The organism is Acutalibacter sp. 1XD8-33, assembly GCF_003612555.1.
In the GTDB taxonomy this organism is placed as follows: Bacteria; Bacillota; Clostridia; order Oscillospirales; family Acutalibacteraceae; genus Acutalibacter.
In genome coordinates this window covers 57,672-115,342 of record NZ_RAZF01000011.1, presented here as the reverse complement: position 1 = coordinate 115,342, position 57,671 = coordinate 57,672, and the positions used below count along the sequence as shown (strand labels likewise).

Annotated in this window: 47 protein-coding genes, 2 tRNA genes and 2 pseudogenes (2 of these 51 cut by a window edge); 25 read left to right on the top strand and 26 right to left on the bottom strand. The window is 58.1% G+C overall.

The genetic code is table 11. The annotated features are described in order from the left end of the window. Window positions 1–187: the 3' portion of a helix-turn-helix transcriptional regulator gene (locus D7X94_RS09735; protein ID WP_120427536.1), read on the top strand. 173 nt of this gene lie to the left of the window's left edge; only the last 187 of its 360 coding nucleotides appear in the window; its start codon lies off the left edge, out of view; the stop codon is at window positions 185–187. A 43-nt stretch (window positions 188–230) separates the two neighbouring features. Here the strand turns inward: D7X94_RS09735 and D7X94_RS09730 are convergent, their stop codons facing one another. The 15 genes and pseudogenes from D7X94_RS09730 to D7X94_RS09655 all read right to left on the bottom strand — a co-directional run bounded on the left by D7X94_RS09730 (window position 231) and on the right by D7X94_RS09655 (window position 11,289). Beyond that, a complete protein-coding gene (locus D7X94_RS09730) occupies window positions 231–524 on the bottom strand; it encodes a hypothetical protein (protein WP_120390060.1) in 294 nt (97 codons plus the stop codon). A 12-nt stretch (window positions 525–536) separates the two neighbouring features. Next, window positions 537–896: a TnpV protein gene (locus D7X94_RS09725; RefSeq protein WP_120427523.1), complete on the bottom strand. Its 360-nt coding sequence runs from the start codon at window positions 894–896 to the stop codon at window positions 537–539. Between the two features lie 111 nt (window positions 897–1,007). After that, a complete protein-coding gene (locus D7X94_RS09720; RefSeq protein WP_243111247.1) occupies window positions 1,008–2,534 on the bottom strand; it encodes a VirD4-like conjugal transfer protein, CD1115 family in 1,527 nt (508 codons plus the stop codon). Between the two features lie 229 nt (window positions 2,535–2,763). Continuing rightward, window positions 2,764–3,552 (bottom strand): hypothetical protein, encoded by a 789-nt coding sequence (locus D7X94_RS09710; protein WP_147401701.1) that lies wholly within the window; start codon window positions 3,550–3,552, stop codon window positions 2,764–2,766. Between the two features lie 190 nt (window positions 3,553–3,742). Continuing rightward, complete coding sequence (locus D7X94_RS09705; protein WP_120427520.1) at window positions 3,743–4,231, bottom strand: DUF3801 domain-containing protein; 489 nt, start codon at window positions 4,229–4,231, stop codon at window positions 3,743–3,745. After that, window positions 4,222–5,547 (bottom strand): relaxase/mobilization nuclease domain-containing protein, encoded by a 1,326-nt coding sequence (locus tag D7X94_RS09700; RefSeq protein ID WP_120427519.1) that lies wholly within the window; start codon window positions 5,545–5,547, stop codon window positions 4,222–4,224. Before D7X94_RS09700 ends, D7X94_RS09705 begins: the two co-directional genes overlap by 10 nt. A gap of 1 nt (window position 5,548) precedes the next feature. After that, window positions 5,549–5,791 carry a MobC family plasmid mobilization relaxosome protein gene (locus tag D7X94_RS09695; RefSeq protein WP_442857901.1) on the bottom strand — a complete coding sequence of 81 codons (243 nt, stop codon included), beginning with the start codon at window positions 5,789–5,791 and terminating at the stop codon, window positions 5,549–5,551. Window positions 5,792–5,902: 111 nt separating this feature from the next. After that, the gene (locus tag D7X94_RS09690; protein WP_147401700.1) at window positions 5,903–6,670 is read right to left on the bottom strand and encodes a hypothetical protein; all 768 of its coding nucleotides are present in this window, start codon (window positions 6,668–6,670) and stop codon (window positions 5,903–5,905) included. A gap of 344 nt (window positions 6,671–7,014) precedes the next feature. Further along, window positions 7,015–7,479, bottom strand: coding sequence for a hypothetical protein (locus tag D7X94_RS18445; protein WP_279221772.1), 465 nt, complete (start codon window positions 7,477–7,479; stop codon window positions 7,015–7,017). 38 nt (window positions 7,480–7,517) lie between these two features. Then, window positions 7,518–7,874: an LPD28 domain-containing protein gene (locus D7X94_RS09680; protein ID WP_120427515.1), complete on the bottom strand. Its 357-nt coding sequence runs from the start codon at window positions 7,872–7,874 to the stop codon at window positions 7,518–7,520. 12 nt (window positions 7,875–7,886) lie between these two features. Beyond that, entirely contained in the window at window positions 7,887–8,180 is a 294-nt protein-coding gene (locus D7X94_RS09675) for a hypothetical protein (RefSeq protein ID WP_120427514.1), read from the bottom strand. After that, on the bottom strand, window positions 8,173–8,745 hold the full coding sequence (locus D7X94_RS09670) for an ArdC family protein (RefSeq protein WP_120427513.1): 573 nt from the start codon (window positions 8,743–8,745) through the stop codon (window positions 8,173–8,175). Before D7X94_RS09670 ends, D7X94_RS09675 begins: the two co-directional genes overlap by 8 nt. A 2-nt stretch (window positions 8,746–8,747) precedes the next feature. Beyond that, window positions 8,748–9,152, bottom strand: coding sequence for a DUF3846 domain-containing protein (locus D7X94_RS09665; RefSeq protein ID WP_120427512.1), 405 nt, complete (start codon window positions 9,150–9,152; stop codon window positions 8,748–8,750). A gap of 9 nt (window positions 9,153–9,161) precedes the next feature. Beyond that, window positions 9,162–9,911: pseudogene (locus D7X94_RS19145) on the bottom strand (hypothetical protein). A 19-nt stretch (window positions 9,912–9,930) separates the two neighbouring features. After that, window positions 9,931–11,289, bottom strand: coding sequence for a ParB N-terminal domain-containing protein (locus tag D7X94_RS09655; protein ID WP_120427510.1), 1,359 nt, complete (start codon window positions 11,287–11,289; stop codon window positions 9,931–9,933). A 281-nt stretch (window positions 11,290–11,570) separates the two neighbouring features. Here D7X94_RS09655 and D7X94_RS19855 point away from each other — a divergent pair. Next, window positions 11,571–11,687, top strand: a pseudogene (locus D7X94_RS19855) (S-layer homology domain-containing protein); the annotation flags it as partial. Window positions 11,688–11,699: 12 nt separating this feature from the next. After that, the gene (locus D7X94_RS09650; protein WP_243111246.1) at window positions 11,700–12,695 is read left to right on the top strand and encodes a CAP domain-containing protein; all 996 of its coding nucleotides are present in this window, start codon (window positions 11,700–11,702) and stop codon (window positions 12,693–12,695) included. A 31-nt stretch (window positions 12,696–12,726) separates the two neighbouring features. On the opposite strand, the gene D7X94_RS09645 is transcribed toward D7X94_RS09650, so the two are convergent. From D7X94_RS09645 to D7X94_RS09625, 5 genes are all read right to left on the bottom strand, one after another. Beyond that, the gene (locus D7X94_RS09645; RefSeq protein WP_158590978.1) at window positions 12,727–17,907 is read right to left on the bottom strand and encodes an isopeptide-forming domain-containing fimbrial protein; all 5,181 of its coding nucleotides are present in this window, start codon (window positions 17,905–17,907) and stop codon (window positions 12,727–12,729) included. An 85-nt stretch (window positions 17,908–17,992) separates the two neighbouring features. Continuing rightward, window positions 17,993–18,358: a DUF7768 domain-containing protein gene (locus D7X94_RS09640; RefSeq protein WP_243111245.1), complete on the bottom strand. Its 366-nt coding sequence runs from the start codon at window positions 18,356–18,358 to the stop codon at window positions 17,993–17,995. A 109-nt stretch (window positions 18,359–18,467) separates the two neighbouring features. Further along, window positions 18,468–19,208, bottom strand: a complete 741-nt coding sequence (locus tag D7X94_RS09635) for a DUF6017 domain-containing protein (protein WP_120427507.1) — start codon at window positions 19,206–19,208, stop codon at window positions 18,468–18,470. Between the two features lie 115 nt (window positions 19,209–19,323). Then, the gene (locus D7X94_RS09630) at window positions 19,324–19,497 is read right to left on the bottom strand and encodes a replication initiator protein A (RefSeq protein WP_120427506.1); all 174 of its coding nucleotides are present in this window, start codon (window positions 19,495–19,497) and stop codon (window positions 19,324–19,326) included. 214 nt (window positions 19,498–19,711) lie between these two features. Next, a tRNA-Ala gene (locus D7X94_RS09625) sits at window positions 19,712–19,787 on the bottom strand. 219 nt (window positions 19,788–20,006) lie between these two features. Between D7X94_RS09625 and D7X94_RS09620 the strand changes: the two genes are divergently transcribed. The 3 genes from D7X94_RS09620 to D7X94_RS09610 are packed head-to-tail and all read left to right on the top strand — an operon-like array spanning window position 20,007 to window position 22,033. Beyond that, complete coding sequence (locus D7X94_RS09620) at window positions 20,007–21,023, top strand: biotin--[acetyl-CoA-carboxylase] ligase (protein WP_120427505.1); 1,017 nt, start codon at window positions 20,007–20,009, stop codon at window positions 21,021–21,023. A 57-nt stretch (window positions 21,024–21,080) separates the two neighbouring features. Continuing rightward, a complete protein-coding gene (locus tag D7X94_RS09615) occupies window positions 21,081–21,635 on the top strand; it encodes a biotin transporter BioY (protein ID WP_120427504.1) in 555 nt (184 codons plus the stop codon). Continuing rightward, window positions 21,632–22,033 carry a DUF1284 domain-containing protein gene (locus D7X94_RS09610; RefSeq protein ID WP_120427503.1) on the top strand — a complete coding sequence of 134 codons (402 nt, stop codon included), beginning with the start codon at window positions 21,632–21,634 and terminating at the stop codon, window positions 22,031–22,033. The genes D7X94_RS09615 and D7X94_RS09610 overlap by 4 nt, the downstream gene beginning before the upstream one ends. Before the next feature lie 503 nt (window positions 22,034–22,536). Here the strand turns inward: D7X94_RS09610 and D7X94_RS09605 are convergent. From D7X94_RS09605 to D7X94_RS09590, 4 genes are all read right to left on the bottom strand, one after another. After that, complete coding sequence (locus D7X94_RS09605; protein ID WP_120427502.1) at window positions 22,537–23,094, bottom strand: Type 1 glutamine amidotransferase-like domain-containing protein; 558 nt, start codon at window positions 23,092–23,094, stop codon at window positions 22,537–22,539. Window positions 23,095–23,103: 9 nt separating this feature from the next. Then, window positions 23,104–24,498: an asparagine--tRNA ligase gene (gene asnS, locus D7X94_RS09600; protein ID WP_120427501.1), complete on the bottom strand. Its 1,395-nt coding sequence runs from the start codon at window positions 24,496–24,498 to the stop codon at window positions 23,104–23,106. Between the two features lie 336 nt (window positions 24,499–24,834). Next, window positions 24,835–25,296 carry an 8-oxo-dGTP diphosphatase gene (locus D7X94_RS09595; protein ID WP_120427500.1) on the bottom strand — a complete coding sequence of 154 codons (462 nt, stop codon included), beginning with the start codon at window positions 25,294–25,296 and terminating at the stop codon, window positions 24,835–24,837. 61 nt (window positions 25,297–25,357) lie between these two features. Beyond that, window positions 25,358–25,444, bottom strand: a tRNA-Ser gene (locus D7X94_RS09590). Between the two features lie 795 nt (window positions 25,445–26,239). Here D7X94_RS09590 and D7X94_RS09585 point away from each other — a divergent pair. From D7X94_RS09585 to D7X94_RS09560, 6 genes are all read left to right on the top strand, one after another. After that, entirely contained in the window at window positions 26,240–27,778 is a 1,539-nt protein-coding gene (locus tag D7X94_RS09585) for a Ppx/GppA phosphatase family protein (protein WP_120427499.1), read from the top strand. Window positions 27,779–28,119: 341 nt separating this feature from the next. Next, window positions 28,120–30,234, top strand: a complete 2,115-nt coding sequence (locus D7X94_RS09580) for an RNA degradosome polyphosphate kinase (protein WP_279221771.1) — start codon at window positions 28,120–28,122, stop codon at window positions 30,232–30,234. Then, window positions 30,231–30,782: an AAA family ATPase gene (locus tag D7X94_RS09575; protein WP_120427498.1), complete on the top strand. Its 552-nt coding sequence runs from the start codon at window positions 30,231–30,233 to the stop codon at window positions 30,780–30,782. The genes D7X94_RS09580 and D7X94_RS09575 overlap by 4 nt, the downstream gene beginning before the upstream one ends. A 695-nt stretch (window positions 30,783–31,477) precedes the next feature. Continuing rightward, complete coding sequence (locus D7X94_RS09570; RefSeq protein ID WP_120427497.1) at window positions 31,478–32,554, top strand: 6-phosphofructokinase; 1,077 nt, start codon at window positions 31,478–31,480, stop codon at window positions 32,552–32,554. A 45-nt stretch (window positions 32,555–32,599) separates the two neighbouring features. Next, a complete protein-coding gene (locus D7X94_RS09565; protein WP_120427496.1) occupies window positions 32,600–33,070 on the top strand; it encodes a hypothetical protein in 471 nt (156 codons plus the stop codon). Between the two features lie 1,567 nt (window positions 33,071–34,637). Continuing rightward, window positions 34,638–35,510 (top strand): sugar phosphate isomerase/epimerase family protein, encoded by an 873-nt coding sequence (locus D7X94_RS09560; RefSeq protein ID WP_120427495.1) that lies wholly within the window; start codon window positions 34,638–34,640, stop codon window positions 35,508–35,510. A 116-nt stretch (window positions 35,511–35,626) separates the two neighbouring features. On the opposite strand, the gene D7X94_RS09555 is transcribed toward D7X94_RS09560, so the two are convergent. After that, entirely contained in the window at window positions 35,627–36,112 is a 486-nt protein-coding gene (locus tag D7X94_RS09555) for a hypothetical protein (RefSeq protein ID WP_120427494.1), read from the bottom strand. A gap of 58 nt (window positions 36,113–36,170) precedes the next feature. Here D7X94_RS09555 and D7X94_RS09550 point away from each other — a divergent pair, with 58 nt between their 5' ends. The 13 genes from D7X94_RS09550 to D7X94_RS09490 all read left to right on the top strand — a co-directional run bounded on the left by D7X94_RS09550 (window position 36,171) and on the right by D7X94_RS09490 (window position 57,255). Then, the gene (locus tag D7X94_RS09550; protein ID WP_158590977.1) at window positions 36,171–37,205 is read left to right on the top strand and encodes a Gfo/Idh/MocA family protein; all 1,035 of its coding nucleotides are present in this window, start codon (window positions 36,171–36,173) and stop codon (window positions 37,203–37,205) included. A gap of 615 nt (window positions 37,206–37,820) precedes the next feature. Next, window positions 37,821–39,164 (top strand): ROK family transcriptional regulator, encoded by a 1,344-nt coding sequence (locus D7X94_RS09545; protein ID WP_120427492.1) that lies wholly within the window; start codon window positions 37,821–37,823, stop codon window positions 39,162–39,164. 196 nt (window positions 39,165–39,360) lie between these two features. After that, entirely contained in the window at window positions 39,361–42,165 is a 2,805-nt protein-coding gene (locus D7X94_RS09540; protein WP_120427491.1) for an alpha-mannosidase, read from the top strand. A 574-nt stretch (window positions 42,166–42,739) separates the two neighbouring features. Continuing rightward, window positions 42,740–43,684: a carbohydrate kinase family protein gene (locus tag D7X94_RS09535; protein WP_120427490.1), complete on the top strand. Its 945-nt coding sequence runs from the start codon at window positions 42,740–42,742 to the stop codon at window positions 43,682–43,684. Between the two features lie 946 nt (window positions 43,685–44,630). Beyond that, complete coding sequence (locus D7X94_RS09530; RefSeq protein WP_158590976.1) at window positions 44,631–46,016, top strand: helix-turn-helix domain-containing protein; 1,386 nt, start codon at window positions 44,631–44,633, stop codon at window positions 46,014–46,016. 19 nt (window positions 46,017–46,035) lie between these two features. Beyond that, complete coding sequence (locus tag D7X94_RS09525; RefSeq protein WP_120427488.1) at window positions 46,036–46,584, top strand: D-lyxose/D-mannose family sugar isomerase; 549 nt, start codon at window positions 46,036–46,038, stop codon at window positions 46,582–46,584. 195 nt (window positions 46,585–46,779) lie between these two features. Further along, window positions 46,780–47,613: a class II fructose-bisphosphate aldolase gene (locus tag D7X94_RS09520; RefSeq protein WP_120427487.1), complete on the top strand. Its 834-nt coding sequence runs from the start codon at window positions 46,780–46,782 to the stop codon at window positions 47,611–47,613. A 412-nt stretch (window positions 47,614–48,025) separates the two neighbouring features. Continuing rightward, window positions 48,026–48,970 (top strand): ABC transporter permease, encoded by a 945-nt coding sequence (locus tag D7X94_RS09515; RefSeq protein WP_120427486.1) that lies wholly within the window; start codon window positions 48,026–48,028, stop codon window positions 48,968–48,970. Window positions 48,971–49,002: 32 nt separating this feature from the next. Next, window positions 49,003–49,929 (top strand): carbohydrate ABC transporter permease, encoded by a 927-nt coding sequence (locus D7X94_RS09510; RefSeq protein WP_120427485.1) that lies wholly within the window; start codon window positions 49,003–49,005, stop codon window positions 49,927–49,929. Window positions 49,930–50,139: 210 nt separating this feature from the next. Continuing rightward, window positions 50,140–51,852 (top strand): hypothetical protein, encoded by a 1,713-nt coding sequence (locus tag D7X94_RS09505; protein ID WP_120427484.1) that lies wholly within the window; start codon window positions 50,140–50,142, stop codon window positions 51,850–51,852. 556 nt (window positions 51,853–52,408) lie between these two features. Beyond that, window positions 52,409–54,463: a GH92 family glycosyl hydrolase gene (locus tag D7X94_RS09500; protein WP_120427483.1), complete on the top strand. Its 2,055-nt coding sequence runs from the start codon at window positions 52,409–52,411 to the stop codon at window positions 54,461–54,463. 707 nt (window positions 54,464–55,170) lie between these two features. Beyond that, entirely contained in the window at window positions 55,171–55,950 is a 780-nt protein-coding gene (locus tag D7X94_RS09495) for an ABC transporter permease (RefSeq protein ID WP_330558194.1), read from the top strand. Between the two features lie 789 nt (window positions 55,951–56,739). Beyond that, window positions 56,740–57,255 (top strand): GNAT family N-acetyltransferase, encoded by a 516-nt coding sequence (locus D7X94_RS09490; RefSeq protein WP_158590975.1) that lies wholly within the window; start codon window positions 56,740–56,742, stop codon window positions 57,253–57,255. A gap of 329 nt (window positions 57,256–57,584) precedes the next feature. Here D7X94_RS09490 and D7X94_RS09485 read toward each other — a convergent pair whose 3' ends face one another. Beyond that, window positions 57,585–57,671 carry the 3' portion of an ABC transporter substrate-binding protein gene (locus D7X94_RS09485; protein ID WP_120427481.1) on the bottom strand. Its footprint extends 1,506 nt past the window's final position, so the window shows 87 of its 1,593 coding nt (coding positions 1,507–1,593); the start codon falls outside the window, past its right edge; the stop codon is at window positions 57,585–57,587.

Below are 57,671 nucleotides of genomic sequence, written 5' to 3'. Positions count from 1 at the left end.
TCAGGTTGTCACTCTGCTGGATATTTCAGTAGATCGGTTCTTCTTCCCCAATCGGTACAGTAAAAAAAGCGAACGCCGGCAGCGGATAGATATGCTTCTTGATTCGCTGGATGAAAGGGAGTTATCAGTTATAGAAGCAACTGCGGAAGGACTGAAAAAATCAAGAGAAATTGAATCTGGAAAATAGCAGCACAGGCACCCGCTGAGGGATAGCCCGTGCTGCTGTTGCGTTAGCCGAGTTTTGCAATATACTCTTGGCGCTGGGCGCTGACCTGGGCCATATCCTCATAGGTGAGATCTCTGCGGCCTAACGTGGCCTTATATTCCAAATAGCCGGTCAAATCGTCCAGTAGTGTTTCCGCCAGTTCTCCCGGCGTGGCACACAGCTTCACGCTGATCCACTCTTGGGAACATGAATCCCATTCCAGTATTGTGTGGCCATGGGAGGTTTGAACGGCCTCATATATTCCATTTTCAGCGAGGAACGATTCAAACACTGAAAAGACTTTCTCAAACGTCAGCATCAGACCGCCCCCTCAGACATAGACCAGATCGGTCAGGATGATCTCATCGGCCCGCGCCCGACAGTTGTTGACCAGCCCTACCCACGCCATTTGGTCGCGGGCTTTCAATTCCTCGGTCACGCCAGCGGCTTTCATCAACTGCGGCAGGAGCGTGTCCATGCGATGCTCCGCCATCCGCTCGACGCTTTTCAGGTGGTCAGCCAGCTTGCCGCTGTTCACCAGCACCATCCACAGCTTTGGCTTATGCTCCCGGAGGTAGTCGCGCCGAAGATCGCCGTACTTGCCATAGAATACATCCTGCCCCGGTTCTTCGTCAAGTATCAGATCGGGGATATAGTAGTCGCCTACTCTCGTATAGGTTAATTCTGCCATAATGAACCTCCTTGTGTTCAAGTCCCATTGTCCTATTCTTTCCACGAAAAGTTCAGTTGATCGTGTCCCTGTTCGTGAATTTTATTGGGCAACTGAACTCGTCACAAGGTATTATGGCACATCCCGGCTGGACTGCTGAAAATTCTTGCTGAAGGAGCCGTTTTTGCCCTTGCTCTGGCTGTGGGTGGACGTGCTGATGGTCTCCTTGCCCAGCAGTTCGGAGATATATTTGTGGGTGCTTTTCTCGTTGCCGCCGAGGTAGCAAAAAGCGTCGGCGTTGCCGATTATCCCCTCCCAATCGTCCTTAAAAAGCCCCTTTAGCTGGGAGATATTTTGCAGGATAATGGTAGCCATAATGTTGCGGCTTCTCATGGTAGCCTGCAAGCGGGCATAGCTGTCCGGGAGGGCGACGTTCGCAAATTCATCGAACATCAATCGAACAGGAATGGGCAAAGAACCACCATAGTTTCGGTCGGCCTGATAGTACAACTCCTGGAAAGCCTGGGTATAGAGCATACCCACCAGGAAGTTGAGGGAGGCGTCGTTGCTGTCCGGGATAACGCAGAAAACCGCCTGTTTTCGGCTGCCCAGCTTGTCCAGTTCCATATCGTCCCGGCTGGTGATGCGCTGTATCTCCGGGAGAGTAAAGGCGGAGAGACGAACCGCCGCGCTTACCAAAATAGACTTGGCGGTCTTGCCGGCGGCTTGCTTAAAAATCTTGTACTGCCGCACCGCGATATGCTCCGGCTGTTCTTCCTCCAGGGCCTCGAAAAGTAAGTCAAGCGGGGATTGAAAATCATCATCGTCCTCCTTGGCGCTGCCGTACTCTATCATGGTCAAAATCATCTCCATGTTCTGCTCCTCGGGCGGGGCCTCATGGAGCAGGTAGAGCATGAGCGCGCTGTCCAGGGCAGTTTCGGATTTCTCCCAGAACGGGTCTGAATTAGCCGCTTTTTTCGGGGTGGTATTCTTGATGAAATTATCGATAAGGCGGAACACGTCAGAATCCTTGCGTATATAATGAAAGGGATTATAACAATCCGAGTGCTCCGGGTCTATGAGGTCGAGGACACGCAGAGTGTAGCCTTTTTGGAGCAGCAGGGCACCCACGGAACGCAGCACCTCAGATTTCGGGTCTGTGACAATGTAGCTGGTATTGGCAAGGTAAAGGTTGGGCTTCACCACAAACCGGGTCTTGCCGCTGCCGGAACCGCCCACGATTATCTGTAATAGGTTACGGCGGTGTTTGCGGCTGTCCAGGCCCATTTGCAGGCGCTGGGTCAGGATAACATTTTTCTCCGGGTCTTTGTCCTTGTATTTTCGGTTGAGCTCCCGGACGCTGCCCCAGCGGGCGCTGCCGTGTTCCTCGCCGGGGCGCTTGTTCTGCTGGGTGGAGTAGTACATAAAAATGGCGCAGGCGTAAACTGCCAACGCGCCCAAGATGAAAGGTATGGTTTGGGCCTCCCACCTCAAGGAAAAAGGGGACTCCATGGCTTTTGAGAAAGCGCCCATAAAGTCAATAAAGTTCATCCCGGCTGTATAGGCCCCGGCGGCGAGCGCGCCCAGCCATACCACCACAAGGGAGAACGCCGCCCAGACAGGCGCGGCGTCACGAAAGGATTTTTTGATTCCTGCCACCTCCAATGCGTCCCAAGTTGGGACAGATTAAACTGAAAATGAAAGCCGGGTGCTCCCGCACACGGTCCTGGATTTTCCCCATGACTACCGAGATCCCGGCGGGCAGACCCGGTCAAGGCCCGGCGAAGGCCGGCTCGCGGATTTTTGTGGCACACAAAAATCCGGCCTTGACGGGGGCTGGCCGGTGGGATACCCTCCCCATGGGGGAAAATTCAGAAGAAGCTATTGATTACCGGGCGGGCCGCCGATTGGGCTGACGGCTGCCTCTGGTGTGCTGCTGGGGTGTAATACCCCGCTGGATAGAGCCGCCGATCTGCTTGCTCATGTCCTGCACGCAGTCTAAAGCCTGTCGGATGTCCTCAGTGCCCCAGCCGTTATACAGTTCCCGCAAGTCGGACAGCTCAGGCATATCCCGCTCTACCCCAAACCTGCGGCAGAGGATGCAGGACACGCTTTCTGCGTCCAAGTGGCACTCCTCCCGTCTGTAATATTGGTTGCGGCCTTTGTTGTGGAACCGGGAATGGGCAACCTCTGTAGCAATGGCCGCAAAGGATTCCGTATCGGAAAACTCCGGGCCTATGAACAGCTTCATTTCCTGGCTGTCATAGTAGGCCGGGACGTCCAAGCCCTGCTCTACCTCGGCGGGGACTGCTGAATAGTTCAGCAGCGTGCCCAGGGCGCTTTCCATCTCCTTGCTGCCCTCGGCAAGCCGCACCTGTTTTGGCTCCCGGCCCTGGGTCTGGCGGATATCGTAAGCCCCGGCAATGGTGTACCCCTTGCCAAAGCTGGAGCGGGCGAATATCTGCACCCCGCGCCCCTTTTCGCTCTCCAGGACAGAACGGCCCATGGTCTGCCAGCGCTCTTTGGTGCCAAACTGGGTCACTTCCGCGTCCTGGGCCATAGCCAGGGCCACGTTGCCCACACTGTACATGGGGTTGTCCCCCTGGGTCTGAAGGTAGCGAGCATAGGCGTCGGGGTTGCTGGCGATCTCCATGATACCGGCGTCCTGCATAGCCACCAGATTCTCCCGCTCGGACTCCCTCTGTGCCTTCCATTCCTGGTCATTTTGTGTCTTTCGTGCAACAATGTCTGCTAAATTTGCGAAAAATATAACCTCCTAACGAATATGTTCTTTTGCTTTCACTGGGCCAGACTTCATACCCTCGCTGGCGGCGCGCAGGGCTTCCAGCCGGTTTTTCACGGACGGCTTATCCGTCGATCTCTCCATCGTCTGTTTCGAGCCATTCCCGCGCCCGGGCAAGGATCGCTCTTGTGGAGCGCAGGGGATGGCTTTTTTTGAGGGCTCCTCCTGGCTTTTCCCTGGCGGGGAGGGGGTAGCCCATGGCCTGGAAAACGGCGTTAAGCTTGGCGGCGTTGGCTTCATTGGACACCACATTCAGTACGGGACTGATATCCCCTTTCTTACGGGGGATAAAATAGAGCAGGCCAAAGGAACGGGCCAGCTTTTGAAACTTCCCCTTATCCTCAATTTTCAAGGGGGCCACCACCGCTGGGGACGGGTCTTTCGCCAGGGTCTTGGCGTTGGTCTTACCTACCAGCTTGTAGTGCTCATGCTTGATAGCCAGCAGCAGGGCTGCCACATTTTTCAGCCCTTCGCCAGCCAGCTTCAGGGCTTCGCCGGTCAGCTCCACGCCCTCTTTTACCACTACATCGGCGGCTACACCGCCTACATCCATAGTTCATGACCTCGCTTTCTCTGTTTGATTTTTTCCTGTTTTTTCTCCGGGGGCTTGTCCACACAAAGGGGAAGCTGCTCCCGGATTACCGGTAGATCTTCTTGAATTTGCCTGCATAGGCGCAGATCTCGCCGCAGGGGGCGCAACTGATTGATATTATGGATATCCAGTTCCACGTCCCCGCCCCGGCGCTTTTGCCGGTATAGTTCCTTGCAGCGGGAAACAAGCCCAGTGATTTGACTGTCCAGCGAATCCATATGCTCCACAAGCTGTTCCTCTGTGTCAATGCGGTTCTCCCGCAAAAGCTGGAATTGCCGGACATAGCGGTTTAGCTTCGTCACCTCCTTTTTCACGCTATAGAGCCGGGATTTTCTGCTGGGGCGCATACCACGGAGAAGATAGATATAGCGGAAATACAGCGCCCGGAACCCATGCAGGCGGGGGTGGGGCCTGCCCAGCCGTTTTATCCGACATTTTCTGTGGAATTTCGGCAAGGGGCTAGATTGCATACTGTTCCCCTCAGTGCGCCCATGGGTAAGTCTCTTTTGCAGGGATTCTTCTGTGTACTCCGTTCCCAGCCCCTCCAGGCGGATAAACCGTTTGCCGCCGGGGGGCTTGATGGCCGTATGTTTCACGTTGGGGCCGCGCTTGACCTCATAGCCCATCCGGGCCAGTTCAGCCCAAAAAGACTTATAGGTAAAGGAATGGGCCAGAGCAAAGTCAATATCCTGCCGAACCTGCCCCCGGATGGTGGGCTTGCCGGAATTTTCTGCTTTCCATTCGGCGTACTGTCTGCCCCGGCCCGTGGGTTCGATAGTGGAAAGGCCGTTTTCCCGACTTACCCTGTTGGACGTACCCCGGATATCTCCAAAGTAGTCCTTAAAGGTATTCTGGTATTTGCGGCCGTCCACAAAGGACACGGAGTTAAAAAGGATGTGGCAATGCAGGTGCGCATGGTCTAAGTGGGTGGACACCACGACTTCATATTTTTCACCCAGCACCCGCCGGGCAAATTCCACACCCAGCGTATGGGCCTGCCGGGGCGTTACCTCGCCGGGGGCGAAGCTGTGGATAATGTGGTAGCCTAAGACGCCGCCCGGTTTGCCCCAGCGCTGTTTTATTGCCATCATGTCCTGATGGGCGGTTTCCAGGGAGCAGTTCAGCGCGGTTTCCAGCACGGTGCCCTCTGAAATGTTCTTGTCCTTATTGCCTATGTAGCCCAGCACGGCGGCAAGGTCGGTTTTCTCCCGGTTCAGCACATAATCTACGCAGTGGTCGAGCCTGCTCCGCACGGCAATGATTTTATCGTATGCCAACCTACAGCGCCTCCCTTACCAGCCGCCACGCCTGTTTCACCAGGGCGACGGCCTCCTGGATATCCCCCTCTGAAATGCAACGGCAGGAGTTGGCCCAGTATGCAATTTGATTCACATTATTTCCGATTACAGATAACTCCCGCAAAAGGGCAGCATATTCGCCCGGGGGCCGTGGGCGCAGATCCACGCCCAAAATGAGCTGCCGAATAAGCGGCTCCATCTCCATGCCCGATACCTGGGCCAGCCGCTATAGGTGGGAATACTCCTGAGCGGTCAGGCGTTTTACGTTTTCTCGCATAGTCCTCCTTACTTTTCGGGGTGAAATGTGCTATAGTGTGTCCCAACTTGGGACATATTACCGCTGGGGCACCGTGTGCGCTTTGTGGGGCACAGCCCTTGCCGCCTGTTTTGCCTGGTTTTGACGAAGCTGCACCCGAACTGACTGCCGGGACGGTTGTGCCCGGAGTTCCCTTCCCGATGCCGCCTGCTGTTGTTCCATGGAGCTGTTTTCCTGTGGGGACTTGCCAGAAAACAAAAGGGGCTCTGTGTTTGCCGCCTGACGCAAGGCCGCGATGGACTCCCTGGTGGTCTTGTAGAAAGCCTGCTGGGCCCGCTTGGGCATGGCCTGTGCCTGCCCTTGCAAATGCTGTTCCAGGGCGCTTATCTCGCAGTGGCGGCGGAAATGCTGTACCACTTTTGTGGATAGGTTGTTCAGGCTGTCCCGCAAAAGCGGGGTCAGCAGTTCCCGCAGCCTTTCCTGATGCTGGGCCGGGGCATGGTCGAATAGCTGTGTCACCAGCTTGGGATCTGTGCGGTAGCGGTCTACCCATGCCTGCATATGATCCAGTAGGTCGCCCTTTTCATCCAGCTTTATCGGGAGGATGTAACTGTCCATACGGCCCTCAGCCATATAGTCAAGCCGTACCCGCAGGGCAGGAGGCTCTTTCCCGGAAAGCTGGTATTGCTGGGCCTGCTGGCAGACAAGCTCATTGGCCTCCAGCAGTGATAATTTCTGCCCCTGCTGGTAATTACCCAATTGCCCCTCCAGGATGGTCACGACAGGCCCCGACGTTTCCAAAAGCCGGGCAGCCTTTTTGCCTTTTGCGGCCGAGGGCGGTGCCATATCTGTTCCTGCGCCGAGTTCCTTCCACCTTTCCGCTATGGCGCGTACTGTGCACAGCCCTTTGCGGAGAAAGGCAGAAACAAGCTCCTTCATGTCTTGTCGCAGGCTGCCTGTTATTTCTTTTATAGTAGTTTCCTTTTCGATAACACATCAACTCCATTCATTTTTTAAGATTGCTAATGTGTCCCAAGTTGGGACACATTGCGCCTCTCTGGGCGCTGTCAGAAAATGGGGTATTAGGGGACGCTCCCCCTAACAAGTGGGATTTTGCTGTCAAAATCCCGTACTTGCTGGGACGCCAACACCTATGGTGTTGGCGGGGACAGTGTCTGCGTTCTATCCAGCTACCTATCCAGGCCGCGTTTCTTTTTCTGTGCCTTTTGAGAGCGGGCGGCCTCTTGCCGTTCCACGATACGGGCACGTTCAGAAAGCTGCTCCGGCATCACAAATTCTTTAAGCGCATAACACCCAAAATCACTATAATACCATGTGAACCGTTTGGATTCTGGTACGCGCTTTGCCTTTTCCCACTTTCCCACGGCCTGTGTCTGCCGCTCCATCCATTCCCGCATATCTTTGTTGTGCCGGGATGGCTTGAGCTCGTACTGCCGTATTTCTTCTTCGGTCAAGGGCTGGGAATAAATGATTTCTCCCCAGGCTCGGAAGGTTTCGCCCTGCACCGGTTCCCTATCCTCATAGAACTCTATATGCACAGGTTTATTGAAGGGCTCTGACGGGCACGTGCCGGGCCCAATAGGGCGCTGGGTGGAGTAGTATTTGTAGCTCTCCTGCGGGGGAAGTTCCGTTATTTCAGAGTGGACAATATCACTGTCTACCTTTTCTATATCTATCCCTCCTTCCCAAACCTCTCCGCCGAGCCAAAAGCCGGGGCCATATATTTCTGCTCAAAGATAGCCGGGGTGTAGCTGGCTGCAAGCGGGTCGGAAACGAAATCACCCGGCCTGACCGGTTTTCTGCCCTTCTCTATCTCAACAGGGACAGGCGTCAGCACCGTGCCAAAGAAGTTTTTCTCCTTTGCACGCTCCACCAGGGCGAAGGGGCGACCTTTTGCGGCAACCTGCATCTCATAGCAGAACAGCATATGTACCGTGTCCCGGCTCACACGGTTCGGCGTGAACAGGGCTGGGTATCCGAAAATTTCCACTTCTTGCATAGGGGTCAGAGCGGCGTTTATCATGGTCATTTTGAGTTCTCCTTATCTTGTATAGATTTTTTGTGCTTTCTTTTCGGGCAACGTGATTTCTCTTTGTGGGGATATGGCGTCGATTATCCCGGCGGCGGTGGAGCGTATCACGTCCAAAGACGCTTTCAGCTCCGGTAGGGCCTTGTCCTTGCTCCACCCAGCCACATAGCCGAAAGAATAATCCGACGTATCAATTCCCAGGTGATTACACACCACATAGGCCACGCTTTCGGCCTCCACCTCTTTCTGGCTGCGGTTGCGTTTTTCGCCGTCATTGTGCAGTTTTGAGTGGGCAATTTCATGCACCAGGGTCTTGATGGTCTGGTTCTTGGCTCATGCCGAGGGCCAGGGCAATGCGCTGTTCTCCCCGGTAAAAGCTGCCTTTATAACCTTCCGGTAAGGGCTCAAAGGTGACAGGCAGGCCGGAGTATTCCACCAGACGATTGAAAAGATTGTCATAATCTTCCACGCTCCCGCCCAGTTCCGTGATAATCTGTGCGGGCAGTTCTTTCCCCTCTGTCTGGCTGATGTCGAACACGGTCACGGCCTTGAAATAGGGGATAACTGTATCTTCCTTTTCTTCACCAGAATCCAGCTTACGCCGAACGGGGCAGGGGGCCTGGACGCGGATGCCCCGCTCCCCTTTTTTCACATTTCGGTCAAATTCCTTTTTCCAGGTCTGGAACCCCGCCACCATGGACGCGTGGGGGCATTGCATCATGATAAGCATGACATTTCCATAACTATACTTGTGGAATTTTGACAGCATGGAAAGGTACTCCCCATAGCGCCCGCTGGCGAAAAGGTCTTGTATGCCGGTTTCAAGCTGGCGGGTCAGTTCTTTTACGCGGTCGTGGGTGGTGTCCGGCATGGCTATCTCTCTGGGGGTTTAGAGCCACGATAGGGCGGGTCTGCGGATTTTTTCTTGGGTTCAACACGCATGGTGATAAGCTCATTGCCATCGACGCCCAGCAGTATTTCCGCTTGGTGAAACTTCTCCTTATACCGTTCCACCTGTTCCGGGGTCAAGGATATAAAATCTTCTTCACCCAGGCCCACCATGAAAAAAGTGCCGAACACCCCGCCATATCCGCCCTCCATACTGCGGTTAAAGGGCATGTGCAGGGAGATCGCGTCGTCATTGCACACCACGTCCACCTGTTCCTCAAAGGGATAGATGGCCTGAATCGTGCCGCCCACCGTGGCCTGCATTTCTCGCAGGCTGTTCAGCTCCTTTTCATAGGGGGCAAAGCCCGGTTCTACAACTAATGTTTTCAATCATCTTACCTACCTTTCCATCCTCTGTTTTGTGATTTTCTTTTGCTCTGCCTTATCTTTCCGGGGACGGGGCGACAGCTCCCCGTCCAGTGAAAACCCAGTGCGTTCCTGCTTTGGCGCAAAAGCGCCGCCCAACTCTTTCAGCACTTCCCCGGTGCTCCTTTCCACGGCGGGCGGCTCTTGTCCCTCCACCGTGTACCCTGGCAGGAGCAAGCCGTTCACCATAAAATATTTGGCGTACTCCTGGGGAATGGGCGGGGAGATTTTGTAAAAAAGCTGCTCGTAAAAGGCTTTTCTTCCCTCCAAATATTTCCCGGCGGCAGCCTTGTCGGTAAAGCGTTTTTTATCCTGCTGGGCGATGGTTTTTCCACTCTGACCCGGCAATACATTCAAGGAAACCCGCCAGCTCACATACCACGCCACTGGCACAGATTTTTTCAGCGCACGGTCGTATTTCGTGTCCTCGTACACATGGATATACATTCTATATACCATGTTGCTGATCTCGTCCGCATATCCGTCAGCGGATTTCTGTCATACATTGCCGGTATGCTCAACCTGGGGCATTTTCAGATATTCCACTGCCTTTTTCAAAAGGAGCGTGGTAGCGGCCTGCTCCTGCCATTTTCCCACCATTGACTGTAATTCAGCATATAGGGATTTTTCAGCGGAAACGCTTTTCTCCATCCAGGCCGTAAGTGTTTCCAAAGATTCCTCCGCAAAAGGCCATAAAAAACCGGCAGTATCGTTGAAATAGATGGTGGAGCTATATTTAAGCTCACTCCCAGGCTGTAGATGGCGCTTTCGCCGGCGCAGGAGCAGCTTTCGCAGCCTCCTGGCTGGTCTTTTTCATCTCCGTGGCCTGGGCCATGGTGGGGACAACGCCCTCTTTCTTGATAAAATCCACCACCTTTTCCTGCTCCTCGGGCTTGAGGTAAGACAGCTCCACCGCCGTATTGAAGGGCATTTCTTTTTTGTCCACCTGCTGTTTCAGGTCTGGCACCAGGGATTCTATGCGCACCAAACGCTGAACCTGGTTGCGGCCCATGCCCAAGTCCTCGGCCACCTGCTGGTCGGAGCGCTTTTGCGGCCCGGAAAGCTGCTCCATCTTGGAACGCCGCCCGGCCTTGCGGGTCAGGGCGTCCAGTTTCATTTTGGCGGCACGGGCCAGCTCAGAGGTGGGGATATCTTGGCGGTGCAGGTTGCCGTCCACCACCTCGATGCGGGCGGTATCGTCATCCTCCCGGACAATGACGACTGGCACGGGGTAGTTCAACTGTTTGGCAATATCGTGCCGCCGATGGCCGGAAAGCAGCTCCAGGCCGCCGCCCTCACGGGGCCGGGCCTTGACCGGTTCGTTGATGCCGTTTTCTTTGATGGACTCATACAAATCCTTATAATCCTGGACTTCCCGGTTAATGGAAAAGGGGTGGTCTAAAAACTCAAAGAAGTAACCGGGGTGCAGGCGCATGGAAAAGCCCTCGCCCTCCTGGGGCACAGGCAGGCTTTTCAGTGCGGTTTCATCGGGCTTGTCCAGTTTGTCCGCGAAAATCTGTGTCACTTTGATACCTTTGGGCGGTTCCACAGCGGTATCTTTCGCGGGGCCAGATGCGGGGGCAGCTTTGGTATCACTGGCCTTTACCGGAGTATCAGGCTTTTTTTCGCCGGCGGCAGGGGTGGGCTTGGCGTCAGCAGACTTAACCGGGGTATCAGGCCTCTTATCGCCGGTAGCTGGGGTGACTTTGGTATCAGCAGACTTAGCCGGGGTGTCAGGTTTCTTATCACCAGCAGCAGGGGCGGCCTTGGTGTCGGTAGGCTTAGCTGGAGTATCAAAATTTTTATCACTATCAGCATGAGCGGTCTTGGTGTCGACGGGCTTAGCCGGGGTATCAGGCTTCTTGTCGCCAGCGGCAGGGGCGGGCTTGGCGTCAGTAGGCTTAGCCGGGGTATCAGGCTTCTTGTCGCCAGCGGCAGGGGCGGGCTTGGCGTCAGTAGGCTTAGCCGGAGTATCAGGTTTTTTATCGCCAGCAGCAGGAGCAGCCTTGGCGTCAGCAGCTTTCAGCGCCCCATCGTCCAACTTTATCTGCCCTGGCCTTTTTTCGACTGGGGATATGTCTTTCTTCTTGGTATCGGGCATTAAATTCCTCCTTCTTTTTGTGTCCCAACTTGGGACAGATTCTTTTACGGATAAAGCCAGAAATGTGTCCCAAGCTGGGACACATTTCCAAACTCTATACCATGTTTTCGTGGAGATTTTTAGGAAATTTGCATTTTGATTCCAGGCGCGGCACAATTATATTGTAAGAAATAAACAAAAATCTTGAAAGGAGCACTGCCATGAAAAAGCGTTTTTCCTTTGTACTCGCCCTGGTTCTTCTTATCGCCTCCCTTTAGACGCCCCCTGCCCAGGCAAAGAGCATTTCTGATTTTACGGACGTAAAGCCCGGCGCATGGTACTTCGGTGCCGTGCAGTATGCCGTATCAAACGAACTGTTCTGCGGCACGTCGGCCACCACGTTTAGCCCCAACACACCCATGACGAGGGGAATGTTCATTACGGTTTTGGGCCGCCTGCATGGGGTGGGGACAAATTACGGACGGTTCGATTATGACAACTTCAACGACGTTTACCAGGGAGATTATTTCTATCCCTATGCGGTGTGGGCCAGGGATAACGGTATCGCAACCGGCAGCTTCTTCTATCCCGATATCCCCATCTTACGGGAAGATATGGCGGATTTTTTCTACCGCTATTTCCAGAAATTCGGCTATCCTCTGGTAGAACGACAGTCGGACTACCTCACCTTTACAGACTGTGACAGGGTTTCTCCCGGCGCGAAAATGGGTATGCAATGGGCTGTCCGCTATGGTATCTTGAATGGCACCGGGCAGAAAAGGCTGGAGCTCCAGGGCCAAGCCACCCGGGCACAGGTAGCACAGATCTTCCTCAATTTCAGTAAGCTAAAGAGTTATGCGGCCTCTGCTCCTGCGCCATCGCCCACTCCAGTACCCTCGATTCCTCCCTGGCATAATTACCACCCGGTCTATGAGGTTCCGACCGGCAGGTCAGGTGTGGATTCTAACGGCGGCTATTTCGATTATGATTTGGCAAACGAAGTCACTCGGCAAATCAACGAGCTTCGGAAAAAGAGCGGACTAAATGAGCTGCAATTTCACCCCCTTGTAAGAGATTGGGCGGACGTCCGTGCCAAAGAAAGCGAAGTCCGTTTTGAGCATATCCGGCCCGATGGCAGCGTTTGCCTGACAGTAGGCGAAGGCTTGAACGTGGAGAATGTCTATAAGAGCATTGGATATCCTGCCTATTACCGCAATAATACGGAGAAGATGGCAGAAAGGGTCGTGGACTCCTGGTACAACTCCATCGGCCACCGCCGGAATATGCTGCATAACGAAATGGATGTGGCGGCAGTATCATGTTACATTGTGGGGAATAACGTGTATGCCGCCCATTTGTTCAGTAAACACCCCCTTTACTTCTTTGATTATGACGTGTACAACACTTACGGCTGGCCCCGGTCGTAATTGAGAAAGCCCCTTTGGGGGCTTTCTTTTTTTACCATTCATCGTCCAGCAGCTTGATCCAGGTTTCCCTGCCCTTGCTGTCCTTGGTGTATTCATGGCTGTTGCTGACCTCGGCCACCAGCGGGGCAAAGGAACCTACGTCCGTAAAGGTGCGCCCTATCAGGCCGCTGCGGTCGGGGTTGGTGTCACGCTCGGTGAAGGCACAGAAATCACTGGCTATCTTGATACGGCTCACATGGGCTTTCGGGTCTGCGATATAAGCGGTAAAATCCCTCTTGAACGCTTCTCCCAGTATACGGTACGCCTGCTCCTGTGTGGCAGGGCCGCTCCCCACGGATTCGGAAGGATATTCCATCGGGGACACCATTCCTAAAGACATCAGGAAACGGGCCTCCACGGTTTTGACAGCATCGGGCACAGTTTTTGTCCCCGCCCCCAAAGACTTGCGGTAACCGTCCGTCATGATGCGGTACGCGAGCTGGCATATCTGCCGGAGGGTAATGGGGTCGTCAGGCCCCCATTTGTGGGTGGGGTTCCCATCGCTGTCACCATAGCCAACGAACATGGCATAGTGGATATCCGTAAAGGGAATCGTCACATCATCCATGATGGATACCTCCGGGGCGGTGACATTCACATCCCTGTGGCTGGTGCTCTTAATGGCGGCATGGTTGGTAAAGCTCTTGCTGGACGCGTCCGTCTTGAACTCCACGCTGAACACGGCCTCTACAGACTGCCCAGGCTGAATATCACCCAGGTCTATCACAAGGTCGCGTCCGTCAAAATCCCACACGGCCTTGGACGCTTTCACGCCGTCGATGGTGATGGAGTCGTTGAGCAGGGTCATAAGGGAGTTGTCCAGAGTATCGACGGCCTGGACGCCGCTCCACACCTTGTCACTGGTATTGTTTGCGGTGATGGTGTAAGTAATGGTTTCATGGGGCTGCACGATGGTCTTGTCCACGGTTTTGGTGCCGCTGGGCTGCTGGGCAGGCTTGTCCGTCTGGCCGGGAGTGGGGGTAGGCTCTGGCGTAGGTTTGGGAACCGTCACCCCAAGGTCAGTGCCGGTTATATCGCCGTTGTCACCCTTGCCGGTTGCCGTGTTGGTGATGGTCGTCCCCGCCGCGCTGTCCAGGACACGCACGTCAAATTCAATAATGGCCTCCTGGTTGGGTTTCAAATCCCCGGCGGGAACCTCAATGGCACGGCCCGAAATACCATAGGAGACCGTCTTGCCGTCCACCCGCACAGAACCGGACACAAATTCCAGGCCAGCAGGTATCACGTCAGAAACCGTGACATTTTTCCAGTCGGCGGTAGCGGTGGCGCCGTTTTTCACCTTGATAGTATAGGTGAAAATATCGCCGGGTTTTACTTCGGTTTTGCTTGCAGTTTTAGTCAAAGAGGGTTCAGTCTTGCCGCCGTCGATGTCCACGCCAGTATCGGGGAGCTGAATATCCTCCCGGTCAGGGCTTTTCACGATGGCGGTGTTGGTGATATATAGCCCCTGGGCCCCCTCGTCCACGGTAACACGGAACGAGAAAGTCTTGGTCTGCCCCGGCTCTACACTGTCGGCAATCAGCTTGAGTGTGCGGCTGCTGGCGTTATAGGAAAAATCATTGGTAGACCTGCCGTTTACCTCCACGCTCCCGGAAACAAAAGTAAGGTGCTCGGGAATAACGTCAATGACTTCCACGTTCTTCCAAGGCCCGGAGGCGGTGGAGGCGTTGCGGACGGCAATCGAATAGGTAAGGGTATCGCCCACTTTGGCCTTGGACTTGTCCACGGTCTTAGCACTGACGCTGCCCTCGGCCTTGCCGTCTGTCACGGCCACATCGCTGGGCATGGTGAGGGTAACGGGCCCACCGTTCTTTGCGGTGATAACGGCTGTGTTCCCGAACTTTTTCCCATAGGCGTTTGAGTTGACCGCCGCAAAGGCGACGGTTTTCGTCTGGCCCGGAGCGATATCCCCCAGCTCCACCTGGAGCTGCCGGGCCGTACCGTCAAAAAAATGACGGGCGAGAAGGCCGTCCACCTGGACGGTGCTGGGGTTCAGGGTCAGATACTCAGACAGGGTATCGGTTACAATTACATCTTTCAGATTGGACATAACCTTGTCAGAGTTATGGGCGGTAATAGTGTAGGTCAGGATATCACCAACTTTAGCGGTGGTCTGGCTGACGGTCTTTGTACCGCTCAACTCGCCTTTGCCCAGGCCGATCTCTACGCCGGTACCGCTAGCGGTACGCTTGCCGTTATCCCCCTGGGCAGTGGCAACATTGCAGATGATGTCCTCCACAGCACGCTCCAAAACCTTCACCTGGAACGTCACCCGGACGCTCTCGTTGGGCTTGAGATCGCCAAGCTGCACTTCCAGCACCTGCCCGGCGAGGGTGTACTTTGTGGTGGTATCGTCAACGGCGACCGTTCCGCCCACCAGCTCCACGCCAACCGGGAGCACATCGGAAAGTACCACATTTTTCCAGTCAGCGGTGGCCTTGGCTCCGTTCTTGACCTCCACGGTGTAGGTGAAAGTGTCGCCGGGCTTGGCCTTTTTCACGCTGGCGGTTTTCGTCATAATGGGCTCGGTCTGGCCCCCGCTGATCTCCACGCCGGTATCAGGCAGCTGCATATCCTCCTGGTCGGGGCTAGTGACTTTGGCGGTGTTCACAATGTACTGGCCTTGGGCCCCGTCCTCCACGGTGACGCGGAACGTATAGGTCAGGGTCTTTCCAACTTCAATTTTGTCGGCAATCAGGGTCAAGGTGCGGGTATCTGCATTGTAGGAATAGTCGTTGCTGGAACGCCCATCTGCCTCCACACTGCCGGGGACAAAGGCAAGGTGTTCGGGAATAGAGTCCGTTACTTTGACATTTTTCCAATCGGCGGTAGCGGTTCTGGCGTTGCGCAGGGCGATGGAATAAGTAAGCGTATCACCAACATTAGCCTTGGACTTGCTGACGGTCTTGGCCCCGGAACTGCCCTCGGGCACGCCTGCCGCCACGGTCACGCCGGTATCAGCGGCGGGAATTTCCTCGGAATTGTCCGCGTCCAAAACGGCGGTATTGCTGAACTTTTTGCCGTAGGCGGCATTGTTTACGAGAGCGGAGAAAGTCAATGTCTTGCTCTGGCTGGGGGCGATATCCCCCAATTCGGCGGAAAGCTGGCGGGTCTTGCTGTTGAAGGTGGTGCGTACCGGGCTGCCGTCCACGGCCACGCTGCCCTGGTTGAAGGTGATATACTTGGGGAGCGTGTCGGTCATGATAACATTCCGCAGGGGGACGGTGGCGGTGTCGGCATTGCTGGCGGTAATGGTGTAAGTCAGGGTATCGCCAACTTTCGCCTTGTTTTTGTCCACAGACTTCACAGCGGACATTTTTGCGGTGCCGTCCTCAACGGTCACGCCCTCGTCAGAGGGTACAACCGGGTCACTGTTCTCTGCATCAAGTACGGCGGTATTCTGGAAACTCTGATTATAAGCCGTACTGTTGACTGTCACCTGGAAAGTGACTGTTTTTTCAGTGTCCGGCTCAACGTCCCCTAACTCAACGGTCAACACGCCATTGTCAAAGCTATAGTGCCCGCTGGCCCCGTCCACCATGACGCTGCCCTGCACAAAGTCCACGAAAGCGGGGAGGGTGTCTGTCAGGGTAGTATCTTCCAGCGGAGCGGTGGCATCCTCCGCGTTCTTGGCGGTGACGGTATAGGTCAGGGTATCGCCTACCTTGGCCTGTGCCTTATCCACAGACTTTTCAGCGGTAAGCCCGGGCTTGCCGTCCTCAATCTTGGTGCTGGTGTCCGTGACAGGGACATCCTCGCTGTTATCAGCGCTCAGGATAGCGGTATTGGAAAGGGTCTCGCCGTAAGCGGTATCTTTGACGATAGCGGCAAAGCTGAGTTTCCTACTCTCGCCAGGGGCAATGTCCCCGACATTCACGGACAGCAGGCCGGTTTTCACATCGAAGTTGTACTTAGTATTTTCACCGTCCACCAGCACGCTGCCATAAACAAACCCTAAATGCTGGGAAAGGGTATCGCTCACGACGGCATTTCTCAAAGTGCCGGTAGCGCTCTTATCATTGCCGATGGTAACGGTGTAATGGAGCGTATCGCCAACTTTCGCCTCACGCTTGTCCACTTCCTTGGAGCCGGTCATAACAGCCTGCCCCTGGCGGTAGACATAAGTGATCTCCGTGGTGTAACCCAGGTAATGGCGGTTCTTGAAGTCCCTGGGAGCGCGGGCGGCCTGCCCTTTGGTGGTGATGGGCTCTGCAATTTCGTTGCCCTCGCCGTCCACGAAACGCTCTGTAACTGTATTGAGATTTTCCTCATTGTAATTCAGCTTGTGCCAATCAGCGGCGTTGTGCTTGACGGTAGCCTCGATGAGCTCGCCATAGGCCCAGTAGCTTTCCGAAAGGTCGGTGTAGGGGTTCTGCACCCCAAGTGCCCGGAGCTCTGCCGCCGTGATGTTCCTGTTGCGCAGGCGGTTTATCAGGGTGACAGTCTCGGCCCGGCTTATCTCACTTTCAGGCCGGAAACTGCCGTCCGGGTAGCCCACGATCCAGCCGGCTTCAGCGGCAGAGTTGATATCGTCATGGGCCCAATAGGAGCGGCTCACGTCGCTGAAAGGAGCGTTTTCCGCCGGGGGCAACTCGGCAAAAGCCGATGCCATTGCCGCGAACTCCGCCCGGGTGATGGGCTCATGGGGCCGGAACTTCCCGTCCTTGCACCCGCTGAGGATATCCGCGCTGTAGCAGGTGGAAAGCTCGTCATAATACCACACGTCTTTGGACACATCGGAAAATGTCTTTTCCGTCATGTGCTGCTTGGGGGCGGGGTACGCGCCGTTGTACAGACGGTAGAAGATGGCGGCCGCCTCAGAGCGCGTAAGGCTGCGGTCGCCCCGGACGGTCTTGTCGGGGTAGCCCACGATGTAAGTGATCTCCTCCTGGGAGTAGATGTGGTCAGTTGTTTGGGAGAAGCTGTCGAACTCGTACCCCTCGATGGCGGGCGCGTCCTTTACCCAGCTTGATTTGCTGGTGGCGGGCGGGGCCAACTCACGGCTGGTGCTCTCGTCGATATAACGCTCGGTCAGGGTGCCGGGATTGCCGGGGGTCAAGTCCTCTGCGGCAAAAGCCGGGGTGGTCATTGTCCCCATGACGGTCAGCAGGGACAGGAGCAGGGCTATAAATTTACTGGTGATTTTCTTCAAATAGAAGCCTCCTTTTATTTTTTGTTTAATGGGTTTGGGGTATAATGCCAGCACAGGGGGAGCGCGGGGTTGAAGGGAGAAACGCTTATTCATCATTCTGCTGCCCCTGTCCTTTCACGGTCAAGATTCCCTCCAGGGTGGTGGCGGCAATATGCAGGCGTTGGGCTACGGCGATATCGTTCTTTACCGTTTCGTCCACCTGGTTCCCGCACAACACCAGTAACCGGGAGCGGCGCAGGTACTCGCGGGCCATGTCCAGGCCGTCCTTATGCTCCTGGGGGATGGATTCATGGAGGAACGTGGGCAGGAACAGGTTGGGGCAGATGGGGGAATAGCCTGCCTCGTACACCTGCCTGCAATATTGGGTGGCACGTTCCTGGTCGGCGGCGCGGTTGCCGCTCCAGGCGGCGGTGATGTAGGCAATAGGGCGTTTTGCGGTCATATAGATCATCGTTTCTCCCGGTTCCGGGTAAAAAAATAACGGCGTAAAGCCGTGTGTGAAATGCGTCCCAACTTGGGACAGATTGTTTTCTGGTTTTTGTGTCCCAACTTGGGACGCATTAAGCAGAGCCGTACAAGTCATGCTGAACCTCGGCCTGATAAAACTGCCCGATGGTGGCGGGCGCGTTGTAAAGGCTCGTCAGAAGATAGGCCCGGATATTGCGGACTTTGGTGGTATTCCGGTGCAGGCAGTCAAAAACGTACCGGATATGTGTTTCATCCAGCTTGCAGAAACGGGCCTGGACAACGCTCAGAGGAAAATCCTCCTTGCCAATGCGGACAGTGGGCTGGGTGGAAGTCAGGATATCGGTGATTAGGTCAGTGACGCCCTCCACGTCCTCTTTGCCGTATTCCTCCACAAGCTGGCTGTAACTGATATTTTCCATCACCTCCTCCCGGCAAGCCTGCCAATCCATCTTTTCAATCTCAGGACGGATAGATGGATCGGTATAGCTCCTCTCAGTCTGATTCTTGTAAGTATAATTACACTCCGATTTTCCGAAGTCTGCACTTCGGTTTTCCCGAAGTCTTGACTTCTGATTTTCCGAACTCTTGACTTCGGTTTTTCCGAAGTCTGGATTTCGGGGCGGGGGAGAGGGCTGATTTTCAACCTGTGGTTCTATCTCTCTGGTGGTGAAACGCTTGACATAAATTCTGGCTGGCTTGCCCTGGCCCTGCTTGACCCTCTGTATCAGGCCAATGCCCTTGCCGCTGTCCAGTTCTGCCAGCAGCTTGACTGCCTTATCGTTGCCACAATTAAGGGCTTCCTTTATCTCGTCCAGCGGGTAGTAGATGAACACCCGGTTTTCATCGTCATATAGTTAACGCAGGGTAAAAGAATTTATAATTCTTTTACCCTGGCGGTATTACCGCTGTTTGAAATCACGATTTTCGGATTTCAAGCACGTTTACTATTCAGCCGTTCCGGGCAGACAGCCCCATGCGGTCGAGCATAAGGCCATAGAGCAGCTTGGTGTCGGTGGAAACGTGCTTGAACTCCAGGCCAACGATTAGCTGCCGGGGGATGCGGTAGAAACTGAATTGTTCTGATTCGCCACCATAGAAATAATCAAAGCCAGGGCCTTTCATGGGGAAAACTCCTTTCTATGTTTGATGGTATCTAAAAATGGGCATGAAAAAAGGGGCGTTCAAAAAGTCTGAACGCCCCTTGGGGAAGTGTGCTTTCGTGGCCGGGATATGCCAGTCTACGAAACACACACACGAAAAAAGGCTCGTTCCTTTTGAAACAAGCCTTTTCCCTTGTGTACAAAAGTAGAGAGGGACAAAATCCCTCTCTACTTTCTGGTGGAGATAAGCGGGATCGAACCGCTGACCTCTTGAATGCCATTCAAGCGCTCTCCCAGCTGAGCTATACCCCCAAGATCTACGACACTTCCTTAGCGCTTGATTATAATACCACATCTTTTTGAATTTTGCAAGCCTTTTTCCAAATTTTTTTCTTTTTTTTCAGCCGCCAGGGTCTTATTCAAATCGTCACCCTCTTATCATTCTATTTGTTGACAATCTCCCCCGTTCATGATAGGATATGATTCGAAAAGGGAATCATACCCGCCAGAACATTCGAAGGAGGAGTCTATATGGACGTAGCGGACCAAGTACTGCAATTCCTGCGGGACAACAAAAACTGCGTTTCTGGAGAAGAAATAGCCGGGCAGTTGGGGATCAGCCGGAACTCCGTCTGGAAGGCTGTCAACAAACTTCGCCAGGAAGAATACGGCATTGAGGCCACCACCAATCGCGGCTACCGTTTGGTATCCGAAAGCAATGTGCTAAGCCCTGAAAATATCCGCCGGTATCTGGACAAAAGTCTTTCCTATGTGGCGGTAAACGTGCGGGAGGAAGTCACCTCCACCAACACGGTGCTGAAGCAGTTGGCCGAACAGGGCGGCCGGGAAGGCATGGTGGTCATCGCCCAGCGGCAGAGCCAGGGCAAGGGCCGGCTGGGCCGTTCCTTCTACTCCCCTAGGCAGTCCGGGCTCTATATGAGCGTTCTGCTGCGCCCGGAATTCCCCCCGGAGGACTCTCTCGCCATTACCACGGCGGCGGCGGCGGCGGTGGCAGCGGCGGTCGACCAGGTCACCGGGCAGAAATCCCAGATCAAATGGGTAAACGACGTATACCTGGCGGGCAGGAAAATCTGCGGTATCCTGACAGAGGCCTCCCTGGACTTTGAGAACGGCAGGCTGGATTATGCTGTGCTGGGCATTGGCATCAACATCCAGGAGCCCGCCGGCGGCTTCCCCTCTGAAATCTGCCAGGTGGCCGGAGCGCTTTTTTCCAGCGCCCCTCCTCCTGGCGCGCGGGTGCAGTTGGCCGCCGAAGTCTTGAACCGGTTTTTTCGCTATTACCACGCCCTGCCGGAGCGGACCTATATGGAGGAATACCGTGCCCGTTCCCTGCTTACCGGGCGGGAAATCACATTCCAGCAGGGCAAGCGGACCTGGAGCGGCGTGGTGCTGGGAATCGACAGCGAGGCCCGCTTGATCGTGCGGCTGCCCGACGGCCAAAAGCAAGCCTTTTCCACGGGCGAAGTCTCAATTGTCAAGGAGCCCCTGTTAAGCCAGCTTCAAAGCCAATCGTCTGATTCAAATTAAATTCCCTTTCGAACAGGCCAACCACAACAAAATCTTTATTATTAGAAGGACATGACTATGATACTGGAATTGAAAAACACGGTGCAAAAGACGGTAATGACCGGGGTGATGGCGGCTGTACTGGCCGTTCTCTCCCAAATCTCCATCCCCCTGCCCAGCGGTGTGCCCATTACGCTGCAAACTTTCGCGGTGGCCCTGGGCGGGTATCTGTTGGGTCCGGCTTTCGGCTCTGCGGCAGTGGGCGTTTATCTGATTCTGGGCGCGATAGGTCTGCCCGTGTTTGCCGGGTTCTCCGGCGGGCTTGGCAGCTTTGTGGGAATCACCGGCGGATTCCTCTGGAGCTTTCTTCCCATGGCCCTTTTGTGCGGCTTGGGAGCCCGGTCCGGAAAGAAAGCGGTGAGCCTGGCCCTGGGCCTTGCCGGGCTGGCCATCTGCCATTTGGCCGGCTGCTTCCAGTTTTCCGGGGTGGCGAACGCGCCCTTTTCCGCGGCGTTCTTCGCGGCCTCGTTCCCCTTCCTGGTCAAAGACGTGATTTCCGTGGCGCTGGCCTATCTGGCCTCAGCGGCGGTTGCGGCCGCTCTCAAAAAATCCTGGACAGGAGGCACCGTATGAAGCCATTGCGGGGGCACCATATGTTTTGCATGGCCCTGTTCTCCGGCCATGGCTATGACGAGGCCTTCACCCAGAACATGTCCGCCCTGATCGAGGAGGGCAGGCTGGGCGGGCGTTTCCGGCTGGTTCAGGGGCATGACGCCGTGTGCGGGGCCTGCCCCAACCGCCAGGGGGACGGGGGCTGCGTCCTGGGCACGGAGGACGTCGCCCGGCGTGACCGGGAGGCCCTGGATGCTCTGGGTTTCCAGCCAGGAAGGGAGCTCGGCTGGGACGAAATCGCGGGCGCGCTGAACGCCATTGGCCCGGAGGAATTCCAGCGGGTTTGCGGCGGCTGCCGCTGGGCCAGAGAGGGCCTCTGTTCCTATGCGCTCTTGCGGGAAAAGACCCGGCATAGTTAAGTGTACTTTTTGAGAGTATATTTTGGCCTTTGGCAGCTTAGGGGCGTTGGGTCTCGCCTGCCGGCTCGGTCGGCGACGGGAAATCGCCACTGGCGATTGTCGCCCCCTGAGAACCCCACCACTTTTGAAAAAGTGGACAAAACTTTTATCCTGGACAGCTTTGACCGGTCCAGCTGGTCTTAAGCTGGCTGGCTCCGGGCCCAAGCCCCTTTTTCTCTTGCAAAAAGGGGCCTCTTGCCGGGCTTCGCCCGTCAATTCACCACCAAAAATGCGCTTCTCAGGTGTTAAGACCTTGGAGGCGTCGCCTCCAAACCTCCACCGCCTTTAAAAAGGTGGACGAAATTTTTACCCTGGACGGCTTTGACCGGTCCAGCTGGTCTTAAGCTGGTCAGGGGTCTGGGGGTGAAACCCCCAGCTGCCAGAGGCCAAACTATACTCTATAAAAGTATAGTTAACATAGAAAAAGCCCCCGGAATCCCGGAGGCTTTTTCCTGCCGTTTTTTCTATTCGAACACCACCAGGGCGTCCCCGCAGAACGCGATCCCCTGGCGGTTTCCCAGCCGGATTTTCTCCCGTCTGCCCAGAGGATACCGCCCCGGCTTTTCCCGAAGGTCCTCCTGGCAGTGGACATCCAGAGGGCACTGGAGCACGCCCAGGTTTTCCGGCAGAGAGGCGGAGAAGATCATGCTGCCCGCGCTCACTCCCAGCACTGCCCCGCCCTCTGAGAGAAACGCCAGAAGCTGCTCCCGGAAGCCCCCCTGGTTGATCCGTTTCAGCAGATATTCCGTGTTGCCGCCGCACAGGTACACCACGTCCCAGCAGCTGGCAAGGGCTCCCTCTATGGGCTCGTGCAGGTCATAAACCTGGATGTTCTCCCGGCGGATCCCGCATTTCAGCAGGTCGTGGAGGCATTTGGGCAGCACCTCCACGGCGTCCGGGTCAATGGCGGCGGTGGGGATGAACATGGCTCGGATTTCCGCCGGATCCTTGGGAAGCATTTCCAGAAACCGGGCCTCAATGGCCTCGGTTTCCAGGCCGCAGGATGTCAAAAGCAGGTTCATGGGGGCCTCCTAGAATTCCGCCACGCCGGTGGTCCGGGGGAAGGGCAGCACGTCCCGGATATTCTGGATGCCCGTCAGGTACATTACCAGCCGCTCAAAGCCGATGCCGAATCCCGAATGGGTGCACCCGCCGAAGCGCCGCAGGTCCAGATACCACCAGTAGTCCTCCTCGTTCAGGCCCAGCTCCCGAATGCGGGAGAGTAGCACGTCCAGGCGCTCCTCCCTCTGGCTGGCCCCCACCAGCTCTCCGATGCCAGGCACCAGCAGATCCGTGGCGGCCACGGTCTTGCCGTCGTCGTTCAGGCGCATGTAAAAGGCCTTGATCTCCTTGGGGTAGTCCGTGACGAACACCGGCCTGCCAAAGTGCTTCTCCGGCAGGAACTTCTCGTGCTCGGTTTGCAGGTCCGCCCCCCAGCTCACCTTGTATTCAAACTGGTCGTTGTGCTCCTCCAGAATCTTCACCGCATCGGTGTAGCTCACCCGCACAAAATCCGAAGAGACTACGTGCTCCAGGCGCTCCAGGAGGCCCTTGTCCACAAACTGGTTGCAGAAGGCCAGATCCTGGGGGCAGGTCTCCAGCACGTAGCGGATCACGGATTTCACCGCCGCCTCGATGATGTCCATGTCGTCGTGGAGGTCCGCGAAGGCGATCTCCGGCTCGATCATCCAGAATTCCGCCGCGTGGCGCTGGGTATAGGACCGCTCCGCCCGGAAGGTGGGCCCGAAGGTGTACACCCGGCCAAAGGCCAGGGCCATACACTCCGCCTCCAGCTGGCCGGACACGGTGAGGGAGGTGGGCTTCTGGAAGAAGTCCTCCTTATAGTCAATGGCGCCCTCTTCCGTTCTGGGCAGGCTGTCCAGATTGAGGGTGGTCACCTGGAACATCTCCCCCGCGCCCTCGCAGTCGCTGCCGGTGATAATGGGCGTGTGGGCATAGACGAAGCCGTTCTCTTGGAAGAATTTGTGCACCCCGAAAGCCGCCGCCGAACGCACCCGGAAGGCCGCGCTGAACAGGTTGGTCCGGGGGCGCAGGTGGGCGATGGTGCGCAGGTACTCCACGGTGTGGCGCTTTTTCTGCAGGGGGTACTCCGGGGCTGAGGGGCCCTCCACCTGGATGTTCGCGGCATGGATCTCAAAGGGCTGCTTGGCCTCCGGCGTGGCGACGAGCTCCCCGGTGACGATGAGGGCCGCGCCCACGTTCTGGGCGGCGATCTCCTTGAAGTTATTGATTTTCCCCTCCTCAAAGACCACCTGGACCCCCTTGAAGGAGGTGCCGTCGTTCAGGTCAATGAACCCCAGGGTTTTGGAATCCCGAATGGAGCGGGCCCAGCCGCAGACGGTGACGGTCTGCCCGGCATAGGCGGGAAGGTCTTTATAAAATGACGCGATGTCGTGACGTCTCATAAGAATTCTCTCCTTAAATAGTTCTGGCGCAGAGCGCCGTAAAAGTTTTTTGATGTAATATGGGGCCTCCGGCGGCAAGGTCGTGGGACTCTGCTAAGGCACACCCTGCAAGGGGCCTGTCTCACCTGCCGGTTCGGTCGGGTCAGAACAATCGCCACTGGCGATTTTCCCCGCCCCTTGACCGCGCAAAGTGTTCCGTGGGCGCACATGGCTAACCAGGGTAAAATGTTTCGTAGACTTCGTTTCACGAAGTCTCACCTTTCTCAAAGGTTGCGGGAGACAGGGGGCGGAGCCCCCAGCCGCCGGAGGCCAAACCGTCACCCCCCCAAATATGCACTACTCCAGCACGATCCGCCAGTCGTTCTCCGGGTCCTCCCGGCAGTAGCAGAGCTCGCTGAGCTCCTCCTCAAAAAAGACCCGAAAGGTCTCCTCCATGCCGCTGGAGAGATTCATACCGGGCAGGCCATCGCGGTCTGCCCAGAAAACCTCCCCTTCCTCCGAGGACCGAAGCTCCCCGGAGAATTCATCACATTTATATAGAAAGACGATGTAGCGGGACCCGTCGTCCTCTATCCAGTTTTTCACGCCGCACAGGCGGGGGTGGCGCAGGCGCAGGCCGGTCTCCTCAAAAACCTCCCGCACCACGGACTGGGTGACGCTCTCCCCGGGCTCCACATGCCCACCGGGAAAGGTGATCCCCGACCAGCCGTGCTCCGGGCTGCGGCGCTGCACCAGCACCTGGTCCCCCCGGCAAACCATGCACATATTGGTAAGCTCCGCCTGAATTTTCCTGCCCATCTCCATCCCCCTCCGCGAAAAATGAAAAGAAGCGCCGGAAAAGCTCCGACGCTCTCTTTGGTGGCGGAGAGGATGCGACTCGAACGCACAATGCCTTGCGGCACACCACATTTCCAATGTGGCTCCTTACCAATTAGAATACCTCTCCGTGTCCCGGCTCAATTATTATAGCGGATTCGGGGGAAAAAATCAAGGGTTTTTAAAAAATTTTATTTGCCGCAAAAGCCAGAGATTTTTTCGGGCAAAACTCCAAAAAAGGGTTTGAATATTCCGGAAAGATTTGGTATAATCAGAGGAGTGAAGCCGTGGGGCACACGGCGCACGTTTTATTCTGGTATGGGGGCGTGGGTGCGCGCGTAGGCTGGTTGTGGAGCACCACACACAGCGGGTGTTTGGGCCGGGAAGCTGTGCATAGAGCTGGCTTTCTCCGCATCCACCCCGCTCGCATTTTGCGGCAAGCCGCAAAATGGCCAGGGGGAAACAGGCAAAGCCTGTTTCCCCGGCGGTTCGTCCTCCGGACGAACCCGAGCGGGGCACACCGCACCTAGCGAGTGCGAGGTGCAAGCTGGGCTTCGCCGTGTGTCACGAGTTTTGCCTCGCAAAACTCGGATAGTTAACCGAGCACAGCGAGCGTTAACCTATTATTCACCACTTCAAAAATGCGCTTCACAGGTGTTTAAGGGCAAGACCTTGGAGGCGCTGCGTCTCATCTGCCGACTCGGTCGGCGACAGGAAATCGCCACTGGCGATTGTCGCCCTCCAAACCTCCGCAACCTTTGAGAAAGGTAAGACTTCGTAGAACGAAGTCTACGAAACTTTTACGGTTGTTAGGTTAGCTCGTCAAAACATCAAAACCTTTACGATGAACGTAGTGAGGAAGCAGGGAAAAAGTTTGTAGGGTGTGGGACAACGTCCCACGACCTTAAGAAAAGGAGGGATAGCCTTGAACAAGAAAGGCGCCGCCGGTGCCGCGGCGGTCATTGAAATCGGCACCAACAACGTAAAGATGCGGGTTTCCCAGCTGGTGAAGGGCAAGCCCCGCACCCTGGACTATTTGGAATACCCCATCGCCCTGGACCACGATGTGTTCGAAACCGGGTCCATCAGTTTTGAGAGCCTGCGGGGGCTTTCCGACGCGCTCCGGAAGTTTTCCGAAGCCCTTCTTTCCTATAATATAGAAAAGCCCCGGGTGGTTTCCGGCTCCGCCCTCTTGGAGGCCCGCAACCAGGCCCTGGTCATCGACCAGCTCAAGGTGCGCAACGGCATGGACGTGACCGTGCTGGACACCAGCCAGGAAAAGGCCTATATCTTTTCCGAGGTGGGGCAGCGCCTTCAGGGAGAAAACGCACTGGGTCCCGGCAACACCCTGATGGCCCACATCGGCTCGGGCAGCATCGGCCTCGGGGTGCATAACGGAAAGGAGATTCTCTATTTCCAGAGCGTCCCCATGGGCGCCTTGAAGCTCAACGACGTGTTGGGCGGCCTACGCCGTCGGGCGGACGGGTTCCACTATATCCTGGAGGAATACATGGACACCGTGCTGAACCGGATGCACCTCTCGGGGCTTCAGATCCAGCACCTGGCGCTTACCGGCTCCCAGATCAGGCTGATTGCCAAGCTCTGCGGCTGCAAGCCCGGTGAATCCCTCCACCGCATCGACGCCCAGGCTTTGGAGGCGCTATACGACTCTGTCCGGGGCCTCACCTCTGAGAGCATCGCCCTGCGCTACGGCATCCCCGAGGGGCGGGCCTCCCTCTTGTACACGGCCCTGTTCATCTACCGGGGCATGATGCGCTTCTGCCCGGAGGCCAAGGAGATTCTCTCCCCGGCCGTGGACCTTACCGAGGCGGTCATGCGCCAGACCCTCACCCCCAAGGCGGACGGGGAATGGGCCGCCTATCTGCGCCGCAACGCCCTGGCCTGCGCCAGCACCACGGCCTCTGCCTTCCACTGCGACCTACTCCACAGCCGTCGGGTGGGGGACTACGCCTGCCGCCTTTTCGACAAGCTGAAAAAAATCCACGGGCTGGACCCCTCCAAGCGGCTGATCCTGGAGCTGGCGGCGGTTCTCCACAGCTGCGGCGGCTATGTGAGCCTGCGCCAGCACAACCACTGCACCTTTGACTTGATCCGGGGCATGGACCTGTTCGGCCTCTCCTCCCGGGAGGTGCTTCAGGTGGCCCTGGTAGCCGGAAGCATCAGCTCCGCCGAGGCCTCCGGGCTCTCCTCTCTGCCTGGGCCGGACCGCATGGCGGTTTCCAAGCTCTCCGCCATTTTCCGGCTGGCAAACGCTCTGGACAAGTCCCACCGGGGAAAGCTGCGGAATTTGAAGGTGAGCCTGGACGAGGACCGGGTGCTCATCCGGGCGGAATCCGCTGTGAACACCCTCTTGGAGCAGTGGGATTTCGAGGAGTCCGCCGGGGTATTCCAGGAGGTGTTCGGGCTGTCCCCGGAGCTCTCCATCAAGTTTGACATGATTTGATGAGTACGGGGAGTTTTTGAAGTCATACGGTGTGGCCTTCGTCGGCACAGAGACGCCGACTACGGCAAGGTCGTGGGACGCTGCTAAGGCACACCCTGCAAGGGGCCTGTCTCGCCTGCCGGCTCGGTCGGGTCAGAACAATCGCCACTGGCGATTTTCCCCGCCCCTTGACCGCGTAACGCAATACAGTTGGCTTTATCGCAATCAGCTAACCAGGATAAAAGTTTCGTCCACCTTTTCAAAGGTGGTGGGGGTGGAGGGGGCAAAGCCCCCCTTGCCGGAATGCGCGTCGCTGTGCGCATGGAGGCCCCATAATACTCAAAAAACGAGAGGTGTGTGCTGTGGCTGAAAAGAAAATGCCCTACTATAACCGAGAGCTGAGCTGGATGGACTTTAACGCCCGAGTGCTGGAGGAGGCCACCAAAAAGGAGAACCCGCTGATGGAGCGCCTGCGCTTTCTGGCCATCACCGGCTCTAACCTGGACGAGTTCTTCATGGTGCGCGTGGCCGGCGTCAAGGCCCAGGTGAATTCCGGCTATAAGCCCAAAGAGTCTCTGGATCTCTCCCCCGAGGACCTGCTCAAGGAGCTGGAGGAAAAGACCCACCACTTTATGGAGCGGCAGTATTCCTGCCTGCACCGGTCCATTCTCCCCGCTTTAGAGCGGGAGGGCATCCGCTTTCTGGCCTTTGGGGACATGGACGCCGCCCAGAAGGACTACGCCGACCGCTATTTCCACCATGTGCTGTTCCCGGTGCTCACCCCCTTGGCCGTAGACGGCAGCCGCCCCTTCCCCTTGCTTGCCAACAAGACTCTGAACCTGGCCGTACGCCTGGAGAGCAAGGAGGGCAAGGAAAAGGAGAAGAACTTCGCCGTGGTCCAGGTTCCCTCCATCCTCCCCCGGTTTCTGGAGCTGCCCTGCGAAGAGGGCCGGGCCTTCACCCTGCTGGAGGAGGTCATCGCCGCCCACCTGCCGGAGCTCTTCGAGCTTCACGCCATCAAGGCCTCCTGCCCCTTCCGGGTTACCCGGGACTCGGACCTGGAGATCGACGAAGAGGCCGAGGACTTTATGAGCGAGGTGAAGAAGTCCATCAAGCGCCGGAAGCGGGGCCGCCCCGTGCGCCTGGAGCTGCTGCAAAAATGCGACAAGGACCTGCGGGGCTTCCTCATCGACCAGCTGAAGATCAAGAAAAACGAGATCTACCAGCTCCCCGGCCCCCTGGACCTGACCTTCTTCTCCAAGTTCGCGGGCGTCAAGGGCTGCGAGGGCATGTGCTTTAAACCCATTGTCCCGGTGGCCCCTGCGGATTTCTGGGGCTATGACGACATCTTCTCCGCCATCCGGGACAAGGACCGGATGGTCCACCATCCCTACGAGAGCTTCGACTGCGTGGTGAAGTTCATCGAGCAGGCCGCCGAGGACCAGGACGTGCTGGCCATCAAGCAGACCCTCTACCGGGTCAGCGGCAATTCCCCCATCATCGCCGCCTTGATCCGCGCCGCGGAGAACGGCAAGCAGGTCACGGTGCTGGTGGAGCTGAAGGCCCGCTTCGACGAGGAGAACAACATCAACTGGGCCCAGAAGCTGGAAAAGGCCGGGTGCCATGTGATCTACGGCCTCCACGGCCTCAAGACCCACTGCAAGATCGCCCTGGTTGTCCGCCGGGAGGAGGACGGCATCCGCCGCTACCTGCACCTGGGCACGGGCAACTACAACGACTCCACCGCCAAAATCTACACGGACGTGGGCCTTTTCACCTGCAACAGCCAGTACGGCGCAGACGCCTCTTCCCTCTTTAACGTGATCACCGGTTATTCCCGGCCCCCGGAGTATAAGCATTTCGCGGTGGCCCCCCACGGCCTGCGGAGCTTCTTCGCCCGGCGCATCCGAATCGAGACGGAGAACGCCCGGGCGGGCCTGCCCTGCGGCATCACCGCCAAGGTGAACTCCCTGGTGGACCCGGAGATCATCGGCCTGCTCTATGAGGCCAGTGAGGCCGGGGTGCCGGTGCGGCTGGTGGTGCGGGGCATCTGCTGCCTGATTCCGGGGCTCCCGGAGGTCAGCGAGAACATCCAGGTGGTCAGCATTGTGGGCCAGCTTCTGGAGCACAGCCGGGTGTTCCGCTTCGAGAACGCCGGGGACCCCAAGATCTACATGGGCTCCGCCGACTGGATGCCCCGAAACCTGGACCGGCGCATCGAGCTGGTGTTCCCCATTGAGGACGAGGATCTGAAAGCCCGGGCCTTCGGCATTCTGGACACCCTGCTCAGCGACAACACCAACGCCCGGGTCATGCAGCCGGACACCAGCTACCAGCATGTCAGCCGCCGGGGGAAGGCCGCCTTCAGCAGCCAGCAGGAGTTCTACAAGCAGGCCCAGGCCCGGCTCAAATCCCTGCAAAAGGTGGAAAACGACAGCCCGCTGATCCCCATCCACTCGGCGGAGGAGGCCCAATGAAACTTGTTCTATTGTTTGGAAACGCAGCCGTGGGAAAGATGACGGTGGGCCAGGAGCTGATGAAGCGCACGGGCCTGCGGCTCTTCCACAACCACATGACCATCGAGCCCATCCTGGAGATCTTCGGGGATTTCAACAGCGCCGCCATCCAGCGCTGCCGGGAGGTGATCTTTGGGGAGTTCGCCAAGACGGACCAGTACGGCATGATCTTCACCTATATGTGGGCCTTCGACCAGCAATCGGACTGGGACTATGTGGAGCGCATCAAGGGGATTTTCGCGCCCTACGGCACGGAGTTCTACTATGTGGAGCTGGTGGCCCCCCAGGAGGTGCGGCTACGGCGGAACCAGAGCGAAAACCGTCTGCAAAGCAAGGCCTCCAAGCGGGACCTGGAGGCCTCCAACCGGCGGCTTCTCGCGGACGACGCCAAATACCGGCTGGAGAGCCTGCCGGGGGAGATCTCCTTCCCGAACTACATGCGGATCGACAACTCGGGGCTTTCGCCGCAGGACGCGGCCAGGATGATCCAGGAGGGGTTTGGGCTGTAGTCGCGGTGCGTGTTGCACCCAGCTTTGCAGAGTTTTCCGCAGGAAAACGGAAAGATAAACCGAGCCGCGCGAGTGTTTATCTTTTTGACACTACGGCGAAACCCGGCTTTATCCTTTCGCCATTCTTCGCGCCGTGTACCCCGCTCGGGTTCGTCCTTCGGACGAACCGCCGGGGGAAACGGGCCTTGCCCGTTTCCCCCACGGCCATTTTGCGGCTCGCCGCAAAATGCGAGCGGGGCGGATGCGGGGGGCTGGCCCCGCGGACCGAAAGCCTGCCAAACGCGCCCTACCTGGGGCGCGCCCATAAAAAATGAAGCATGTCTTTGAGACGCGCCCCAGGCGGAGTGCGTTCAGCTGGCTATCCACACGCGGGGACAGCAAAAGGCGAAAGCCGGGGGCGAAACAGCTGGCTTTTTCCGGGACTAGGAAACTTTTTTTCTTGTAAAAAGTTTCCTCTTGCCGCTGCGCGGCAATTCACCTTCAAAAATACGCTTCTCAGGTGTTTAAGGGCAAGGTCGTGGGGCTCCGCGCCCCACACCCCCGCCAGCTTAAGACCCGCTGGACCGGTCACAGTTGTTCCGTAAATCGTTCACGACGAACGAAGTGAGGAGTGGGTAAAAGTTTCGTCCACCTTTTCAAAGGTGGTGGGAGTTTGAGGGCAACGCCCTCAAGGTCTACAAAAGGAGGTAATCATTATGAAGCGAGTAGGAATTCTCACCAGCGGCGGCGACTGCCAGGGCCTGAACTCGGCCATTCGGGGCGTTGCCAAGGGGCTCTATGAAGAGTTTGGCAAAAACGTGGAGATCTACGGCATCAAGGACGGCTATAAGGGCCTGATTTTCGGGGAATATAAGCTCATGGAGCCCTCGGATTTCTCCGGCATCCTCACCCTGGGCGGCACCCTTCTGGGCACCTCCCGCCAGCCCTTCAAGACCATCCGCGTCATCGACGAGAACAGCGTGGACAAGGTCGCCGCCATGAAGTCCCACTATAAGAAGATGAAGCTGGACTGCCTGGTGATCCTGGGCGGCAACGGCACCCAGAAAACCGCCAACCTCCTTCGAGAGGAGGGCCTGAACGTCATCCACCTGCCCAAGACCATCGACAACGACATCTGGGGCACGGACGTGACTTTTGGCTACCACAGCGCGGTGGAGGTCGCCACCAACGTGATCGACTGCATCCACACCACCGCCACCTCCCACGGCCGGATCTTCATCGTGGAGGTCATGGGTCACAAGGTGGGCTGGCTCACCCTCTCGGCGGGCATCGCCGGCGGCGCGGACGTGATCTTGCTGCCGGAGATCCCCTACGACATCGACAAGGTCGCCAAAACCCTCCAGAGCCGCATCGATAACGGCAAGAAATTCTCCATCCTGGCCGTGGCGGAGGGCGCCCTCTCCAAGGAGGAGGCCAAGCTCTCCAAGAAGGAGTTCAAGAAGAAGCGGGCCGAGGAGAACCACCCCTCCATCGTGTACCGCATCGCCGAGGAGCTGGGGGACAAGATCGACAACGAGATCCGGGTGTGCGTGCCCGGGCACTTCCAGCGGGGAGGCAGCCCCTGCGCCTACGACCGGGTCCTCTGCACCCGCCTGGGAGCCACCGCTGCCCGGTTCATCAAGGAAAAGACCTTCGGCGTGATGGTGGGCATGGTGAACGGGGAGACCGTGCCTGTGCCCCTGGGGGACGTGGCGGGCAAGCTGAAGTCTGTGCCTGTGGACTGCGGGGAGATCAAGGCCGCCCGACAGATCGGCGTCAGCTTCGGGGACTGAACCCAGGCTGTTCTCAATAATAAAAACATGTGAAGGAGTTTTACTATGAACTTTCCCATCATCTCTCTGCCGCCCTTTACCGCCGTGACCTCCGGCCCGGACCCAGAGATGGACTTCTCCCCGGAGGGCGTGCTGGGCAGATTCAACGCCCACTTCAGCACCATTAAGCCCAGCCCCAGGGACAGCTTTCGGCCCAGAGACTTTCTCTTCTTCAACGGGGAGGCCGGGGGCCTGGAGTGGTGGTACGCCTGGGAGGAGGGAATGCCGGACGGGGGCTTTGAGAAGGTCTCCTTCGACGGCGGCCTCTACCTGACCTACACCTACCGGGACCACGACGAGGAGGAGAACCAGCGGCTCTATGAAGCGGCCGTGGAGTTTGCCAAGAGCAGCGAGATCTTTGACCTGGACGAGCGGCGGGGGCACTACTCCATGGGGCACATCATCACGCCGCCGAAGGTGATTGAAGCCCAGGGCTTTGCCCTGATGGAGTGCTTCGTGCCGGTGAAGATAAAGTAGATCTCTATTTTTTGTGATATGTGGGGCGCGCCCCAGGCGGAGCGGGTTCGGCGGGCTCTTGGCCCGCGAAGCTGGCATACCGCGCCAAGCGGGTGCGAGGCGCAGGCTAGGCTTCGCGGTATGTCACGAGTTTTGCGAAGCAAAACTCGCCGGACTGGGCGCGAAGCTGGCATACCGCGCCAAGCGGGTGCGAGGCGCAGGCTAGGCTTCGCGGTATGTCACGAGTTTTGCGAAGCAAAACTCGCCGGACTGGGCGCGAAGCTGGCATACCGCGCCAAGCGGGTGCGAGGCGCAGGCTAGGCTTCGCGGTATGTCACGAGTTTTGCGAAGCAAAACTCGCCGGACTGGGCGCGAAGCTGGCACACGCAGTTAGCTGAGAGCGGAAAAGCCCGCCAGGGTAAAAGTTTGTGGGGTTTGGGGTGAAACCCCAAGGTCTTGCCCTTGACCTTACCTCCTGAGAAGCGTATTTTTTGAAGTGGTGAATCATAGTTAATGCTCGCTTCGCTCGATTAACTATCCGAGTTTTGCAAAGCAAAACTCTTGCAAGAGGGCGCGGAGAGTTCATCTCGCTGTGCGAGATGAATCTCTTTTACAACTGAAAAAAAGCGCCCTAGTACCAGGGAAAGCCAGCGACTTCCCACCCCAGCTTTCGCCTTCTGCTGTCCCCGCGTGTGAATAGCCCACCCAACGCGCTCCGCCTAGGGCGCGTCTCAAAAAGTACTCTATTTGTTATACGGGCGCGTTGGGCGCGTGAGTGCGCGCGTTAGCTAGTTGCGGAGCACAGGGCCGGGCAGGTCTTTGGGCTGGTTCCAGGCGCTCAGCTGGCTTTCGCCGCATCCCCCCGCTCGGGTTCGTCCTTCAGACGAACCGCCGGGGGAACGGGTTTCGCCCGTTTCCCCACGGCCATTTTGCGGCAAGCCGCAAAATGCGAGCGGGGCGCCTAACGCCGAGAATAGAGTGAGGAAATAGCTTAGCTTCGTCAGGCGTCATGAGTTTTGCAGAGCAAAACTCACCGGGCTGGGTGCCAGACGCACGGCGCGGACCATAGCGAAAGGAGATAGCGGAGTTTCGCCGTCGTGACAAAAAGATAAACACTCGCGCAGCTCGGTTTATCTTTCCGTTTTGCTTCGCAAAACTCTGCTGGGCTGAGTGCGCATACACACAGAGCTGGCTTTCTCCGGGACTAGGAAACTTTTTTCTCAGTTGCAAAAGAGATTCATCTCGCACGGCGAGATGAACTCTCCGTTTCCTCTTGCCGATGTTTTGCAAAGCAAAACTCGGATAGTTAACCGAGCGCAGCGAGCGTTAACTATGATTCACACCTGCAAAAATTGCGCTTCTCAGATGTTTAAGGTCAAGGGCAAGACCTTGGAGGCTCTGAGTCTCAGCTGCCGCTTCGGTCGGCGACGGGAAATCGCCACTGGCGATTGTCGCCCTCCAAACCTCCGCGAGCTTTTGAAGAAAGCTAAGACTTCGCAGAGCGAAGTCTGCAAAACTTTTACCCTGGTCAGCTGGGTGCGACTCCGTTATCATTCTTATAAAAAACAAACCAGAAAGGAAGATCGTTATGAAATTCTCAGTCAGTCTCTACAGCTTCTTCAGCGCTGTCCAGAGCGGCGAGCTCACCCTGCTCCAGTGTGTGGCCAAGGCCAAGGAGCTGGGCTTCGATGCCATCGAGGCCGTGGACTTCTGCTTCGGCTGCCCTCCCGAGGAGATGCCCCAGAAGGCCCGGGAGCTCAAGGCCGAGGCCGATAAGCACGGCCTGTCCATCTCCTCCTTCGCGGTAGGCGCGGACCTTTTGAACGGCCTGGACGGCTCCGGAGACGTGCAAAAGGAGATCGCCCGGGTGAAGGGCATGGTGGACATCGCCGAAATTTTAGGGGTCCCCCGGATGCGCCACGACATCACCATGGGCCAGAAGGGCTCTCCCAAGAGCTACGCTGCCCTGGTCCCCCAGCTGGCGGAATCCGTGCGGGAGATCGCCGACTACGCCGCCTCTAAGGGCATCCTCACCATGACGGAAAACCACGGCTTCTTCTCCCAAGACTCCCAGCGGGTGGAGCTCCTCTACAACACGGTGAACCATCCCAATTTCGCCCTGCTCTGTGACATTGGCAACTTCACCTGCGCCGACGAGGACCCCGCCAAGGCGGTGGCCCGGGTGGCCCCCTACGTGAAGTACGTCCACGCCAAGGACTTCATCGTCAAGAGCTACTACGACAACGACCCCGGCGAGGGGGCCTTCCAGACCCGCTCCGGCAACTACCTGCGGGGCACGGTGATCGGCCACGGCAACGTGCCGGTGAAGCAGTGCCTGCACATCCTGAAGGCCGCAGGATACGACGACACCATCGCCATCGAGTTCGAGGGCATGGAGCCCGCCGTGTCCGCCATCCGCATCGGCCTTGCCAACCTGAAGCGCTACTGGGAAGAGGCCTGATTGTATAGTAAACGCACGTGAAAATCGGTAAATACCGATTTTCACGCTAGGCGGCTGAGGAGGTCGTGACCTCCCTGCCGGGTTCAAAAGAGGCATTCTACCTCTTTTGAACTGCGTTAACTATAAAACCCCTCTCGCCGAAGCAGCTGCACAAACTCGCGCATTCTGCCGGAGTCCACGTCACATTCAAACTGAAAGGAAAATCCCAGTTCCTTCTCCTGGGATTTTCTTATATTTTCCCGAAAGGCCTCCATGTCCATGCCAGGGGCGTAGTAGTCCGGATCCAAATATTGCTCTATGCTGAACACCTCAAAGGGTATGCCGGCAAATTTGTCCAGGGAGTAGTCCAATGTCTCCAGCCGGCCGCGTTTCGTGGTGAGGCTGACCGAATCCAGATTGATTTCTATGTCGCAAACGCCCTGGACAGTGATAACCGGGATAGGGTATTCCGCCCGTTCATACTCGCCCTGGTCATTTTTATAGTAGTGGCCGTTGTACCATCCCCATTTTGTCTCCGGCATTCCGTCACGCAGGCCGTGCCTCAAAGCGCCGCACCTGGTTTGAAGCTGTTCATATATCTCATTCCGTTCTTTCATGTTCATTTTAATCCCGCCCTCCTTCGTTTCCTTGCAATTATATCATCAGGAAAGGACCTGTACAATGCTTAATTTTGGAACCATCGGCACCGGATGGATCACGGACGAATTCATCGCCGGGGCCAAGGACAGCGGCCTGTGGGAGCTCGCGGCCGTCTATTCCCGGGATCTGGAGCGAGCCCGGGCCTACGCCCAAAAGCACGGGGCAAAGCTGGCTTTCGCCACTGTGGAGGAACTTGCCTCCTGCCCCCAGGTGGACGCGGTGTACGTGGCCAGCCCCAACGCCCTGCACCATGCCCACTGCAAGACCCTTCTGGAACACGGCAAGCATGTGATCTGCGAAAAGCCCCTCTGTGCCCAGGCCGCCAAGGTCCGGGAACTCTACGCCCTGGCGGAAAAAAAGGGCCTGGTCTTTCTGGAGGCCATCATGTTTCTGCACCAGCCCCAGCTGAAAAAGCTGGAATCCGCCCTGGGAGAAATCGGGCCCGTCTCCATGGCAAAGCTGGACTTCTGCCAGCGCTCCTCCAAGCTGGACCGGTATCTCTCCGGCGAGCTGCCCAATATCTTCAACCCCCGCCTGGAAACCGGGGCTTTCATGGACCTGGGGGTCTACTGCGTGTACCCCGCCCTCTACCTCTGGGGCAAGCCCAGCGGGTTCCGGATCAGCTGCCGGCGGATGGAATCCGGCGCGGACGGCAGCGGCGTAATTACCCTGGAATACCCCGGCAAGCTGGCGGTGCTCACCTACTCCAAGCTGAGCCAGGCCGGGGCCAACTCAGATTTCCAGGGCCCGGAGGGCACCGTGGCGGTGGAATCCATCTCAAAGCTGGGGGGCATCTCCCTCTGGCGGAAAGACGGCTCCCAGGAGGAGATCTACGGCCAGGACGAGAAATACAAGCTCATGGGCAACGAGGCCAAAGACTTTTACCGCTATATCACAGAGCCGGAGGCCAGCCGGGAGGAGTACACCCGGTGCGCTCAGCTGGCCGTGGACGTGGCCGAGTTTATGGAGGACGTGCGCCGGGAGGCCGGGATCCGCTTCCAGAGTGACAAGACCTTGGGGGCGCCGGTCTCGCCTGCCGGCTCGGTCGACGCTTGACGGTCCCAAACCCCCGCAACCTTTGAGAAAGGTAAGGCTTTGCAGAGCGAAGTCTTAGCTTCCTTCAAAAGCTCGCAAGGTATGGGACGGCGTCCCACGGTCTTGACCTTGCCCTTAATAGCCTAAGAAGCGCATTTGGGGTGTGTGAATCATAGTTAACACTCGCTGCGCTCGGTTAACTATCCGAGTTTTGCGAAGCAAAACTCTTGCAAGAGGCCCGGAATCAGCCAGCTCCGGGCGCGGGATCCCAGCAAAAAGTTCCCGTCCGGCTGCGTGCTTATCGCCAAGCTGCCCCGCGCGCCGTTCCCCCCATAAAATACAATTACACAGCGCGGCCAGAACAAAAGAGGCTTCCTCAGATGGGAGGCCTTTTTGCCGCCTGGGACGGGGATTTCCCGAAAAAACTTTCAAAATCTTCTTTCCTCCTCCGAAAAAATTGAAGGTTTTTTCAGAAAATTAGTACACGCTATTTACAAATCGCGAAGAATATGGTATACTTTTTGAAAGAAAGCGGCTCTGCACACTTGTCTTTCCAGAAAGCATGCTTTCTCAGACCAGGGCTTGTCTGAATCAATATTTTCGCCGGGCCGGACCCGGCGGTTGGGGAGAGGATTTATGCGGACAGCGGGAATTAACCTGGAACATACCAAAAAAACCAACCGGCTGCTTATTTTGCGGCTGCTTTGCAGCGGGAACGGCTTTTCCCGGGCAGAGCTGGCCCGGAGGACCGGTCTTGCCAAAATGACTGTTTCCAATATCACCAACGAGCTGGTCAAGGCGGGACTCATCGAGCCCCTGGCTGCGGAGCACCAGGGGGCCGGCCGGCCGCCTGTGCGTCTGGGGCTTACCCGCCGGTCCCCGGCGGAGGTGGGGCTCTTTCTGCGCCGGGACAGCTGCACGGGCATCTGCGCCACCATGGATATGGAAATTTTGAGCCAAGTGGAGTTCTCTTTGGGTCCCGGGGAAACCGCCAACACCCTTTTGGACAAGACGGAGTCCGCCATCCGATACCTGGTCCAGCACTGTGAAAACCGGGAGGTCTTTGGGGTGGGCATCGCCGCCATGGGCCCTCTGGACTATGCCCGGGGCGAGCTGATGACCCCGCCCAACTTCTACAACATCCGCCATGTGGCCATGGCGGAGACCCTGCGGGAGCGTCTGGGGATTCCCGTGTTCCTGGCCAACGACATGGACGTTTCCGCCTCTGTGGAAAAGCTCTATGGCAAATGCGTGGACCTGCGGAACTTCGTCTATGTGGGCCTTACCAACGGCGTGGGCGCGGGGCTGCTGCTGAACAACTCCCTGTTTCTGGGCAACCACGGCTTTGCCGGCGAGCTGGGGCACATGACCATCGACAGCGCTGGCCCCCTGTGTACCTGTGGAAACCGGGGCTGCCTGGAAACCTACGTGAGCGTGCCCCGGATTATGCAGCAGTTCCGCCGGGAGCTGGGCCGGGAGTTTGAGGACTTTGGAGAGCTCTGCGGTTTTTGCGAGCAGGACCCGGCGGGGGCCGCCCTGCTGGACACGCTGCTGGAAAAGCTCTCTACGGCCCTGATCAACCTGTGCAACCTTACGGACCCGGAGGCCATCGTTATCGGCCACTCCGGCGCGCTTTTCACGGATTCCCAGCTGGAATCCATCGAAAAACGGGTGAACCAGGGAATCCTGGCCAAGGGGCTTTCCAAGGTCCAGGTAATGCGCAGCGCCTTTGGTACTCAGGCCTCTCTCTATGGCGCGGCCGCGCTGCCCCTGCAGCAGGTTTTTGTCGGCAATCTCTGCTATGAAAAGTTTTTCGAGATAACGCCCCCCTGCCCGTCCAAGAGAAAACGGCGCGGCCAGGCCCCAGAGCCGGACCCGGACTCTCCGGAGCAGGAGCTGGAACCGGACCTCCAGGTCCTGGAGGAGCCGGACGAACCGGACGAACAAGAGGAACAGCAGGAAGAACAGGAAGCAATTTAAGAAGCCGTACCAGTAGACGTCTGCATTCCCTTTTCCGGCAAATTCAGCCGAGAAGCGACGTTGTGAAAACTTGCCGAATCGCAAGACCATAAATGGTCTGATTGCCGGCGTTTTCACGCCTTGCTCTCTACTGAATTTCCTCGAAAACCGAAACACAAATCCTATCGGTACAGCTTCTAAAGAAAGGATTTTCATTATGATGGATTTAGTCCATGACTTTACCCGCTTTGAGGATCTGCACCAGGCCGCCGGGACCGACCCCGGCCCCTGGCAGAGGCGGATTCTAGCCGAGCTGCGGTTCGCCCTGGTGCTCTCCAACGCCGGGGACAGCCGCTTTGAAAAAGAAATCGCCGCCGCCGAAGAAATCCTCCGCCAGAGCGTGGCGCAAGAGGGCGTGATTACCAACTCCGCCGCCCAGAAGGCTGAAGAGGCCCTTCTCCCCTGCGCCCAGGCCGCCAAGGCCTACGAGTTCCTCTGCGTGGCCCACGCCCACATCGACATGAACTGGATGTGGGGCTTCCATGAGACGGTGGGCGCCGCCGTGGACACCTTCCGCACCATGCTGGACATCATGGAGGAGTACCCGGGGTTCCGGTTCTCCCAGTCCCAGGCCTCGGTGTACCGGATCTTGGAGCGCTTCGCCCCGGATATGCTGGAGGAGGTCCGGGCCAGGGTGAAGGAGGGACGCTGGGAGGTCACCGCCTCCACCTGGGTGGAATCGGACAAAAACCTGCCCAGCGGCGAGAGCCTCACCCGCCAGTATCTGCTGGCAAAGCGCTACCTCTGCAGCCTTCTGGACCTCTCCCCTGAGGACCTGTGCATCGACTTTGAGCCGGACACCTTCGGCCACAACGCCAACGTGCCGGAGATCGCCTCCCACGCCGGGGTGAAATACTACTACCACTGCCGGGGCTGCACCCCGGAGGACATCATCAGCCGCTGGCGCGCCCCCTCCGGCGGGGAGCTGCTGGTGTTCACCGAGCCGGACTGGTATAACGCGGACATCGGCTACCATCTGGCGGAGCAGGCCGTGGAGCTGGAAAAGCGCACCGGCTCCTCCACCCTTTTGAAGGTCTATGGCGTGGGCGACCACGGCGGCGGACCCACCCGCCGGGACCTGGACACCTTCCTGGAGATGGACGGCTGGCCGGTGTATCCCCGGTTCCGCTTCGCCACCCTGCGGGAGTACTTTGAGAGCCTGGAGGCCCGCCGGGAGAGCTTCCCCATCAAGGACCAGGAGATCAACTTCCTGATGGACGGCTGTTACACCACCCACTCCCGGATCAAGGCCGGAAACCGCCGCAGCGAGCGGGCCATGGCCTCCTCCGAGCTGGCCTCTGTGATAGCGGACGCATACGCCAAGGCCCCCTACCCCGCCGGGCTCTACACCGACGCCTGGGAGAAGGTGCTCTTCAACCAGTTCCACGACATCATCCCCGGCTCCGGCGTGGTGGAGACCACGGAGTACGCCTCCGCCCTGTACCAGGAGGCGGGCGGCGCGGCCCAGACCGGGCGCAAGCTGGCTCTGCGGGCCATCGCGGGGCAGATCGACAGCGCCTCCCTCCTGCCGGAGAGCGGGCGCCAGTTCTCCAGAGGCGAAGGGGGCGGCGCGGGCTTTGACATGTGCGGCCGTGCCCAGGGCAAGACCCGCCTCTATCATGTGTTCCAGAACCAGCCCCAGGACCGGGCCCTGCCCGTGGAATTCGTGGTGTGGGACTATGAGGGGGACGAGAGCCGCCTTGCCGTACGGGACCCGGAGGGCAACTGGCTGGACACCCAGATCATCGACCAGGGGGAATCCTGGGGCCACCACTACGCCCGGATTCTGGCGAAAGTCTCTGTGCCCGCCTGCGGGTGGTCCACCTATCTGGTGGGAGAAAAGCCCGTGGAGGCCCGTTGGAATGTGCTCAACGACCTGCGGGTGCAGGTGCCGGACAGCTTTGTCCTGGAAAACAGCAAGCTGCGGGCGGTGTTCTCCCCGGACGACGGGGCCCTGGTGTCCCTCATGGACAAGGAGGGCGGCACGGAGCTGATCCCCGAGGGCAAACGGGGGCGGTTCCTCTTCTACCAGGAGAGCCTGCGCAAGGAGGCCGTCCACGGGAACCCGGGCATGAGCTCCTGGCTGGTGGGCCACCGCCGGGAGGGGACCCCTCTGGAGCGGATCGAGGTGCGCTCCCTGCCCAGCGGCCCGGTGCGGGGGCGCATCGAGGTGTCCGGGACCTTCGGGACCGCCTCTACCCTGCGGGCGGAGATCTGCCTGGACCAGGACAGCAGCGCCCTGCAGTTCAAGCTGGACGTGGACTGGAGGGAGTTCGGCGGCGAGCCCCAGGGGGTGCCCTGCCTGTGCTTCGCGCTGCCCGAGGGGTGCAGCTACAACACCTACACCTTTGACATTCCCTTTGGCTTTGTGAAGCGGGAGGGCCGGGCCATGGACCTGCCGGGCTCCAGCTTTGTGATGGCTGGGGAGACGAGCCGCAGCGCCCTGATTCTGGCGGCGAAGGAGAAGTACGCCTACCGCTGCGGGGACGGGGCCATGTCCCTGGTGCTGATCCGGGGGGCCTACGAGCCGGACCCCATCCCGGAGATCGGCCAGCACCAGCTGAGCTTCGGGGTGATCTGCCAGCCCGGCGGCCAGGACCTTGCCCGCTACGCCCAGGCTGTGCGGGACTTTGACGACCCGCCCTACGCCATGTCCACCAAGCCTCAGAAGGGGACCCTGCCCGTGTCCCAGAGCTTCCTAGCCTTGGAAGAGGGCACCGTCCTGCTCTCCGCCGTGAAGGGCGGGGAGGATCCTCAGCCGGGCGTGGTCTACCTGCGGCTCTACGAGACCGGCGGCAAGGCCTGCCGGGCCAAGCTGACCCTGGGCAAGGAGATCGCCGCCGCCGCCTTCGCGGATACCCTGGAGCGCCCCGCCAGCGGCGAGGTCTCCGCCTGCGGCCGGACGCTGGAGGTCCCCATGGAGGCCTTCCAGGTGGTGAACGTACGTGTTCAGCTGGCTTAAGGTCAAGACCTTGGGGACTCTGGTCTCGCCTGCCGGCTCGGTCGGTTCGCGGCGTGTCTGCAATACTTGGCTTTGCCAAGTATCCGGCAGAACGCTCACCCCCAAACCCCTGCAACCTTTGAGAAAGGTAAGACTTCGTAGAACGAAGTCTACGAAACTTTTACCCACTCCTCACTTCGTTCGTCGTGAAAGTTTTATGGTGGGGTAACATTGGCCGGTCCAGCGGGCCTTACGCTGGCGGGGGTGTGGGGCGCGGAGCCCCACGACCTTGCCCTTGAAATCATGAGAAAACAACGCGGGAGGGTAGCATAAACGTCCCGGTGGGACGTTTTGCGTAGGGGACCCACGTATGGGATCCCCTATCCCGACTGCGGAGCAGGCGGGACGCCCTTGGAAACCGAAGAAGGCCAGCTCTGGGCGCGGTATCCCAGCCAAAAGTTCCCATCCGGCCGTGTGCCTGCCGCCAGGCCATCCCGCGCGCCGTTCCCCCCATAAAAACTCTCAAAAAGTATGCTTTCTGAAAGAAAATAGATATGGGGCCAGAAACTTCTGAGATTCAAAAAGAGGTGACGACATGAAGAAAATTCTCTGCATCGGCGGCGTGACCACCGATATCATTCTTTCTCCTGTAGACAGCCTTCCGCCGCCAGGCGTTCTCCGGGCCGTTCAAAGCGCCAGCACCCATGTGGGCGGCTGCGCGGCCAACGCCGCCATTGACCTGGGAAAGCTGGGCGTGCCCGTGGCCCTGGCCTGCCAGGTGGGGCAGGATACCCTGGGCGATTTCGTCATCGAGCAGGCGGGCGGCGCGGGGGTGGACACCCAGTGGATTGTGCGGGGCGGCGAGCCCACCACCTGCTCTATCGTGTGCGTGAACAGCCAGGGAGAACGCTGCTTCCTCTATTACCCGGGCTCCACCTCCGCCTATTCTATCGAAAGCCTGCCAGCCTCGCCCCCTAAAGACTGCGATATTGTGTTTGTGGCGGAGGCGCTGCTGCTGGATTCCTTCGACGGCCAGCCCGCCGGGGAATATCTGGCCCGCGCCCGGGCTCAGGGCGCCTACACCGTGATGGACACCGCCTGGGACCCGGACGGCGTGTGGATGCCGAAAATTCAGGCGGCCCTCCCCGGCCTGGATCTGTTCATGCCCAGCCTGGAGGAGGCCCAGAAGCTCAGCGGAAAGGAAGATCCCAAGGAGATCGCCGACGTTTTCTTTGGCATGGGCGTGAAGAGCGTGATCGTCAAGCTGGGCAGCCAAGGGGCCTATCTCTGCCCCACCCCGGAGGAACGCTATACTCTGCCCGCCTACCCCGGTATTGCCGTGGCGGACACCACCGGCGCGGGGGATTCCTTCTGCGCGGGGTTCCTGTGCGGCCTGGCGAACGGCTGGGACTTTCGGGCCTGCGGGCAGTTCGCCAACGCCGTGGGAGCTCTGTGCGTCACGAAAATCGGGGCCTCCACCGGCGTACCGTCTATGAAGGAAGTACTGGAGTTTATGGAAAGCCATACTTTTTTGGAGTAGTACGGGCATGGCCTTCGGCGACTCAAGGGCTACTCGCCCTTGAGAATCCTCGCCAACGCAAAGGCGGCGTTGGATCCGCCACCACGCATTCCGCTAACTTTAGCGCACTCAGCTAACCAGCGTAAAAGTTTCGTCCACCTTTTTAAAGGTGGTGGGGATGGAAGGGGGTGACAATCGCCAGAGGCGATTTCCCGTCGCCCCCTAAAAACTCCGCCATCTTTAAGAAAGGTAAGACTTCGCTTTGCGAACTCTTGAGCCTCACGATCTTGACCTTAACACCTGAGAAACGCATTTTTGCCAGGGTGGTGAATAAAAGGTTAACACTCGCTGCGCTCGGTTAACTATCCGAGTTTTGCAAAGCAAAACTCTTAAGAGGGGACGCGAAGCCAGCCAACGAATTCCGAACCAGCAGGCGAGACGCCCTTGGAAACCGGAAGTAGGCAGCGTTGTGCGCCCCGCACCCAGCCCGGAAAAGATAAACCAAGCCGCGCGAGTGTTTATCTTTTTGACGCACTGACGAAACCCAGCCTGTTCATTTTGCCATTCTTGGCGCTGCGTATCTAGCACCCAGCTTTGCAGAGTTTTGCGAAGCAAAACTCGTGACACACCGCGAAGCCCAGCTTGCACCTCGCACTCGCTTGGCGCGGTGTACCCCGCTCGGGTTCGTCCGAAGGACGAACCGCCGGGGGAAACGGGGCCTTGCCCGTTTCCCTGCGGCCATTTTGCGGCTTGCCGCAAAATGCGAGCGGGGCGGATGCGGAGCAGGCCAGCGGTTTCACATCCCGGCTTTCGCCTTTCGCTATCCCCGCGTGTGAAGAGCCCGCCGAATGCGCTCCGCCTAGGGCGCGCCTCAAAAGTATTCACGCGAAGTGAGCACTCCCCGTCAAGAAATCCCCCGAAAACTCCTCTATACTATTGTCATAAACCGAAGCGGGGAGGCAGAGCGATGAACCAAGCGCAGAGGATTCTTTCCACCCTCCGCCTGATCGAAGGGCGGATCCGGGAAAAGCTCACCGTGGAAGAGCTGGCCGGCAGCGCGTACCTCTCCCGGTACCACTACCAGCGGCTGTTCCGGCAGGCGGTGGGCGAGACCGTGATGGGATATGTGGCCAGAAGGCGTATGGACCTGGCCGCAAGGGACCTGGCGGAAACCACCGCATCCGTACTGGACATCGCCCTCAGCCTGGGCTATGACTCCCACGAAGGGTTCAGCCGGAGCTTCCGGGCCTATATAGGCATGAGCCCCAGGGAGTACCGCCGCCGCTTTGGAAAAAACAAGCGGAAGGAGAGGCCAACAATGAAAAAAAGTATGGAGGCCAAGGGAACCAGCAGGACGATGGAGGGCATTCTGGAAGAACTGAGAGGGCTGGCCGCCGCCGCCCGAAACACGGCCCGGCAGGCCCGGGAGCACCGCTGCCCCTGTCCAGAGGCGGAGCGCTTCTACTCCGGCCTGTGGGAGGCAGCCGCCAAACGAAGCGAACGGTCTGCGGAGGAGTTGGACCGGGCGCTGGAACGGATCGAGGCCATGGGCCAAGGGGCCGGGGCTAGGGCCGCGCTGCTGCGGGTGCTGGACGAGACCGCCTTCCAGGCAGAGACGACCGCCTTTCAAGTAGGCGTCACGCTGGCCAGGGCAAAACCCGCCCACCGGCAGGCCTATCAGGAGCTGGAAGAGCGCTTCCGGCGTCTGGCGGAATCCTCCCGGCTGGGCGCGGGAAAAATCGCGGGGCTGATGGAGGAGCTGGCGGAGGAGATCTTCGCCGGTATAGAGGAGGAAACCGGGCGGCTGGCGGCCGGCGCGGTTGAGGCCGGGCGCTCGGCGGCAAAGGTCATCCCCAGGGACCCGCCCTACGGCTATCTTTCCACCGGGCTGGAGGGAATCTGCGCCCGCCTGGATGGCGCGGCGGAGGGGCTCTCCCTCACCCTGGCGGAGGACTGCCTGGCGGCGTTGGATGTTCTGGATTTTTCCGCCCAGGTGGACGCGCTGCGGATGCCGGAGCATGGGGCCCTGTTCGCCGGGATCGAGGGATTCCGCCGCAGGCTCTGGGAGCTGCGGGAATACCTTTCCGGCCTTCCTCTGGACGGGGACGCCAGAGAACCAGAGGTTCCCTCTCTGCCGGTGTTCTTCCTGGAGGCGGAGCTGCAAAAGCTGTCCCCCCATCTGGAAGAGAGCCGAAGGGAGCGTTTGGCGCGCTTAGCCGGACGCATCCGGCAGGGAGAATCCGAGGCCTGGGGCCGGCTGCGCCAGGAAGCCGGGGAGCTGGGAGCCCTGGGAACTGTGCTCTTGTACATTTGCGAGAGAAGCTCTACGTCTATTGATCAGAAAGTATTCTAAAGTGAGAGGAGCCGAATCCATGAAAAAATCTGTCTATGAGGACGCCCGCCGCAGGGCCCTAGAGCTCTACGAAAAGGCCCACATCGTCCTGACTCAGGAGGAAAAAGACCATCTGGAGGTGGCCGACCTGGGCCTTGGCCGCTTGGAGGAAACCGGGCTGCAAATCGTCACCTATGTGAACACCGAGCGCTGCTGCGCCAAGGAAATGTCCCTCTTCCCCGGCCAAACCTGCCCGGAGCACCGCCACGCCCCCATCCCGGAGCTGAACTATCCTGGCAAGGAGGAGACTTTCCGCTGCCGCTATGGCGTCTGCTATGTGTACGTGGACGGGGAGCCCACGGAGAACCCGGTCTGCCAGCCCCCCAAGGGCGACGAGGCCTATTACACCGCGAAGCACCAGGTCATCCTCCACCCCGGGGACCAGTTCACCATGGAGCCCAACACCCGCCACTGGTTCCAGGCCGGACCCGAGGGCGCCATTGTCTCCGAGTTCAGCACCAAGAGCCTGGACGAGTACGACATCTTCACCGACCCCCATATCAAGCGCGTTCCCACTTTGGAGGAATGAGCATTCTGCGAAATTGTTTTTGTGTAATAGAAGGCCTTCGGGCGCAGAGAGTTTCGCTTTGCGAACTCTCCCGCGCCCTATGGCAAGGTCATGGGGCTTCGCCCCACACCCCACCAGGTGCCTAACGCGCCTGGACCGCGCAAATTGTTTGGCTTTGCTGCGACTTATTTGAGCTCTGATAAAGGAGAAGTTTTTATGCTTGTCAACCTGAACGAAGTGCTTCCCAAAGCAAAAAAAGAGGGCTACGCGGTGGGGCTGTTCAACACCGTGAACCTGGAGATGGCCAAGGGCGTGCTGGCCGCCGCCGCGGAGCTGAACGCCCCGGTGATCATCGGCACCGCCGAGGTGCTGCTGCCCTTCGCCTCCCTGGGGGAGCTGGCCCCCATGCTCATCCCCCTGGCCCGGGACTGCCCCGCGCCGGTGGTCCTCCACTTTGACCACGGCCTGACCCTGCCGAAAATCCGGGAGGCCATGGACCTGGGCTTCACCTCTGTGATGTACGACTGCTCGGCCCTCCCCTATGAGGAGAACTGCGAGGCGGTCAGAAAGCTCACGGAGGAGGCCCACAGCCGGGGCGTCACCGTGGAGGCGGAGCTGGGCCATGTGGGCAGCGCGGGCCCGGACGCGGGGGACGGCTCTGTGTACACGGACCCCAAGGAGGCCCTGGACTACTCCACCCGCACCGGGGTGGACGCTTTGGCCGTGGCCATCGGCACCGCCCACGGGGCCTATACCGCCGCGCCCAAGCTGGACATCCCCCGGCTCCGGGAGATTGCCGGGCTGGTGGAGGCCCCCCTGGTGCTCCACGGAGGCTCCGGCCTGTCGGACGAGGACTTCCAAAGCTGCATCCAAAGCGGCGTTGCCAAGGTGAACATCTTCACAGACATCAACTGCGCCGCCGCCCAGGCCGCCCATGACGGCTGGGCCCCCGGAGAGGGCATGACCGGCCTGATGGGGGGCATTGTGGAGAGCGTGAAGGCGGCCACGATCCGGAAAATGCGGGTCTTTGGCTGCCAGGGCAAGGGCTGACTTGCCGCCCGGGCTCTTATAGTAAACGCGCTTGAAAATTGGTAAATATCTCTGAGGTATTCTGCCTCTTTTGAACTACGTTAACTACACCATTTGGGCAAAATTGAAAGAGGCTCAGGCTTCGGCGCTTTTCCGAGGCCTGGGCCCTTTCTCTATGGGGGCGGCAATTTTTGGCAGCTCTGCCGCCCGCGCCTCTATAAAAGAAACTTTCACCCTCTTCTGGCAAGTTTTACAATAATTGCTGCCACTTTTTTTTTTTTTGCTTTTTCACACAAATATTTCGTAAAAACTATTTACAATTGCGAAGGAATATGCTATACTGCTTTTTGTAAATGAGATATACAAATTCCGGCTCTGATCCGGGCCCGCCCGGTTTTGAACAGATTTTATAGAAAACAGGAGGAACCCGCATATGACAAATGCCAAAGAAACCGTCCCAAAGAGATCCTTTTCCCAGCGCTTTGTGCGAAGCCTGAAAAAGCACTGGCAATACTACATCCTTCTGCTGCCCGCCTTGGCCTACTTCATTATCTTCTGTTATGGCCCCATGTACGGCGCGCAGATCGCCTTCCGGAATTTCAACGCCCGGCAGGGCATCACCGGAAGCCCCTGGGTGGGATTCGACCATTTCCTGCGGTTCTTCCGTTCTCCTAATTTCACGAAGCTCTTGGGAAACACCCTCACCATCAGCCTCTACAGCCTGATCGCCGGGTTCCCCTTCCCCATCATCCTGGCCCTTTCCCTGAACGAGCTGAAAAATCAGAAGTTCAAAAAATTCGCTCAGACCGTCACCTACGCCCCCTATTTTATCTCCGTGGTGGTTATGTGCGGCATGTTGATCTCCTTTATGAGCCCCTCCACCGGCATCATCAACAAGGCCATCGGGGCCCTGGGCTTTGAGCCGATCCCCTTCTTGACAAAAGCCGAGATGTTCCCATCCATCTATGTGTGGAGCGGCATCTGGCAGGGCACCGGCTGGGGCAGCGTGATCTATTTCGCGGCTCTCTCCGGCGTGGATCCCCAGCTTTTGGAGGCCGCCACCCTGGACGGCGCCACCCGCTGGCAAAAGATCTGGTACATAAACCTGCCCACTTTGATGCCCACCATCGTGATCATGCTCATCATGAACTGCGGCAACCTGCTCTCTGTAGGCTATGAAAAGACCTACCTGCTGCAGAACTCCTTGAACCTGGCAACCTCGGAGGTTATCTCCACCTATGTGTACAAGGTGGGCCTAGTCAGCGCCCAGTATAGCTATTCCACTGCCATCGGTCTGTTCAACTCGGCCGTCAATATGCTGATGCTGATTCTGGTGAATACCTTCTCCCGGAAAGTCAGCGACAACTCCCTGTGGTAACCAAGACTACGAGAAAGGAATGGTGAGTATACATGACAAACACGGAAGTGCAGAAAAAGCACCGCCAGCGCCTGACAAAAGATGACATCATCTTCAATACCTTTAACTATATTCTGATCTTTATCTTTGTGGCCATCACTCTCTATCCCCTGATCTACGTGGTGAGCGCCTCCATCAGCGAGCCCACCAAGGTGAACTCCGGCCAGATGTGGCTGTGGCCCGTGGGGTTCACCTCCGCCGGATATCAGAAGGTGTTCCGGGATCCCGACATCTGGCTGGGCTATCGAAACACCATATTCTACACCGTGGTCGGCACCCTGCTCAACCTGGCCTTTACCCTGCCCTGTGCCTATGCCCTGACCAAAAAGACCCTGCCCTTTAAGTCCCTGATCAATTTTGTGATCCTGTTCACCATGTTCTTCAGCGGCGGCTTGATCCCCCTGTACATGCTGGTGAACAACATGGGGCTGATGGACACCATCTGGGCCGTTCTGCTGCCCACTGCGGTTTCCGCCTATAACGTGATTATCACCCGTACCTTTATGGATACCAGCATTCCGGACGGCCTGGAGGAGGCGGCGGAAATTGACGGATGCAGCCCCTTCGGGGTGTTCTTCCGGATCGTGCTGCCCCTGTCCTCCCCCATCATCGCCGTTATGGCCTTGTTCTATGGCGTGGGCCACTGGAACAGCTACTTCAACGAGATGATTTTCCTCAGCGACCGGGCCAAGATTCCGCTGCAGGTGGTGCTGCGGGAGCTGATCATCATCACCCAGATGAACACGGACAACGCCGTGGTGAACAACACAGAGGCCAAGACCGCAGCCGAAATGCAGCAGCTGGCCGGGGTCATCAAGTATTCTGTGATGATCGTCTCTACCCTGCCCATCATTATTGTCTACCCCTTCTTGCAGAGATTCTTCGTGAAGGGCGTCATGATTGGTTCGATTAAGGGATAAACCCTTTTATCGATATATTAAGAACAAGTATTCACAACCTGCAATCACCGGCTGAGCGGCCTTTTCGGATCTGCTCCGCGTTAAATTTCCTTAAAATGAAACAATTATTTCTGCGCAAATTTGCCTTGATCAGCTCTGAAAATGCTTGCGCATCCGGTAATTTCAGTTATGAATACCTGTTCAAAAATTTTCACAAAGGAGTGGAAGGAAATGAAAACCAAAAAGCTAGTAGCCCTATTACTGGCGATGCTCATGCTGGTTTCCGTGTTCGCGGCCTGCGGCGGCAACGAGAGCAGCAGCAGCGAGTCAAGCACCCAGGAGAGCAGCAGCGAATCCTCTAAGGAAGATTCTTCTTCTGAGACGGAGAGCAGCGAAGAGTCCTCTGAAGGCGGCGAGACCGAGGCCGGCAACGTGAACCTGGAAGGCTATCCCATTGTCAAAGAGCCCATTACCCTCAGCATGATGGGCGCCCGCGCCGGTATCCACGGCGACTGGGACAAGATGGAGTTCTTTGATATCATGTCCAAAAAGACCAACATCAACTTCACCTATGACACCCCCTCCGGCGAGGTGTTCCAGGAGAAAAAGAATCTGGCCCTGAACAGCGGCAACTATGCCCAGGTTCTGTTCGGCAGCCAGCTGTCCCGCGAAGAGCAGGTTAAGTTCGGCGCCCAGGGCATTCTGCTTCCTCTGGAGGACTACATTGACAAGTATTGCCCCAACATCCTCGCCATGTTCGAGGAGAAGCCCGACGTTCGTCCCTCCATCACCGCCCCTGACGGACACATCTACTCTCTGCCCACCGTTTCTTACAGCCCCCTGATGTCCACTGCCATGTGGGTAAACATCGACTGGCTGGATAAGCTGGGCGTAAAGCCCGAGGATCTGCCCACCGACGTGGACGGCTTCTATGACCTGATGGTCCGCTTCCGGGACGAGGATCCCAACGGCAACGGCGAGAAGGACGAGATTCCCCTGAACGTCTTTGACGACGCCAACAAGGGCGACGGCATCTACAACCAGATGATGGCCTACTTCGGCGTACTGAGCCCCGAAATCTATGTAGACGACGACGGCAAGATCCACTACGGCATGATGGATGAGAACGCCAAGGTTGCCTTCGAGTTCTTCAACAAGATGTACAGCGAGAAGATCCTGAGCCAGGAGATGTACTCTCACTCTGCCGCCGACGCTACCGCTGAAGGTACCGAGGGCCGCAACGGCGCTGGCTACCACGCTCTGCCCCGCTTCATCTTCGGCAACATGGAGATGGAAAAGGAAGCCACCTATCCCATTATGCCCGCCCTGTCCAGCTCTGTGAATCCCAAGCAGACCTGCACCCGCGGCACTGGCATCACCCAGGGCACCTTCTCCCTCACCGACAAGTGCGACGAGGAGACCATGATCGCCATGATGCGTTGGGTTGACTACCTCTACAGCGAAGAGGGTTCCTGGCTGATCCACTACGGCCCCGAAGGCCACATCTGGGAGTACTCTGAGAACGATCCCACCCTGCATAAGTACATCTTCCCCACCGACGGACGGAACGTAGAAGAAGTCCGCGGCGGCGAGATTACTCCTGACTGCGGTCTGCCCCTGCCCAAGTGGGTTCGCGACACCACCGAGGGCGCCTGGGACGACGTGCAGCAGCAGGCTCGTATCGCCTGGTCTGACAAGAGCCTGAACCCCTACAACAAGCAGACTCTGCCCGACATGTTCCTGACTGAGGAAGAGCAGGCTGTGGTAGATATGTACACCACCGACCTGAAGAACTGCCGCCAGGAGAACAGCGCCAAGTTCGTTGTTGGCGAGAAGAGCTTCGACCAGTGGGATGCTTTCACCGACGAGATGAAGTCTCTGGGCGTGGAAGAGGTAATCGCCACCTATCAGCAGGCTTACGATCGGTGGGCCTCCAACAAATAATTGCCCGATTGATGTGCGCTAGATGAACACAAGGGCCGGTCCGGACGGATACAACTTACGCTTTTTGGTTGGGTATCCCCTTCGGACCGGCCCTTATTATATTCTTTCAAGGTCAAGACCTTGGGGCTTTGCCCCAAACCCCACCAGGGGCCTAACGCCCCTGGACCGCGAACGTCACTCCCACTTCGTTCGTCGTGAACACTTTATGTCGTTTGCCGAGCTAACCGAACAACCGTAAAAGTTTCGTCAACCTTTTCAAAGGTTGCGTGGTGTGGGAGAGTTCGCAAAGCGAAACAGGGGGTCTCGCCTGCCGGCTCGGTCGGCGCTTGACGGTCTCCAGCGGAGACCAGCGCCCCCCGACGAGGGTCCCCTACGCAAAACGTCCCACCGGGACGTTTATGCTACCCTCCTGCGTTGTTTTCTCAGGTGTTCAAAGGCAAGACCTTGGGGACGCCGTCCCCAAACCCCTGCGGCCTTTGAAAAGGCCGGCGAAACTTTTACCCTGGTCAGCTTTGCGAAAAAACTAAAATTTACTATCTTCAAGGAGAAAAAATCCATGAAACACCTTTCCGATTACGTCAATCCCTACATCGGCACCATCTCCCACATGCTCACCTCCACCAACCCCGAGGTCATGCTCCCCTACGGCATGGCCCGCAGCACCCCCGTATCCCACGATAACGGCGACTCCTACTGCTGCGATCAGGTCCTGGGCTTCCCCCTGGGCGCGGCCTACGTCATGCCCGGCAAGGGCGGCGATTTCCACAATATCCTGGACCACAGCCGGGAAACCGCCCGCTGCTACTACAAGCGCCTGGAGCTGGAGGAGCACGATATCACCGCCGAGACCACCGTCACCCAGCACGTGTACCTCTACCGCTTCTCCGGCCAGGACTGCCTGCGCCTCAGCTTCCCCGGCGGCGAGGCCAAGGCGGAGGGCAACACGGTAGAGATTACCCTCTCCTGGCCCAACCGGGGCCGCCGCACGCCCCTGCGCCAGTATGCCTATATCCAGCTGGGCCAGGGCGTGGAGCTCACCGGCCAGGAGGAGGACGCCCTGATCTTCCGCGCCCCCGAGCTCACAGAGGTGCGGGGCGCCGTCTCCATGATCTCCCTGGAGAGCGCCAAAAAGAGCCTGGAGCTGGAGGCCGGCGGCCAGAGCTTTGACGAGGTCAAGGCCCGGGCCCAGGAAATCTGGGACGCCCAGCTGGGCAAATTCATCGTGGAGGGCAATACCGAGGACCGGAAAACCGTGTTCTACACCGCCCTCTACCGGGCCTTCCAGCGGATGACCGACGTCACCGAGCACGGCCAGTATTTCAGCGGCTTCGACGGCAAGGTCCATGAGGGCACCTTCTACAACAACGACGGCCTCTGGGACACCTTCCGGTGTATGCACCCCCTGCAGCTGCTGGTGGACGAGCGCCGCCACAAGGACATCCTCCAGAGCTATGTGGAGATGTACAAGCAGAGCGGGCTGATGCCCTGCTTCCCCGGCTTCGAGGGGGACCTGCCGGTGATGATCGGCTTCCACGCGGCCTCCCTCTTCGCGGACGCCATGGCAAAGGGCATCGAGGCCGACTACGAGACCGCCTACGAGGGCATCCGCAAGAACGCCACCGAGCAGTCCATGATGCCCTGGGCCTGCAACGCCCCCGCCGGCGCCGAGGAGGAGTGCTACTGGGAGAAGGGCTTCTTCCCCGCCCTGAAAAAGGGCGAGGCGGAGACCTGCCCCGCGGCCCACGAGTTTGAGCGGCGGCAGTCCGTGGCCGTGACCCTGGAGCACTGCTACGACGACTGGTGCGCCGCAGAAATTGCCGAGCGGCTTGGCAAGCCCGAGGACGCCGAGATGTTCAGAAAGCGCGCCCAGGGCTACAAGAGCCTCTACAACCCGGAGCTGGGCTGGATGGCTCCCAAGTCCATTGACGGCCAGTGGGTGGAGGACTTCAACCCCAAGTTCGCGGGCGGCATGGGCGGCCGGGACTACACCACGGAGAACAACACCTGGACCTACACCTGGTCTGTGATGCACGATCCGGAGGGTCTGGCGGAGCTGATGGGCGGCAAGGAGAAGGCTGGGGAGCGCCTGGACCAGGTATTCCGGGAGGGCTTCCACAACGAGCCCAGCAAGTTCATCTATCTGGGGCAGTTCCCGGACTCCACGGGCCTGATGGGCCAGTTCGCCATGGGCAACGAGCCCTCCTTCCACATCCCCTATCTCTATGATTACTTCGGCCAGCCCTGGAAGGCCCAGAAGAAGCTGCGGGACCTGATGGACATCTGGTTCCCCAACTCCCCCACGGGCATCTGCGGCGACGAGGACGGCGGGGCCATGTCCAGCTGGCTGGTGTTCTCGGCCATGGGCTTCTACCCGGTCTGCCCCGGCAAGGCGGAATATGCCCTGGGCACGCCCCTCTTTGACAGCATGGAGATGAAGATGGAGAGCGGCGCGTCCTTCAAGGTGACCGCCAAGGGCGCTGGCGACGGCCTGCGCTATATCCAGAAGGCCGAGCTCAACGGCAAACCCCTGGACCGGCCCTTCCTCACCCATCAGGAGATCGTCTCCGGCGGGGAGCTGGTGCTCGAGATGGGGGCACGGCCCGCGAAGTAAGGTCAAGGTCGTGGGACGCTGTCCCACACCCTGCAACCTTTGAAAAGGTTGACGAAACTTTTACCCACTCCTCACTGTGTTCGTCGCACATGACGCCAAGAATGGAGAAATGAGCCAGCTGAGTTTCGTCATGTGTCATGAGTTTTGCTACGCAAAACTCTACCAAGCTGGGTGCAAGCGCACTCAGCTAACCAACGTAAAAGTTTTGCAGACTTCGCTCTGCGAAGTCTTAGCTTTCTTCAAAAGCTCGCGGTGGTTTGGAGGGCGACAATCGCCAGTGGCGATTTCCCGTCGCCGACCGAAGCGGCAGCTGAGACTCAGAGCCTCCACGGTCTTGCCCTTGACCTTAAACACCTGAGAAGCATATTTTTGCCAGGGTGGTGAATAATAGGTTAACACTCGCTGCGCTCGGTTAACTATCCGAGTTTTGCAAAGCAAAACTCTTAAGAGGGGACGCGGAGAGTTCATCTTGTGGAACAAGATGAAACTCTTTTACAACTGAAAAAAAGCGTCTCCTGGAAATCGGAACCCGCCATCTGAGCGCACGGGCGTACCAGACTTGGCAGAGTTTTGCATAGCAAAACTCATGACACACCGCGAAATCCAGCTTCCGCCTCGCACATACTAGGCGCGGTGTGCTGGAATCTGGACGAGCCATTGCGCCCAGCAGGCCCCCATAAAAACATTACATAGAAAGAAGGTCCGCCATGCTGAAGCTATACGGCAAATATTTTGCCATCCATCTCAAGTCCGCCATGCAGTTCAAGGGCTCGTTTTTCACCACGCTCATCGCCCAGTTTCTCACGTCCTTCTCCGTGTTCCTAGGCATCTCCTTCATGTTCCAGCGGTTCCACCGAGTGGCGGATTTCAGCTACGAGCAGGTGCTGCTCTGCTACGGCGTCATGCTCATGGGCTTTTCCCTGGCCCAGCTCTTCGCCTCGGGCTTCAAGGTGATGGACAGCCTCATCTCCAACGGCCAGTTCGACCGCATCCTCTGCCGCCCCCGGGGAGAGATCTTCCAGGTGCTGGCCCAGCGCATCGACTTCGTGCGCCTGGGGATGCTGCTCCAGGGGGTGGTCATGCTGGTCTACGGCATCATGAGCTGCCGGGTGGACTGGACCCCCCTCCGGGTGCTCACCGTGGTCCTGATGATAGCGGGGGGCGTGGTCCTGTTCTCGGCCCTGTTCCTCCTGGACGGCTCTATTGCCTTTTTCACCCTCCAGGGGCTGGAATTCATGAACGTGTTCACCTATGGGGCCATCGAGCACGGCAAGTACCCCCTGTCCATCTATGGCCGGGAGATGCTGCTCTTCTGCACCTTCGGTGTGCCCTACGCCCTGGTGCAGTACTACCCGCTGCTCTATGTTCTGGGCCGGTCGGACAACCCGGTGTTCATCTTTCTGCCTCTGGTGGCCTGCCTCTTCGCCGTGCCCTGCTGGATCGTCTGGCGGATCGGCGTCCACATGTATAAATCCACAGGCTCCTGAGGGGAAACACTCCGCATTTCCCCATAAAGTGTGCTTTATATCTTTTTTAAGTGTTTATTAAGGGGCTCGCATGGAGCGGTGGCGCATCCAGATTCCAGCTGGCAAGGAGCGCTCCCGGCTGGTACGCTCGTGCGCTCAGCTAGTCTTTCCCGCGTCCGCCCCGTTCGCATTTTGCGGCGAGCCGCAAAATGGCTGCGGGAGAAACGGGCTCTGCCCGTTTCTCCCGGCGGTTCGTTCTTCGGACGAACCCGAGCGGGGTGCCTGACGCGAAGAATGGAGCGATGATATAGCTGAGCTTCGTCAGGCGTCATGAGTTTTGCAAAGCAAAACTCGCCGGGCTGGGTGCGAACGTTCTCCGCTGGTTTACTCCGAGACTAGGAAACTTTTTCTCAGTTGCAAAAGAGATTCATCTCGCAGGGCGAGATGAACTCTCCGTTTCCTCTTGACGCTGCGCGTCAATTCACCTTCAAAATTGCGCTTCTGAGGAGTTTAAGGTCAAGGGCAAGACCTTGAGGGCTGCGCGAGTCTCGCCTGGTCTCGTCTGCCGACTCGGTCGGTTCGTGGCGTTGTCTGCAAAACTTGGCGTTGCCAAGTTTACAGCTGGACCGGTCAATGCTGTCCAGGGTAAAAGTTTTGTCCACTTTTTCAAAAGTGGCGGGGGACGGGGGGCGACAATCGCCAGTGGCGATTTCCCGTCGCCGACCGAACCGGCAGGTGAGACTCAGAGCCCCCAGCCGCCGGCAGCCACAATATCATCCCAAACCATCCATTTTTGACAGGAGGTCAACGATGCTGGAGACAAAGGATTTGATTTTGAGAAAAGCGAAATTTGAGGACTGGGAGCCCATGTACTGCAACGTGTGGAGCCGCCCGGAGAGCTTCCGCTATATGATGCTGGAGCCCAGCCCCAGCGCTGAGGAGGCCCAAGAGCGGATGCGCCGGACCATTGCGTTCCAGGCGGAACGGGAGACAGCCTATACCATATTCCAAAAGTCCACCGGTGAGGCTATGGGCTTCGGGGGAATTGCCCGGCTAGAAGGGGATACCTGGGAGGAGACCGGGATCTGTCTGGGGCCGGATTTCTGGGGCAGGGGATATGGAACCCAGGTGCTGAACTGCCTTTTGGGCCATGCCTGGAAGCTGGGGGCCAGGGAGTTTGTCTACTCGGCTTGGGAGGAGAACGCCGCTTCCCGGGCGCTGGCGGCCAAGGCCGGGTTCCGACAGTACGCTATTGAGAGGCACACCCGGCCCCGTGATGGGTATGAATATACGTTGATAAAGCATAAAAGAGCCCTTTCGGCGTAGGAAAAGAGCTGGTCCGACCGCTGGACATTGCCGGCCGCCAAACAGCTCGTAAGGACAGGGGGCCTATAGTAAACGCACTTGAAAATCGGTATATACCGATTTTCAAGCTGGGCGGCACAGCAGTTGTTGCGCCGCCTGGTTCAAAAGAGGGATACCTCTTTTGAACTGCGTTTACTATAATCCGCCGGCAGTTCAGCAAGGACAAAGGGGCTGCAAAAAAGCAGAAGTGGTGCATGAAAAGGTTCATTCATGTACCGCTTCTATTTCCTATAATACTGTCAAGAAAACACTTCTTTTAACCAAGCGGGGAGGCCACGGCGGCCTGGGCGCTACGACTTTTTCTTTGCCCTGGAAAAGTCGATGGTTAAGTCAGGCGAAGCGGAGATTCCCTGGCTGTTGGGGCTGCTGACATAGTA

Bases quoted from the DNA above. Each gene is read 5' to 3' on its own strand.
- D7X94_RS09595 (WP_120427500.1), bottom strand. From the start codon at position 25,296: ATGGGCAGGAAAATTCAGGCGGAGCTTACCAATATGTGCATGGTTTGC.
- D7X94_RS09730 (WP_120390060.1), bottom strand. From the start codon at position 524: ATGCTGACGTTTGAGAAAGTCTTTTCAGTGTTTGAATCGTTCCTCGCT.
- D7X94_RS09505 (WP_120427484.1), top strand. From the start codon at position 50,140: ATGAAAACCAAAAAGCTAGTAGCCCTATTACTGGCGATGCTCATGCTG.
- D7X94_RS09525 (WP_120427488.1), top strand. From the start codon at position 46,036: ATGAAAAAATCTGTCTATGAGGACGCCCGCCGCAGGGCCCTAGAGCTC.
- D7X94_RS09545 (WP_120427492.1), top strand. From the start codon at position 37,821: ATGCGGACAGCGGGAATTAACCTGGAACATACCAAAAAAACCAACCGG.
- D7X94_RS09490 (WP_158590975.1), top strand. From the start codon at position 56,740: ATGCTGGAGACAAAGGATTTGATTTTGAGAAAAGCGAAATTTGAGGAC.
- D7X94_RS09615 (WP_120427504.1), top strand. From the start codon at position 21,081: ATGATACTGGAATTGAAAAACACGGTGCAAAAGACGGTAATGACCGGG.
- D7X94_RS09500 (WP_120427483.1), top strand. From the start codon at position 52,409: ATGAAACACCTTTCCGATTACGTCAATCCCTACATCGGCACCATCTCC.
- D7X94_RS09690 (WP_147401700.1), bottom strand. From the start codon at position 6,670: ATGGCACCGCCCTCGGCCGCAAAAGGCAAAAAGGCTGCCCGGCTTTTG.
- D7X94_RS09495 (WP_330558194.1), top strand. From the start codon at position 55,171: ATGCTGAAGCTATACGGCAAATATTTTGCCATCCATCTCAAGTCCGCC.
- D7X94_RS09575 (WP_120427498.1), top strand. From the start codon at position 30,231: ATGAAACTTGTTCTATTGTTTGGAAACGCAGCCGTGGGAAAGATGACG.
- D7X94_RS09560 (WP_120427495.1), top strand. From the start codon at position 34,638: ATGAAATTCTCAGTCAGTCTCTACAGCTTCTTCAGCGCTGTCCAGAGC.
- D7X94_RS09535 (WP_120427490.1), top strand. From the start codon at position 42,740: ATGAAGAAAATTCTCTGCATCGGCGGCGTGACCACCGATATCATTCTT.
- D7X94_RS09705 (WP_120427520.1), bottom strand. From the start codon at position 4,231: ATGGATGTAGGCGGTGTAGCCGCCGATGTAGTGGTAAAAGAGGGCGTG.
- D7X94_RS09570 (WP_120427497.1), top strand. From the start codon at position 31,478: ATGAAGCGAGTAGGAATTCTCACCAGCGGCGGCGACTGCCAGGGCCTG.
- D7X94_RS09670 (WP_120427513.1), bottom strand. From the start codon at position 8,745: ATGCCGGACACCACCCACGACCGCGTAAAAGAACTGACCCGCCAGCTT.
- asnS (WP_120427501.1), bottom strand. From the start codon at position 24,498: ATGAGACGTCACGACATCGCGTCATTTTATAAAGACCTTCCCGCCTAT.
- D7X94_RS09520 (WP_120427487.1), top strand. From the start codon at position 46,780: ATGCTTGTCAACCTGAACGAAGTGCTTCCCAAAGCAAAAAAAGAGGGC.
- D7X94_RS09555 (WP_120427494.1), bottom strand. From the start codon at position 36,112: ATGAACATGAAAGAACGGAATGAGATATATGAACAGCTTCAAACCAGG.
- D7X94_RS09640 (WP_243111245.1), bottom strand. From the start codon at position 18,358: ATGATCTATATGACCGCAAAACGCCCTATTGCCTACATCACCGCCGCC.
- D7X94_RS09565 (WP_120427496.1), top strand. From the start codon at position 32,600: ATGAACTTTCCCATCATCTCTCTGCCGCCCTTTACCGCCGTGACCTCC.
- D7X94_RS09550 (WP_158590977.1), top strand. From the start codon at position 36,171: ATGCTTAATTTTGGAACCATCGGCACCGGATGGATCACGGACGAATTC.
- D7X94_RS09605 (WP_120427502.1), bottom strand. From the start codon at position 23,094: ATGAACCTGCTTTTGACATCCTGCGGCCTGGAAACCGAGGCCATTGAG.
- D7X94_RS09510 (WP_120427485.1), top strand. From the start codon at position 49,003: ATGACAAACACGGAAGTGCAGAAAAAGCACCGCCAGCGCCTGACAAAA.
- D7X94_RS09515 (WP_120427486.1), top strand. From the start codon at position 48,026: ATGACAAATGCCAAAGAAACCGTCCCAAAGAGATCCTTTTCCCAGCGC.
- D7X94_RS09620 (WP_120427505.1), top strand. From the start codon at position 20,007: ATGGACGTAGCGGACCAAGTACTGCAATTCCTGCGGGACAACAAAAAC.
- D7X94_RS09610 (WP_120427503.1), top strand. From the start codon at position 21,632: ATGAAGCCATTGCGGGGGCACCATATGTTTTGCATGGCCCTGTTCTCC.
- D7X94_RS09630 (WP_120427506.1), bottom strand. From the start codon at position 19,497: ATGAAAGGCCCTGGCTTTGATTATTTCTATGGTGGCGAATCAGAACAA.
- D7X94_RS09655 (WP_120427510.1), bottom strand. From the start codon at position 11,289: ATGCCCGATACCAAGAAGAAAGACATATCCCCAGTCGAAAAAAGGCCA.
- D7X94_RS09540 (WP_120427491.1), top strand. From the start codon at position 39,361: ATGATGGATTTAGTCCATGACTTTACCCGCTTTGAGGATCTGCACCAG.
- D7X94_RS09680 (WP_120427515.1), bottom strand. From the start codon at position 7,874: ATGACCATGATAAACGCCGCTCTGACCCCTATGCAAGAAGTGGAAATT.
- D7X94_RS09725 (WP_120427523.1), bottom strand. From the start codon at position 896: ATGGCAGAATTAACCTATACGAGAGTAGGCGACTACTATATCCCCGAT.
- D7X94_RS09530 (WP_158590976.1), top strand. From the start codon at position 44,631: ATGAACCAAGCGCAGAGGATTCTTTCCACCCTCCGCCTGATCGAAGGG.
- D7X94_RS09650 (WP_243111246.1), top strand. From the start codon at position 11,700: ATGTTCATTACGGTTTTGGGCCGCCTGCATGGGGTGGGGACAAATTAC.